At 51.9% G+C, this 57671-nt stretch carries 48 protein-coding genes and 1 tRNA gene (1 of these 49 running past the window's edge); 33 read left to right on the top strand and 16 right to left on the bottom strand.

The features are described from left to right. The first annotated feature begins 14 nt into the window (after positions 1-14). Positions 15-1271: a nucleoside permease gene (locus tag A3466_RS15085; RefSeq protein WP_063451223.1), complete on the top strand. Its 1257-nt coding sequence runs from the start codon at positions 15-17 to the stop codon at positions 1269-1271. A gap of 50 nt (positions 1272-1321) precedes the next feature. Here A3466_RS15085 and A3466_RS15080 read toward each other — a convergent pair whose 3' ends face one another. Then, positions 1322-3457, bottom strand: coding sequence for an ornithine decarboxylase (locus tag A3466_RS15080; protein WP_063451246.1), 2136 nt, complete (start codon positions 3455-3457; stop codon positions 1322-1324). Between the two features lie 181 nt (positions 3458-3638). Between A3466_RS15080 and A3466_RS15075 the strand changes: the two genes are divergently transcribed. From A3466_RS15075 to A3466_RS23905, 3 genes are all read left to right on the top strand, one after another. Next, positions 3639-4352, top strand: coding sequence for a DUF554 domain-containing protein (locus A3466_RS15075; protein WP_063451222.1), 714 nt, complete (start codon positions 3639-3641; stop codon positions 4350-4352). A 95-nt stretch (positions 4353-4447) separates the two neighbouring features. Continuing rightward, positions 4448-4523, top strand: a tRNA-Phe gene (locus tag A3466_RS15070). A gap of 132 nt (positions 4524-4655) precedes the next feature. Continuing rightward, positions 4656-5021, top strand: a complete 366-nt coding sequence (locus tag A3466_RS23905; protein ID WP_239005650.1) for a hypothetical protein — start codon at positions 4656-4658, stop codon at positions 5019-5021. A gap of 63 nt (positions 5022-5084) precedes the next feature. Here the strand turns inward: A3466_RS23905 and A3466_RS23900 are convergent, their stop codons facing one another. Beyond that, a complete protein-coding gene (locus tag A3466_RS23900; protein WP_245167751.1) occupies positions 5085-5246 on the bottom strand; it encodes a hypothetical protein in 162 nt (53 codons plus the stop codon). 20 nt (positions 5247-5266) lie between these two features. On the opposite strand from A3466_RS23900, the gene A3466_RS23895 reads away from it, so the two are divergent. Continuing rightward, the gene (locus A3466_RS23895) at positions 5267-5608 is read left to right on the top strand and encodes a hypothetical protein (RefSeq protein WP_245167749.1); all 342 of its coding nucleotides are present in this window, start codon (positions 5267-5269) and stop codon (positions 5606-5608) included. Between the two features lie 889 nt (positions 5609-6497). Here the strand turns inward: A3466_RS23895 and A3466_RS23375 are convergent. The 4 genes from A3466_RS23375 to A3466_RS15045 all read right to left on the bottom strand — a co-directional run bounded on the left by A3466_RS23375 (position 6498) and on the right by A3466_RS15045 (position 11753). After that, positions 6498-7610: a hypothetical protein gene (locus tag A3466_RS23375; protein WP_131797719.1), complete on the bottom strand. Its 1113-nt coding sequence runs from the start codon at positions 7608-7610 to the stop codon at positions 6498-6500. A 476-nt stretch (positions 7611-8086) separates the two neighbouring features. Continuing rightward, a complete protein-coding gene (locus A3466_RS22480; protein ID WP_074161042.1) occupies positions 8087-9130 on the bottom strand; it encodes a PAAR domain-containing protein in 1044 nt (347 codons plus the stop codon). A 34-nt stretch (positions 9131-9164) separates the two neighbouring features. Further along, positions 9165-11165, bottom strand: a complete 2001-nt coding sequence (tssI, locus tag A3466_RS15050; protein ID WP_063451219.1) for a type VI secretion system tip protein TssI/VgrG — start codon at positions 11163-11165, stop codon at positions 9165-9167. Positions 11166-11234: 69 nt separating this feature from the next. Continuing rightward, positions 11235-11753, bottom strand: a complete 519-nt coding sequence (locus tag A3466_RS15045; protein ID WP_063451218.1) for an Hcp family type VI secretion system effector — start codon at positions 11751-11753, stop codon at positions 11235-11237. A gap of 617 nt (positions 11754-12370) precedes the next feature. Between A3466_RS15045 and tssB the strand changes: the two genes are divergently transcribed. The 16 genes from tssB to A3466_RS23370 are packed head-to-tail and all read left to right on the top strand — an operon-like array spanning position 12371 to position 32205. After that, positions 12371-12865: a type VI secretion system contractile sheath small subunit gene (gene tssB, locus A3466_RS15040; RefSeq protein ID WP_063451217.1), complete on the top strand. Its 495-nt coding sequence runs from the start codon at positions 12371-12373 to the stop codon at positions 12863-12865. 23 nt (positions 12866-12888) lie between these two features. Then, complete coding sequence (tssC, locus tag A3466_RS15035) at positions 12889-14376, top strand: type VI secretion system contractile sheath large subunit (protein WP_063451216.1); 1488 nt, start codon at positions 12889-12891, stop codon at positions 14374-14376. Further along, complete coding sequence (gene tssE / locus A3466_RS15030) at positions 14373-14807, top strand: type VI secretion system baseplate subunit TssE (protein ID WP_082830944.1); 435 nt, start codon at positions 14373-14375, stop codon at positions 14805-14807. The genes tssC and tssE overlap by 4 nt, the downstream gene beginning before the upstream one ends. Before the next feature lie 5 nt (positions 14808-14812). Further along, a complete protein-coding gene (tssF, locus tag A3466_RS15025; RefSeq protein WP_063451214.1) occupies positions 14813-16690 on the top strand; it encodes a type VI secretion system baseplate subunit TssF in 1878 nt (625 codons plus the stop codon). Beyond that, positions 16654-17700, top strand: coding sequence for a type VI secretion system baseplate subunit TssG (gene tssG, locus A3466_RS15020; protein ID WP_063451213.1), 1047 nt, complete (start codon positions 16654-16656; stop codon positions 17698-17700). The genes tssF and tssG overlap by 37 nt, the downstream gene beginning before the upstream one ends. A gap of 24 nt (positions 17701-17724) precedes the next feature. Next, on the top strand, positions 17725-19017 hold the full coding sequence (tagH, locus tag A3466_RS15015; RefSeq protein WP_063451212.1) for a type VI secretion system-associated FHA domain protein TagH: 1293 nt from the start codon (positions 17725-17727) through the stop codon (positions 19015-19017). A gap of 29 nt (positions 19018-19046) precedes the next feature. After that, positions 19047-19547 (top strand): type VI secretion system lipoprotein TssJ, encoded by a 501-nt coding sequence (gene tssJ / locus A3466_RS15010; RefSeq protein WP_432416608.1) that lies wholly within the window; start codon positions 19047-19049, stop codon positions 19545-19547. 2 nt (positions 19548-19549) lie between these two features. Continuing rightward, positions 19550-20893 (top strand): type VI secretion system baseplate subunit TssK, encoded by a 1344-nt coding sequence (gene tssK / locus A3466_RS15005; protein ID WP_063451210.1) that lies wholly within the window; start codon positions 19550-19552, stop codon positions 20891-20893. 3 nt (positions 20894-20896) lie between these two features. Next, positions 20897-21652 carry a type IVB secretion system protein IcmH/DotU gene (gene icmH / locus A3466_RS15000; RefSeq protein WP_063451209.1) on the top strand — a complete coding sequence of 252 codons (756 nt, stop codon included), beginning with the start codon at positions 20897-20899 and terminating at the stop codon, positions 21650-21652. A 9-nt stretch (positions 21653-21661) separates the two neighbouring features. Next, the gene (gene tssH / locus A3466_RS14995; protein WP_063451208.1) at positions 21662-24364 is read left to right on the top strand and encodes a type VI secretion system ATPase TssH; all 2703 of its coding nucleotides are present in this window, start codon (positions 21662-21664) and stop codon (positions 24362-24364) included. Positions 24365-24390: 26 nt separating this feature from the next. Then, the gene (gene vasI, locus A3466_RS14990; protein WP_063451245.1) at positions 24391-25032 is read left to right on the top strand and encodes a type VI secretion system-associated protein VasI; all 642 of its coding nucleotides are present in this window, start codon (positions 24391-24393) and stop codon (positions 25030-25032) included. A 19-nt stretch (positions 25033-25051) separates the two neighbouring features. Further along, positions 25052-26458, top strand: coding sequence for a type VI secretion system protein TssA (tssA, locus tag A3466_RS14985; RefSeq protein ID WP_063451207.1), 1407 nt, complete (start codon positions 25052-25054; stop codon positions 26456-26458). 19 nt (positions 26459-26477) lie between these two features. After that, positions 26478-30017, top strand: coding sequence for a type VI secretion system membrane subunit TssM (gene tssM, locus A3466_RS14980; RefSeq protein ID WP_063451206.1), 3540 nt, complete (start codon positions 26478-26480; stop codon positions 30015-30017). A gap of 43 nt (positions 30018-30060) precedes the next feature. Beyond that, the gene (locus A3466_RS14975) at positions 30061-31413 is read left to right on the top strand and encodes a VasL domain-containing protein (RefSeq protein ID WP_063451205.1); all 1353 of its coding nucleotides are present in this window, start codon (positions 30061-30063) and stop codon (positions 31411-31413) included. Between the two features lie 18 nt (positions 31414-31431). Further along, on the top strand, positions 31432-31911 hold the full coding sequence (locus tag A3466_RS14970; RefSeq protein ID WP_063451204.1) for an Hcp family type VI secretion system effector: 480 nt from the start codon (positions 31432-31434) through the stop codon (positions 31909-31911). A 15-nt stretch (positions 31912-31926) separates the two neighbouring features. Further along, a complete protein-coding gene (locus A3466_RS23370; protein WP_131797718.1) occupies positions 31927-32205 on the top strand; it encodes a hypothetical protein in 279 nt (92 codons plus the stop codon). 139 nt (positions 32206-32344) lie between these two features. Here the strand turns inward: A3466_RS23370 and A3466_RS14965 are convergent, their stop codons facing one another. The 3 genes from A3466_RS14965 to A3466_RS14955 all read right to left on the bottom strand — a co-directional run bounded on the left by A3466_RS14965 (position 32345) and on the right by A3466_RS14955 (position 36048). Continuing rightward, on the bottom strand, positions 32345-33076 hold the full coding sequence (locus A3466_RS14965) for a hypothetical protein (protein ID WP_063451203.1): 732 nt from the start codon (positions 33074-33076) through the stop codon (positions 32345-32347). A 540-nt stretch (positions 33077-33616) separates the two neighbouring features. Further along, a complete protein-coding gene (locus tag A3466_RS14960; RefSeq protein ID WP_063451202.1) occupies positions 33617-35419 on the bottom strand; it encodes a hybrid sensor histidine kinase/response regulator in 1803 nt (600 codons plus the stop codon). Beyond that, on the bottom strand, positions 35416-36048 hold the full coding sequence (locus tag A3466_RS14955; protein WP_063451201.1) for a response regulator transcription factor: 633 nt from the start codon (positions 36046-36048) through the stop codon (positions 35416-35418). Before A3466_RS14955 ends, A3466_RS14960 begins: the two co-directional genes overlap by 4 nt. 175 nt (positions 36049-36223) lie before the next feature. On the opposite strand from A3466_RS14955, the gene A3466_RS14950 reads away from it, so the two are divergent. Together A3466_RS14950 and A3466_RS14945 are read left to right on the top strand one after the other, a co-directional pair. After that, positions 36224-36538: a lipoprotein gene (locus tag A3466_RS14950; RefSeq protein WP_063451200.1), complete on the top strand. Its 315-nt coding sequence runs from the start codon at positions 36224-36226 to the stop codon at positions 36536-36538. Positions 36539-36654: 116 nt separating this feature from the next. Then, a complete protein-coding gene (locus tag A3466_RS14945; RefSeq protein WP_063451199.1) occupies positions 36655-39687 on the top strand; it encodes an autotransporter outer membrane beta-barrel domain-containing protein in 3033 nt (1010 codons plus the stop codon). Positions 39688-39748: 61 nt separating this feature from the next. On the opposite strand, the gene A3466_RS14940 is transcribed toward A3466_RS14945, so the two are convergent. Next, positions 39749-40276 carry a helix-turn-helix transcriptional regulator gene (locus A3466_RS14940; RefSeq protein WP_063451244.1) on the bottom strand — a complete coding sequence of 176 codons (528 nt, stop codon included), beginning with the start codon at positions 40274-40276 and terminating at the stop codon, positions 39749-39751. Between the two features lie 669 nt (positions 40277-40945). Here A3466_RS14940 and pgaA point away from each other — a divergent pair. From pgaA to pgaD, 4 genes are read left to right on the top strand one after another with little or no spacing between them, the layout of a single operon-like run. Then, positions 40946-43384: a poly-beta-1,6 N-acetyl-D-glucosamine export porin PgaA gene (gene pgaA / locus A3466_RS14935; RefSeq protein WP_063451198.1), complete on the top strand. Its 2439-nt coding sequence runs from the start codon at positions 40946-40948 to the stop codon at positions 43382-43384. Positions 43385-43392: 8 nt separating this feature from the next. Next, complete coding sequence (gene pgaB / locus A3466_RS14930; RefSeq protein WP_063451197.1) at positions 43393-45330, top strand: poly-beta-1,6-N-acetyl-D-glucosamine N-deacetylase PgaB; 1938 nt, start codon at positions 43393-43395, stop codon at positions 45328-45330. Further along, on the top strand, positions 45323-46654 hold the full coding sequence (pgaC, locus tag A3466_RS14925) for a poly-beta-1,6-N-acetyl-D-glucosamine synthase (RefSeq protein ID WP_063451196.1): 1332 nt from the start codon (positions 45323-45325) through the stop codon (positions 46652-46654). The genes pgaB and pgaC overlap by 8 nt, the downstream gene beginning before the upstream one ends. Next, positions 46651-47085: a poly-beta-1,6-N-acetyl-D-glucosamine biosynthesis protein PgaD gene (pgaD, locus tag A3466_RS14920; RefSeq protein ID WP_063451195.1), complete on the top strand. Its 435-nt coding sequence runs from the start codon at positions 46651-46653 to the stop codon at positions 47083-47085. The genes pgaC and pgaD overlap by 4 nt, the downstream gene beginning before the upstream one ends. Positions 47086-47136: 51 nt before the next feature. Here pgaD and gss read toward each other — a convergent pair whose 3' ends face one another. Further along, positions 47137-48999: a bifunctional glutathionylspermidine amidase/synthase gene (gss, locus tag A3466_RS14915; protein WP_063451194.1), complete on the bottom strand. Its 1863-nt coding sequence runs from the start codon at positions 48997-48999 to the stop codon at positions 47137-47139. A 182-nt stretch (positions 49000-49181) separates the two neighbouring features. Between gss and yghU the strand changes: the two genes are divergently transcribed. Further along, on the top strand, positions 49182-50048 hold the full coding sequence (gene yghU / locus A3466_RS14910) for a glutathione-dependent disulfide-bond oxidoreductase (protein ID WP_063451193.1): 867 nt from the start codon (positions 49182-49184) through the stop codon (positions 50046-50048). A 91-nt stretch (positions 50049-50139) separates the two neighbouring features. Beyond that, positions 50140-50874 (top strand): L-fucose operon activator, encoded by a 735-nt coding sequence (fucR, locus tag A3466_RS14905; RefSeq protein WP_063451243.1) that lies wholly within the window; start codon positions 50140-50142, stop codon positions 50872-50874. 2 nt (positions 50875-50876) lie between these two features. Here the strand turns inward: fucR and A3466_RS14900 are convergent, their stop codons facing one another. Then, the gene (locus A3466_RS14900) at positions 50877-52424 is read right to left on the bottom strand and encodes a methyl-accepting chemotaxis protein (protein WP_063451192.1); all 1548 of its coding nucleotides are present in this window, start codon (positions 52422-52424) and stop codon (positions 50877-50879) included. Positions 52425-52755: 331 nt separating this feature from the next. Between A3466_RS14900 and A3466_RS14895 the strand changes: the two genes are divergently transcribed. After that, positions 52756-53796 carry an aldo/keto reductase gene (locus A3466_RS14895; protein ID WP_063451191.1) on the top strand — a complete coding sequence of 347 codons (1041 nt, stop codon included), beginning with the start codon at positions 52756-52758 and terminating at the stop codon, positions 53794-53796. Between the two features lie 67 nt (positions 53797-53863). Here the strand turns inward: A3466_RS14895 and A3466_RS14890 are convergent, their stop codons facing one another. Both A3466_RS14890 and A3466_RS14885 read right to left on the bottom strand, forming a co-directional pair. Then, positions 53864-54352 (bottom strand): TIGR00645 family protein, encoded by a 489-nt coding sequence (locus A3466_RS14890; RefSeq protein ID WP_003862473.1) that lies wholly within the window; start codon positions 54350-54352, stop codon positions 53864-53866. Between the two features lie 43 nt (positions 54353-54395). Continuing rightward, positions 54396-54899: an ESA_00282 family adhesion-associated protein gene (locus A3466_RS14885; protein ID WP_063451190.1), complete on the bottom strand. Its 504-nt coding sequence runs from the start codon at positions 54897-54899 to the stop codon at positions 54396-54398. 102 nt (positions 54900-55001) lie between these two features. Here A3466_RS14885 and A3466_RS14880 point away from each other — a divergent pair, with 102 nt between their 5' ends. Both A3466_RS14880 and A3466_RS14875 read left to right on the top strand, forming a co-directional pair. After that, positions 55002-55406 carry a hypothetical protein gene (locus A3466_RS14880; protein WP_063451189.1) on the top strand — a complete coding sequence of 135 codons (405 nt, stop codon included), beginning with the start codon at positions 55002-55004 and terminating at the stop codon, positions 55404-55406. Between the two features lies 1 nt (position 55407). Then, entirely contained in the window at positions 55408-55836 is a 429-nt protein-coding gene (locus A3466_RS14875) for a hypothetical protein (RefSeq protein ID WP_063451188.1), read from the top strand. Positions 55837-55927: 91 nt separating this feature from the next. On the opposite strand, the gene exbD is transcribed toward A3466_RS14875, so the two are convergent. Next, entirely contained in the window at positions 55928-56353 is a 426-nt protein-coding gene (gene exbD, locus A3466_RS14870) for a TonB system transport protein ExbD (RefSeq protein ID WP_001251472.1), read from the bottom strand. Positions 56354-56357: 4 nt separating this feature from the next. Next, positions 56358-57089 (bottom strand): tol-pal system-associated acyl-CoA thioesterase, encoded by a 732-nt coding sequence (exbB, locus tag A3466_RS14865; protein WP_063451187.1) that lies wholly within the window; start codon positions 57087-57089, stop codon positions 56358-56360. 250 nt (positions 57090-57339) lie between these two features. Between exbB and metC the strand changes: the two genes are divergently transcribed. Continuing rightward, positions 57340-57671: the 5' end (the start) of a cystathionine beta-lyase gene (metC, locus tag A3466_RS14860; protein WP_063451186.1), read on the top strand. 856 nt of this gene lie beyond the right edge of the window; only the first 332 of its 1188 coding nucleotides appear in the window; it begins with the start codon at positions 57340-57342; its stop codon lies beyond the right edge, outside the window.

Raw genomic sequence — 57671 nt, 5'->3', positions numbered from 1 at the left:
GTGAGGAAAGTAACATGAACCTTAAGCTGCAGCTTAAAATCTTGTCGTTTCTGCAGTTCTGCCTGTGGGGTAGCTGGCTGACTACACTCGGCTCCTATATGTTTGTGACGCTCAAGTTTGATGGTGCGTCAATCGGTGCCGTCTACAGCTCACTGGGTATTGCGGCTGTTTTCATGCCAACGCTGCTCGGTATCGTGGCGGATAAATGGTTAAGTGCGAAATGGCTGTATATGCTTTGCCATCTGGTGGGTGCGGGGACGCTGTTTATGGCGGCCGAAGTGACCACGCCGGGGGCGATGTTTATGGTGATCCTGCTTAACTCGCTGGCGTATATGCCAACGCTTGGGCTGATCAACTCCATCTCCTACTACCGCCTGAAATCTGCCGGTCTGGATATCGTCACCGACTTCCCGCCAATCCGTATCTGGGGAACCATCGGCTTTATCATGGCGATGTGGGGCGTGAGCTTCGCGGGCTTCGAGCTGAGCCACATGCAGCTGTATATTGGTGCTGCGCTCTCCGTACTGCTGGCGTTGTTCACCCTGACGCTGCCAACCATTCCGGTATCTAACCAGCAGAAAAACCAAAGCTGGAGCACCATGCTTGGCCTGGACGCCTTCGCCCTGTTCAAAAACAAGCGCATGGCGATCTTCTTTATCTTCTCCATGCTGCTGGGCGCGGAGCTGCAAATCACCAACATGTTCGGTAACACTTTCCTGCACAGCTTCGATAACGATCCGCTGTTTGCCGGGAGCTTTATCGTTGAGCACGCGTCGGTGATGATGTCTATCTCGCAGATCTCCGAGACGCTGTTCATCCTGACCATCCCGTTCTTCCTGAGCCGCTACGGCATCAAAAACGTCATGCTGATCAGCATCGCCGCGTGGATGCTGCGCTTCGGCCTGTTCGCCTACGGCGACCCGAGCGCGTTCGGCACCGTGCTGCTGGTGCTGTCGATGATTGTTTACGGCTGCGCCTTCGACTTCTTCAACATCTCCGGTTCGGTGTTTGTGGAAAAAGAGGTGAAGCCTGAAATCCGCGCCAGCGCGCAGGGCATGTTCCTGATGATGACTAACGGCTTCGGCTGTATTCTGGGCGGCGTGGTGAGCGGTAAAGTGGTTGAGATGTACACCACCAACGGTATCACCGACTGGCAGCCCGTGTGGCTGATCTTCGCGGCGTATTCGCTGGTGCTGTTCTTCGCGTTCCTCGCGCTGTTCAAGTACAAGCACGTTCGCGAACCGCACGGTGCGCAGCCGATCGCGCATTAATTGTTGTGCCCGGTGGCGCAAGCTTACCGGGCCTACGTTCAGGGATGGGCTTAACGTATAACGTACCCATACAGCCGCTTAATCCCGTCCGCATCTTTCTCACTGTAAACGCCCTGCAACTCCGGCGAGAAGCCAGGCAGCATATTGATGCCCTCTTCCAGCGCCAGGAAGTAGCGCTGCACCGCTCCGCCCCAGACTTCGCCCGGCACCACGCACAGCACGCCCGGCGGGTATGGCAGCGCGCCTTCGGCGGCAATGCGCCCTTCAGCGTCACAAATACGCACCAGCTCCACGTTCCCGCGAATGTACTCCTGGTTGGCATCCTGCGGGTTCATCACAACGGCGGGCAGGCTCTCCTGGCGGAACATCGCCTTCTGGAGATCCATCACGTTAAAGCAGACGTAGAGATCGTGCATCTCCTGGCACAGCTGACGGATCGTGTAGTCGCGGTAACGCACCGGGTATTTCTGAAAGATGGTCGGCAGCACATCCGCGAGCGGCGTGTCGTCTTCAATATGCTGTTCGAACTGCCCCAGCATCGCCACCAGCTGCATTAACTTCTCCGCGCTCTCCGCTGGCGTCAGCAGAAACAGGATGGAGTTGAGGTCACACTTCTCCGGCACGATGCCGTTTTCGCGCAGGTAGTGGGCGAGAATGGTCGCCGGAATACCGAAATCGGTATAGTGACCTGTTTCCGCATCAATGCCCGGTGTGGTCAGCAGTAGCTTGCACGGATCGACGAAATACTGCTCGCGAGCATAGCCTTCAAAACCGTGCCATTTTGCACCCGGTTCAAAACTAAAGAAGCGACGCTCGCTGGCGATGACCTGCGTGGGGTGATCCTGCCACGGCCGCCCCGCCACCATCGGCGGAATAAACGGCTTGATCATATGGCAGTTGGCGATGATGGCCTTGCGCGCCTCAATGCCCAGCTCGACGCACTCCGCCCACAGCCGTCGCCCGCTCTCGCCCTCATGGATTTTGGCGTTAACGTCCAGCGCCGCAAACAGCGGATAAAACGGGCTGGTAGAGGCATGCAGCATGAATGCATTGTTAAGACGCTTGTGCGGACAGAAACGCGACTGGCCGCGAATATGGTTATCCTTTTTATGGATCTGCGACGTTTGCGAGAACCCGGCCTGCTGCTTGTGCACCGACTGGGTCACGAATATACCCGGATCGTTCTCGTTAAGCTCCAGCAAGAGCGGAGACGTTTCTGCCATCATCGGGATAAACTGCTCGTAGCCCACCCACGCGGAGTCAAACAGAATGTAGTCACACAGGTGGCCGATCTTGTCGATCACCTGACGGGCGTTGTAGATCGTGCCGTCGTAGGTACCGAGCTGGATGACGGCCAGGCGGAACGGGCGGGCCTCGTCGGCCTTTTCCGGCGCAGCCTCGCGGATCAGGTCCCGAAGGTACGCGTCATCAAAGCAGTGTTCATCGATTCCGCCGATAAAACCAAACGGATTACGCGCGGCCTCAAGATAAACAGGGGTTGCCCCGGCCTGGAGCAGCGCCCCGTGATGGTTGGATTTATGGTTATTACGATCGAACAGCACCAGATCGCCACGGGTCAGCAGCGCGTTGGTCACCACTTTATTGGCAGCCGACGTGCCGTTCAGCACGAAGTAGGTTTTATCCGCGTTGAACACCTTCGCCGCGAACTTTTGCGCGTGCTTGGCAGAACCCTCGTGGATCAGCAAATCCCCGAGCTTCACGTCGGCATTGCACATATCGGCGCGAAACACGTTCTCACCGAAGAAATCGTAGAACTGCCGCCCGGCGGGATGTTTTTTGAAAAACGCGCCGTGCTGGTGACCCGGACAGGCAAAGGTGCTGTTCCCCATTGCGACATACTGGCTCAGGGTATCAAAAAAAGGTGGCAGCAGGTTCTCTTCATACCGACAGGCGGCGGATTCCAGTTCCAGGAACTCCTGCGCTTTACCCGAGATAATCGCCGTGACGCCATCAGGCACCTCTCCAGGCTCATGCGAGAAAATAAACACTGGTAGCTGAAAGCCCGTACGCTTCAGCAACGCGAGAATGCCGCTGTAGCTTTCAACAACCGTAATGACGACTGCCGCCACATCGGTGAAATCGGTGTTATCCAGCGTCACCTTTTCACGGTGCGTAGAAACTTTGGATACCAGCTCATGGCTGACGGCAATTTTCATGGTTTTCATAAACGCAAATACCCTCACCGAGCGGTGAGACAGGGAGGAGAAAATTCGCGCAATCATGTCACTTTTTATTTTCACGCGCAAGAAGGAATCAGTATGCACGAAACCACCCAAAGCTAAGGCTCGCGCAGCCCTGACGTGCCATAATAATGCAATATCAATGAGTAAATAACAGGAGTTAACTGTGGTTATCGGGCCATTTATTAACGCCGGAGCCGTATTGCTGGGCGGCGTACTGGGCGCAGTGTTGAGTCAGCGGCTGCCGGAGCGTATCCGTTCATCCATGCCCTCTATATTCGGCCTGGCATCCTTAGGCATCGGCATCCTTTTAGTGATCAAATGCGCCAACCTGCCCGTCATGGTGCTGGCTACACTGCTCGGCGCACTGATTGGCGAGTTTTGCTATCTGGAAAAAGGCATCAATAGCGCGGTGGGCAAAGCCAAAAACCTGATTGCCCGACCGGGTAAGGCGAAGCACGGCTCGCACGAGTCGTTTATTCAGAACTACGTCGCCATCATTATTCTGTTTTGCGCAAGCGGCACCGGGATTTTCGGCTCGATGCAGGAAGGGATGACGGGCGACCCAAGCATATTGATTGCAAAAGCGTTTCTCGATTTCTTCACCGCCACCATTTTTGCCACCACGCTCGGCATCGCCGTCGCCGCGATTTGCGTGCCAATGCTGCTGATTCAGCTGGCGCTGGCCACCTGCGCCACGCTGATCCTGCCGCTGACGACGCCCGCGATGATGGCAGACTTTACCGCCGTCGGCGGCCTGCTGCTTCTGGCGACAGGGCTGCGCATCTGTGGCATCAAAATGTTTGCAGTGGTGAACATGCTCCCTGCCCTGTTGCTCGCGATGCCGCTTTCCGCACTCTGGACGCACTTTTTCGCTTAAGTTTGCGGCGAAATGGTGAGAGAGTGTGCAGTCTGCACCGAAAGCAATAAATTTCGTTGACGTTGGAGGGCGGATCGGGTTTAATGCGCCCCGTTGCCCGGATAGCTCAGTCGGTAGAGCAGGGGATTGAAAATCCCCGTGTCCTTGGTTCGATTCCGAGTCCGGGCACCACTATTCAGAAAACCCGCCCTTGAGGCGGGTTTTTGCTTTTGGGCTGATTCAGCAACGTGATACGCCCCTGCTTCCAGTGCCGGCAGGTTTATCTCATGAAGCAAATGGTTTGAGCCCGCCGATGCCCGGCGTATGCACTCCTCCACCCTGTCCCATCAAATTCTGGCGATCGTGGTACAGTGGGGAGGCCTGCGTGCCGATCAGATCTGGTCGCAGCTATGCCAACGAGGGCGATTTCAAAAAGTCAGAATCGATGACTTCAAAACGTTATTGAAGCATATGGGGGAGCACCAGTTTCTGACCAAGCTATCAAGCGGTGGACTGGTTCTGGGCGTCGAAGGCAAACGTCAGCTGAATCAGTATACCTTTTATGCAGTGTTCAGCACGCCGGAAGAGTTTCGTATTGTGGCGGGGAATAAAACACTGGGCTCCATTCCCGTTGATTCACGACTGATGCCTGACCTACGCATTATTTTTGGCGGTCGACGCTGGAAGTAAACCGATAACAATAGTGATAAAAAAGTCATCTATGTCGAGGCGACAATGGGCGGGCAGCCGCCGTTATTTGGCGGACAAGGGATGTTCATTCATGATGTTGTCCGCCAGGAAATGCTCACCATTTATCGGGAGGGCGACTATCGCATTACCGTTGGCGATCGCAAGGCCAATTTTGCCGATACCACGGGCAGAAACCTGTTTGATGAAGGGCGGCGCTGTTTTCACAATAATAATCTGCCTTTGGAATGTTTTATTCAGCAGGGCTGCATATCTACACTCTTCCCTGGCTGGGCGATCAAACCGTAAACACGCTGTCGGCATTGTTTTTCCAGCGCGATTTCAAGGCGGGCTCATTTGCTGGTGTGGTTGAAGTAGAAAAAACTACGATCTCGGAGGTTAAACTGGCGTTATCCAGCGCACTTCTGGAAGGTTTGTCTTCCGAATCCCGTCTTGCCGAAAGCATCGCTGAAAAGTGCCTCGAAAAATATGATGAGTATTTACCAGAGACGTTGCTGTCGCAGGAGTATTGGTTACGTGTTTTAAATGTTGAGCGCGTGACGGAGTGGTTACAGGGACATTTGTATTAAAGGGAAGAAGAATGAGAAAAAGCTGGACTATAAAGGAAGATGGTAAGCTGCTAACCTTGGTACGCTAGCATTTTCGCGCTGATCAGCCATAACCGGTTGATGCAACAATGCCAATGAGCCAGCAGCACCATGATGCATTTGACTCGCCTAAACATGATGCCGCAGCATTGCTGTATCGCCTCGAACAGGTATAAATCTTAATATTTTCCCGCCGTCCATGAGGCGATCGCATTAAATATGCTGTTTCGCTGTCTGGCAAATAAGGATTTGAAATTATAAGTTTATAGTCTCACCTTTATCACCCTCAGAAAAATATTGCGCTCAGATACCGTTGCGGCAGTGGCCAAATAACCATCGGTAGTTAGCGTAAGTGTAAGCACGTTGGAGAGAAAACTATCAACAATACTCTGCAAGATTTCATCTCCCGGCAAATTACTGACATTACTCAGATTAAAGAGATTACCAATCTGTTGCGTCCAAGTCTCTCAACTTTACCACGTGCATGAACGTGATGGCGCTGAGGTTATTTTCAGGTCCGACGGCACGCGGTTCGGCAAAAGCTATGGCGTGATTCAAGTGAATATTGAATATCTGGAACGTTATACCCTTGGTATAGAAATACCAATAGCAACTTCCCTGAAAGTGTTGCTATACGTTCGCTAAAACATTTGCTTTCGCAGATTGTTCGTTGTGAAGAACAACAGGCATCATTCAATAGTCAACATAGGGATCTTGATATAGAAATAATCAAAGACCAGCTAAAGAACTCCCGCTCAGACTTCACAAACCATTGCATTTTCCAGCAAGCAATTATTTTAAAAGGGTAATATTGAAATGCCGATTCAGGAATATATTCGCCGCGGGCTGCTTGTTCGCAGAAAGCGAAAATTTAACGCTTATCATGATAGAACTGATCTTCATATTCTAAATCGTAATTGTTAAGAGAGTTCAAAATAATATCTATCGCTCGTTTGCCTGCTGCCCATGATGCAAAACTTTGCTCCCTAGAGGTAAGCGAGCCAATTATAAAGAACCAACACCTCTGGACTTTACCCACAAATATAATTAATAATCCTCCCCGCCCCTCTGAATTTTTTACATTAAACTCGCCTTTCCACAGTTCTGTAATGTTTTTATTAAAAATTTCGCCAACTTGTTTTGAAAACGTTTCTTTAATATAATTGTAGCTAACCGCTTCTATATTGCTAATAATTAAATCACAAATTTGGTCTTTATTGATTGTCGCATCATAGTGTAAAAAATATCCATCAATAACGCCATGTACCCTTGTTTCACCTCTCAAAGACAGAGAATAATAACTCATTTTTTCATTATTATATCTTTCTGAATATAACCATGACGCTGGATAATAAAATGAATAACTTGCAGGTAAATCCAAGTTTATGCTCTTAAGTTCTTCTGCTAAATGCCATTTTGAGTCATTGATCAAAGTAAAAAATTTCACGCAATGATAGAGATCTTCAGCCAGTAATTCATAATCTTCTTCACTGGAGCTGGCTTTCACTATGATCATATTGGCTCCTTTATGCTCAAAATCATAATTTTTAAATACTCTGACTCTTGAAATAACGGTTTTACCATCAATACAACTCTTAGATAAAAAATCAGCATACCGTCCACTAGCGCTATAATAATTCTTGCGATGGAGGATTTCTTCATCTAAAAGGGATAATATATACTCACCCCATTCACTAGCATCTATGTCATTGTTTACTTGCTCATAAGCCACATCAATTTCTATAAATGGATATTTTGTCCCAGTAACAGTCTGGTAGCAACCAATAGCATAGAGGTTATTTGTCCCTGCGATTAGTTCAGGTTTAACGCCAACCGGTTTAACACCCAGAGGGATTAATATTTTGTAATATAAACTTGTTGACTCTGAAGATGTATAACGACATCGCCAGAAATGTTCCTTCTGATATTCAAAACTATATGTTACTAATTCTGGAAAACTTAAGACCTTACCATTTTCTTTCATAACAACACCGCTTGTTTGTTTAAAATTTATGTATTTACCCTGACAGGTAAGATTAAGATTTAAGATCAATCATTGAACTTTAATGTATGGTGTTTAACAATCATGGTATATATATAAGGTACATTACACATGCATATACATAAAAAAAGTAAAATAGAAGCTTGATGAATTTTGATATATTTAAATAATTAGACAGATACCATTTTATTGGTTGTCTGTTGGTATAGGCAATGTTGTTATTAATATGAAATGCAGCTAATCGTTTAAGTCCACCATCTATAATTGAAAAAACAGTATAATGAAAAAAAGCATAAACACCAAGTAGGTTTACTATTTTTAGTGAAGTTATACTCCAAACATGATTAAACATTACATATACCGAAAGGAGATATAAGGCAATACCTAAAAAAAACCTAACTATAAGATTATTATAAAATAAAAATAAAGATTCTGGTAAGAAATTAACTTTTATCATATTACCCTCCAATAATAACAGTAGATTCACCTGATAGCACAATACCCGATTTGGAAGAGACAAACCCAAGTCGCTCTTGAATAGGAACATCGGTAAATGGTCCAAGCTGAATATTAATATCACCACCTACGCCTAATACAAATGCTATTTTACCGGACAATTGAAGTTTAACCATGATATTATCAAAATCCACCCAGCCCCCACCACCCAATCCCAAACCTGCTGCCCCAGCAGTCCCATCAACAGAACCTGTCATTTTAAAATATTTTGACTCTATAATACCTGAAAGCTGCCCTTTTGCAGCAGCAGCTTCTGCCCCAAGTTCAAAAGCGGCACCAACCCTTGCTTCGTCAAGATCGTGTGTAAGATTATAGTTGCCTTTTCCTTCCGCCAAACCGATTTTACCTTCAGCTTTTGTTTCCACATAGTCACCAGATCCTGCTTTTCCTGAACTGAGACTTATATTCCCGGAAAGGCCCTCAAGCTTTGCCTCAATCGAGCTAGAGTGTACATCTTCATTTGCAATTGTCCCTGCCGTCATTTCAGCCTTGCCGACAGTACCTCCGAGACCAATGTTAGCCCCACTATCTCCAATTGGATGATTTAGCTGAAAATCTATAATACCAGCTTTTAGGTTACTCTTATCATATTGACCATCACCATCCTCATCCATTAATGTGGAGACTGCATAAGCAGTATATAATTTGAATTTATCTGAACCATTTGGATTTTTTACCGAGCCATCCTCATTTGTATTTTTAGCTATTGTGACATAATGATATTCAGGCGGTTTTGGTCCTTGTGTAGGAGGTAATGATTTTTTACCGCAAACAACTTTATCCCCTTTTCTGGCAGCAGGCAGTCCATTTATTGTTACAGTCTTAGAACCTTCACTAATTACACCTGGTCCGTGCGTTTTACAAATATATATATCCCCCATCCGTGCAGATGGAAGCCCTCCTGTTGAGACATCACGACTACCAGATGTTATTGGGCCATCATGTCCAGCTGTATCAGCCGTTTGTCTTGCTGCGTGCTTACCCATGTCGTCTTTCTTATGTGATAATCAATTAATCTACTTATGGATTTAATTTCAACATACCACCAGTCAGCACTTGCTCTTCGCTGCCGTCAGCTGACAATTTTTTGGTATTGACATGATATTCATCCTTCGCAGTATTCTTAATTATTTTCCCACTAATAGTGATTTCTCCATTTTCCAGCAAGGTAATGCTCGACTCTCCACAAACAAATTCGATCTTCTCTTCCGAAGAAACCCTGATAGTTTTTTTTACCTTTATTGTTTGCTTCCCGTTATGAAGATTAATCCCCTGATCTCCTTTATCTATATCAGTTTTTTTATTTCCTTCTGTAATTTCGGTAGTTTGATTATTGACTACTGTTATTATCTGATCATTTGCCACCGTCACCGTCTGGTCATGACCCCCTTCTTTTTTCCCACCCACCTTAACCGTCTGTCCAACACCCACCGTAATATTCTGGTTATTACCAATCGTTTCTGTATGATTCACCTTCACATCGGTGGTGCGGTTGTTCAGCACCTCGGTGTCCATGTTTTTCTGCGCATGGATATAGACTTGCTCATTGTCTGTCGCATCCTCAAACCGCAGTTCATTAAACCCGCTGCCTTTATAGGTTTTCGAGCGGATGGTCATCTGTGTTTTCGTGCCCGGCAGACGTCCCGGGGAGCGGTTATTCTCGTGGTAAGCGCGACCCATAATAATGGGCTGGTCCGGGTCGCCATTGAGAAAGTCGACAATCACTTCCTGACCCACTCGCGGAATGGCTAGATTGCCGAAGCCCGTTCCCGCCCATGCCTGCGACACCCGTACCCAGCACGAACTGTCCTGGTTCGCATTGTTATAACGGTCCCAGGCGAACTTCACCCGCACGCGACCGTATTCATCGCAGAAAATTTCCTCGCCTTCCGGCCCCGTTACCGTCGCGGACTGAGGACCATCCACCCGGGGTTTAGGCAGCGGCGCAGAATGCCATGTTCTGTCTGCCGGTATCACATGAACCTGATTTTTGAGCGTGGTGCCTTCACCCGTGGAACCCGGCACAGCCTGTGGCTGTTCGCCGCGCATATCGCAGCTCACTACCTGCCATGTGGTATTCAGGCTTTCCAGCGGATGCCCCGTCATCGTAAAGCGCATCCCCGGCCATAACTTCGGTGAGCCTGTATTGCACAGGGCTGTCTCAGCACCGTTACGCAGACCTGCCACCTGCCTGCGGACAAATTCCTGACCGTGCTGCTCATCTTTGAAACGCCCCGGATAGTCAAAGATTTCGTACTGGTCACGCTGCCAGCCGATATTTTCTCCGGCATGATCAAATCGCCCGCGCCATTTTGGTCGTTTAAATGTGTAATCCTGCGAGACCACAGAGGAAGGACGAACCTGGAAACTGTGACTGAACTGGTCAATATGGTCGGTGGTCGTCCCGGAAGACTTATCCGGGTTATACGGGATTTCTATAGGATCAGGGAGGTATGCCACGTTATCAGCAAGAATAAGCCACTGACTGACACCATCGTCAGCATACTCTTCATAAAAAAAGATACCCTCCTCCGACATCAGCCGGAGCAGAAAATCATAATCCGTTTCGCCATACTGGACACAGAATTCACGCGACGGATGGGCATCTCCCAGCAGAGGGCTGTACTCGGTCACGCCATTCTCGCCCAGCAGCGTGGTGATAATGGTTTCGATATCCTGATTCTGAAAACTGCGAAAATTCTGCCGCAGGGCGCTGCGCCAGAACGGGGGATGAATTTCCAGCCAGTAATCGGTCCGCTGACCGTCTGACTCTCCCCGGCTGAAGCCGGTAACAATACCTTTCACGTGGCGAAGAAGAGATTCTCCTTCCCAGATTTTCAGGCTGGCGGTTTTTTCCGTCACCATCTCATGACTCAGGGAGGTGAAGTATTCACTGGATACGCTCACGTCAAGGCGAAAAAGGGAAGAAAGCGACTCGTTCAAGCAAAAATCGACCACCGGGAACATATTCGATGGGAGCCCTTCAATATCCAGCGTAAAACGCAGTCCTTGTGACGTCATAGCAACCTTCCTGATCCTACAAAATATTAAGGCACTCCATAAAACGAAGTGCCTTTCATGCTAAAAAGATTACGCTTCCAGCGGGGCCCGCCAGTCGTCAGCACCGGAAGTACCCGCAGTAACGTGCTCCCATTCGATCTTACGATAAGCTAAAGACACTTTAATTAGTTGGGTGAATTCACGCTTTTCCGCATCCTGGCAGTGCGGCATAGTGCAGTCGATATCCACAATAGTGGAGTCAGTAAGGCGGGTGGTGAAGAAGTGCTCCTGCTTCCCTTCAACAGACGTTCTGTACCAGTGCAGTTCTGTCTTTGGCAACATTTCTCCAGAAGCCAGCGCGTTATATAACAACGGAACTGATTTATTCAGTGCAACGGTGAAAATAAACGGCTTATGTGCGCGCTGCCCAGCAGGCTGACCGGATTGAGGATCGGTTGGTACTGTGACAGTATGCTGAAATTCCTGTACCAGCATCTCATCTTCATGCCCCTGAACGTAGATATTACCCACAGATTCCGCAGTAAACGCGCCCTGTGTAATATTTCCCTGGGTCTTGCCGGTAATAGAGATATAGCACGGTGTTGGCATTTGTAAACTCCTTTACAATTCTGATTACATATAAATAACAGTTATTTGCTGAAGAACACATCATCAGTATCAATTAATCACTCAACTCATTAACACCTGACAAATATTATCCAGCACCCATAATCACTGTATGATTGATAAAATAAGACACAAGTATCACCCGAGTAATACTAATAACTCACTTGATGCCCCGCAATAGTAGGGAATCGGACCTATAAAAAACAAACCATCGCATAAGCAAGAATCCACACCTTCCATGCGTCGCAGCCTGAAAATCATTGAAAAAGAGAAAGGCAAGTCTCTAAAAAATGCATGACCTTTACTCAAAGCTCTCCTTTAAAATTCATTTGAGTATCTAACAACAGCCAAGTAATATACATGATATGGATCACGCAAAATTATTTTAAATGATCTATCTTTGGAAAGACATCACAAAAAAACAGTGCACACACCAAAGATATCAATGATAAGTTACTGAAAAACAAACAATTAGGAGTTGTTATCGCAGTTTTCTCTTATTTATTATCATTGAAATGAATTAATCGAAGCAATTAAATAATGGGAATCTATTATACCACTCGGTTTGCCAATATATTATTCACAAGGATTATATTCATATGAATAGCAAAAAAAACGATGGAAGCGTTGCCCCAAAAGAGAGAATTAATATCCGTTACGTACCCAAAACGGATGGTCAGCAATCCGAAATCGAACTTCCGCTCAACCTGTTAATCACGGGCGACACGGGAAAATCGGACAACTCATCTTTAGATGAGAGACATGCGGTCTCCGTTAACAAAAACAATTTCAATTCGGTTATTTCCGAGACAGGAATAAATCTGAATTTTAATGTCAAAAACCGGCTCAGCGAAACACCTGATGACGAGCTATGTGTCCACATGGATTTGAAATCGCTGGATGATTTTTCTCCCGACAGCATCGCAAAGCAAGTGCCCGAATTGAAGAAGCTTCTGGATCTGCGTGAAGCGCTGGTCGCACTTAAAGGTCCGATGGGAAATATCCCGCAGTTCCGCGCGCAGCTTCAGGCATTGCTGGAGAACGAAGAAACTCGCGAACAGCTTCTCAAAGAACTGGATATTGTTAACAAGTAAATCTAAACAGGGAGGTATTTAGTATGTCTTTACAGGAAGAAACTCTCGTTGCCGACCATGCAAAACAGCACAGCGAGTCTACCTCACTGCTGGACCAAATCATGGCGCAGACACGTATTCAGCCGGAATCAGAAAGCTATGATATCGCCAGACAGGGCGTAACCGCATTTATTGCCAGTATTTTGCAGGGAAACCATCAGGAAGAACCCATTAACCGGTTTGCCATCGACAGTATGATTACTGAAATCGATGAAAAGATGAGCAACCAGATGAATGAAATAGTTCATTCAGATAAATTTCAGCGCGTGGAATCCTTCTGGCGTTCTCTGAAACTGCTGGTTGACCGCACCGATTTCCGTGAAAACATTAAAATCCATGTACTGCATGCAACGGAAGAAGAACTGCTGGACGATTTTGAATTTGCACCAGAAATCACACAGTCTGGCTACTACAAACATGTCTATTCTTCTGGTTTCGGACAATTTGGCGGAGAGCCAGTGGCGGCGGTGATTGGCGCTTATGCGTTCAAAAACACCACGCCCCATCAGAAACTGATGCAATACGTTACAGCGGTCGGAGCTATGGCGCATGCGCCTTTTATTTCCGCTGCATCCCCAGAGTTTTTCGGTCTCAACTCATATACAGAACTGCCAAATATCAAGGATCTTTATGCCATTTTTGAGGGGCCGGCCTATTCAAAATGGCGTTCTTTGCGTGAATCCGATGATTCACGCTACCTGGGGTTGACTACCGTTCGAACCCTGCTCCGCCAGCCTTACTCCGCGACTGAAAACCCAACTAAGTTATTCAATTACAGAGAGGATGTAAGTCAGTCCCATGAACACTTCCTCTGGGGAAACAGTGCGTTTGCGCTTGCTTGCAACATCACGGACAGCTTTGCTAAGTACCGCTGGTGTCCGAACATTATCGGGCCGCAGAGCGGTGGTGCGGTAAGAGACCTGCCGGTACATTTGTTTGAAGCTATGGGACAAATTCAGTCCAAAATCCCGACAGAAGTACTGATTACTGATAGGCGTGAATACGAACTTGCTGAAGAGGGCTTTATCACCCTCACCATGCGTAAGGGCAGCGATAACGCGGCGTTTTTCTCCGCAAGTTCGGTGCAGAAAGCTAAAAAGTTTCCTAATACGCCGGAAGGCAAAGCTGCGGAGATAAACTTCAGGCTGGGTACGCAGTTACCATACCTGTTTATCATCTCCCGCCTGGCGCACTATATCAAGGTTCTGCAACGTGAGCAGATTGGCTCATGGAAAGAACGCGGCGATCTTGAAAGGGAACTGAACACATGGATCCGTCAGTACGTTGCCGACCAGGAAAATCCGCCGGCAGAAGTTCGCAGTCGTAAGCCGCTCCGCGCTGTCAAAATTGAGGTTCATGATGTGGAAGGCGAACCAGGCTGGTATCAGGTGGCCCTCTCTGCACGCCCCCATTTTAAATACATGGGTGCCAGCATTGATCTGTCGCTTGTCGGACGGTTGGATAAGGAATGACCGTAATGTTACCGGGCCGGGGAATATTTGCAGGTACGCTGTTTGAGCGTATCCGTAACGCTCATGCTGGGATGGAGCGCAAAACCAGCGCGACAACGCTCAGGCAGTCTATTTTCCAGAATCTGCAAAATATACTTAATACCCGGCACGGTAACTGTCAGGGCACGCCTGGCTTGGGTATCGTTGATTTCAATGACGCGGTCACCCCCACCACCGATTTTTATCAGGTAATCACGAACACGATCCGTGACTGTATTCTGCAGTATGAACCTCGGATCTCCGCCGTCGAAGTATCCGCGGTTATGGCAGAGAGTAACACCCCGCTGGATTTGCGTTTTCATGTTGTAGCTACGGTGAACTTCGGGGGTATTAGAGATGCGATGGAATTCGACATGTCTATGAGTACTCACCAGCATTTCAAAATGGACTGACTGCTATGGCATTTGATGAAAGTTATTTCCGGCAGGAACTGGATTATCTTCGACAGCTGGGCAAAATGCTGGCAAAGGAAAAGCCGCAACTGGCCAGTTTTCTCGCGGAGAAAGAGGCCGACCCGGACATTGAGCGCCTTCTGGAAGGTTTTTCACTTCTGTCAGGAAAACTGAGACAAAAAATTGAGGACGAATTCCCGGAATTCACCTACAGCCTCATAAATCTGCTGTTGCCCAATTATCTCCGTCCGGTTCCCAGCATGACGGTGATAGAGTACACGCCGGATGTCCATAATCTGACCACAGAGATTCTGATCCCCCGGAATGAGACGGTGATGTCCGCACCGGATAAAGACCATTCTTTTAACAATGTTTTTACCCATGGGAACGAAGAGCAGGATCTATCTCTTTCGTGTACGTTTACCCTGTGCCGTGACGTATGGCTGCTGCCCGTCAGCATCAGCAATGTGGAAAATCATAGCAGCCATAAATATGGCGTAATTGATATAACTTTTGCAGTCAACCCGAACGCCGATCTAAGCAAAATAGACCTCAACAAGCTGCGCTTTTGGCTGGGAAATGATGATAACTATACCCGATATCAGCTTTATCTGTGGCTAAACGAGTACCTGCTGGATGCTGAAATCCTTGTCAATGAACAGCATATCGCTTTGCCTGATTTCATGCCGGTACCTGTCGGATTTGAAAAACAGGATACCCTTCTGCCGTGGCCGAAAAATACCTATAGCGGTTATCGTATCTTGCTGGAATACTTTTGTTTTCCGGAAGGTTTTTTCTTTTTTGACATCAAGGGGCTCCGGCCTCTTCCAGCTAATTTGTCGGCCTCTGCTTTTACGCTGCGGTTGCGTTTTTCCCGTCCTTTGCCGCTGGATATCAAGCTCCGTAATGATTCCCTGCGCCTGTTCTGTACGCCGGCAGTTAATCTCTTCAGCCATCAGGCAGAACCCATCTCTCTTGATGAAACCAATCGTGAATATCCGCTACGCGCCAGCCGCAGATTCCCTGACGCTTACGATATTTTTTCTGTTTGCGATGTCTACAGTCAGAGCAAAGAGTCCCGCAGAGGCTCGCATAAGACAAAGGGAGATTTTTCTGTCAGCACACGTCCTGAACTGGCACAAGGCATTTACCACTGGCCCAACTTTGAAAGTTATAACCACCAGGCGGAATATGGCCAGCATAATGAGGTCGTTTATTACCACCACAGGACAAAATCATCGCTGTTCCGGAAGGGGATGGATCATTCTCTTTCTTTTGTTCATGCGGACGGTAGCCAGCCGGAAAGCACATTACTAAAAAATGAAACTGTCTCAGTTTCCCTACTTTGCACGAATCGGGAACTCCCCACACATTTGCGCGTGGGAGACATTAATACCGCTACGGGGAAAAATGCAGCGGTGGCATCCCTTCGTAACGTGACACACCCGACACAGCCTCTTCCCCCCGTAGAGAATGGGAAGCTGCACTGGGCGCTTATATCCAGCGTCAGTCTGAACTATTTCTCACTGCTGGATAAGAACGCACTGGTTCAGGTTTTAAGAACTTATGACCGCCACGGAGCAGGAAGTCCTCAAAAAGCCCGTTTATCCCAGCTGAAACTGGATGCAATTCAACGTCTGGAGACTCATCCGGCAGACAGTCTTTTCAATGGCGTACCTGTGCGCGGACTGACATCAACCCTCTGGATCGATCCACGACCTTTTACCTGTGCAGGAGAAGTGTATTTGCTGGGTTCGGTACTGTCGCATTTCTTTTCTTTGTATGCCAGCGTCAATTCATTCCATGAACTGACCGTCGTTAATACTGAAAATCAGGAGACCTGGGAATGGCAGGAAAAAATGGGCCAGCACCCACTGATCTGAGCGAACCAGAAGCGTTTTCTTCAGCAAATATCCGCCGGTATAACTTCTTTACGCTGGCAGAAATACTGCGCAGGAAAAAATCGATTCCGGATCCCAACTTTCCTCTGCGGACAGAGCCCTCGCAGGAAGCGATTCTGTTTCATTCTGACAGCAGCATCGCGTTTCCTGGAAGTGACGTTAATCATCTGACTAAAAATCAGAATGATCAGTATGTGGTGACAACAGCATTTCTGGGACTCACTGGAAGCCAGTCGCCCCTGCCGGGCTATTACCTGGAAGATATGGCTTACGAAGCCGCACATGAAGGCAGCCCTGTTGCAGAACTTCTTGATCTGTTCAGCCATCGCTGGACGCAGTTTGTCTGGCAGATCTGGCGTAAATATCGCTATCACATCTGTTTTCGACATGGCGGCGTAGATGTTTTTTCCCAACGCATGTTCGCTCTGCTCGGCCTGGGAAGCCAGGAAGAGCGAAGTAAACTAACTGTTAATCACTGCAAAATGCTGGCCTATGCCAGCATACTGGCCAGTCCCGGACGTTCGCCAGAAGTGATCTGCAATCTCATCGCACACTGTTTCGATTTGCCCGACGTGGCGTTACAGAGCTGGCAGTTACGCAAAATGGATATTCCCTCTGGTAAACAAAATCGTCTGGGTATGGTGGTAAAAAAAGGCCACCGCATTTCCGGGCAGAAATCCACGCTGGGCCGCAACTTCACTCTTGGGGCACGAGTACCTGACCGGAGCGGAAAATTTCTCTTATGTATCAATAACCTCTCACGGGAGCGCTTTCTTTCTTTTCTTCCCTCCGGTGAAAATTTTGAACCGTTATCCATGTTTGTTGCGTTCATCCTGCGCGACCAGCTTGCATGGGATCTCCGGCTGGGTCTGGCACCGGATCAGGCCGAAGGAATGCGGCTCGGGGACAAGAAAAACGCGCGCCTGGGCTGGACAAGTTTTATAGGCAAACCGGAAGCACAACCCTTCATAACGATTAAAGGCCGGGGATAAATAAACATTCATATGGAGCAGAGAATGCAGGAAGGAAAACAACAACACTCCCCGACCCTGTCCCTACAGGTCATTAATGGTAATGAGCTGGAGAGTGGACGTGCGGTATCGGCCCTGTTCACCACCGATGGAGGTAGCGTCGGGCATGCTGAAAGCTGCCGCTGGTCGGTCCAGGATCGTGGAAACACTGTCAGCGAACAGGCATTTACCGTCATCTGGCACGACGGCGCATTCTGCATAAAGAGCCACTCGTCAGACATCGCTATTAACCAGGCGCCGGTGCCTGTCAACTCAGGTCTGGTACGTCTGCGCCAGGGCGACGAGATCCTGTTGGGATCTCTGACGCTAAAAGCTTTTTTGCATCAGGGAGAAATCACCAGTTATGACAAACAGATGGCAACCCCGGAAACCATTGTGATGCATCGCGATAACCTGGTGAATACCCTGCTTACAACTGACGGCCAGCCGCACTATCCAGGAATGTCCATACGACATGATATTGCCCAAACCGTCGCGCACGCATTTTCAACCGATCCCTTGCAGGTGCTACAGACCGAGTCACTGACTAATATGCCTGGAGCATACAATACCTCCCCCTCCAGCACGCCGCCAATGTCGGATGTAACCGAATCAGGGGGCATCGAGCATCGTTTTATGGATCTGCCGGCATCCGATGCTCAACAAAATACCGATGAATCAGGTAATGAATTTTTTCATGAGAATATGAACCATCGTCACCTTGCTCTTTCGCCGCTAATGAGAGGACTGGGCTGTTCGCTGTCCATCCGCAATTCACAGGAGGCCGATGACTTTCTGGAAGAAATTGGACGCGCCCTGCAAAAAGCCATCAAAGGTCTTCTCAACCTGCAACATCAGCAAAATAGCCTGTCGGATAAGCATCTGCGTCCTCTGGAAGATAACCCGCTACGCCTCAACCTTGATTACAATACGGCACTCAGCGTGATGTTTGCCGAAAATAAAAGTCCGGTACATCTTGCAGCGCCTTCCGCGATTGAAGAGAGCCTGCGCAATATTCATCACCATGAGCAGGCTAATCAGGCAGCCATAACCGAAGCATTACGCATCATGCTGGATGCCTTTTCTCCCGCCAGCCTGATGCGCCGTTTCGTCCAGTATCGCCGCAGCAATGAACAGCGCCAGGAAATGGACGACGCTTGGGCATGGCGCATGTACAGCAGTTATTACGAAGAGCTGGCATCCAGCCGTCAGCAGGGATTCGAAATGTTGTTCAGCGAAGTCTATGCCCAGGTTTACGATCGCGTACTACGTGACAAGCAACGAGCATCAGAAGAATGAGATGGCGTAACGCAGTGTTTTACGCCGCTATGTCGTTACTGTTCGGGGCGATAACGGGTTGTGAAATGACGAAGAAAATCGGAAAAGTCATCACCGATCCAGGAATCCAGGTCGGCAGTCTGGCTGCCCAACCTTCAGAGCTAACAATAACGCTGTTAACTGAGCCGGACACCAATCTCAACGGTAGCGGTGAAGCGACGCCGATAGATCTCCAGTTGATTTATATGAGCGACGATTCGAAGTTACAGGCTGCCGATTACGATCTGGTCGCCACTTCACCACTTCCTGATGTGTTGGGAAAAAACTATATCGACCATCAGGATTTCACATTGTTGCCAGACGCCATTAAAACGCTGCAACCAATACAACTGGATGAAAAAACGCAGTTTATTGGAATCGTCGCCTATTTTTCAAGCGATCAGACAACTGAATGGAAGCAACTCGAAGCGGTAGAGAGTACCGGCCACCGTTACCGCATGCTGGTACACGTACGCCAGAGCAATATTGAGATAAAGAAGGAGGATTACTGATTATGTCGACAATGAAAAATAAAGTGGTCTGGCAGGAAGGGACGTTTGTCCAGCCCCAGCATTTTCAGCAGCAGCAACGTTATAACGACTATGTGCTCACGCATCGACTAAACGCGCAGGTTGAATTTGCATGGGGGTTTACCGAACTGTCGATTAACACTGAACTCCTGGCCCAGGGCAAGATCGCCCTCGACAGAGCCGAAGGCTGTATGGCTGATGGCACAGTATTCAGTCTTCCGGAACAGGATTATCTGCCTCAGCCATACCAGCCTGGCGATCTGTCCCGTCCGGGAAGCCATGACATTTTCCTGGCGCTTCCCGTTATCAGTGATGTGATTAATGAAATTGAAGGCCACTATAGTTCAGGGCAAACACAAGGACGCTATCGCCTGAACCGCGCAGACGTACGCGATTTGCATACCGATGGTGGTGAATCGCGACAGCTTGAGCTGGCTCAGCTTGCTCCCAGAATCATGAGTGGAGCAGAGGATCTGAGCGCATATACAGTACTACCGTTGTGCCGAATCCGTGAAAGGCTGGCGAATGGTGAACTGGATGTTGATTCTCATTTTATTCCTACCTGTCAGGCTATTCGCGTCAGCCCGGTGCTACAGAACGTCATCGGTGAGTTCCAGGGACTTATCAGTAATCGCGCCGACGATCTGGCAAAACGTATCGGTTCTCCAGACCAGAGCGGTATCGCCGATATTGCCGAATTTATGATGTTACAACTGCTCAACCGCAGCCGGATGCGTTTCACCCATCGTTCGTATCTCCACACTCTGCATCCGGAAACGGTTTACCTCGATCTGGCGATGTTACTGGGCGAACTAATGACATTTACAGATTCCAGCCGCCAGCCTTGTCCGCTGGAGGTTTACAATCACCGTGATTTAACGACCACATTCAAAACAGTGATCCCAGAACTACGCCGGGCGCTGAATACGGTACTGACGCCGCGCGCACAGAACCTGCCTCTGAGGTTCAACGATGGTATTTGGATGGCTACGGTCAACGATCCTTCATTGCTACAGACCGCCACGTTTATTCTTGCCGTTAGGGCCCGGATACCACATGACAAACTGCGGGTTCAGTTTATTCAGCAGTCAAAAGTTTCATCATCCTCCCACATTCGTAATGTCGTTAGCGTACAGGTTCCGGGGATTCCTCTTCGTTCACTGACAGCAGCCCCTCGCCAGTTACCCTACCATGAGGGTTACGTTTACTTTGAACTGGATAAAGCAACGCCAGCCTGGCAGGACGTTATAAAAGCCGGTGCTTTCGCATTACATATTTCCGGACAGTTCCCGGATTTAGATCTCCAGCTCTGGGCGGTCAGAGGATAAGCCATGAGCGATTTATCCCTTACTTCGCTGGAAAACGAGATGGACAGTTCTGGTCGTCAGTATCGCCTGTCGCTACGTGGCAATAGCCTAAATCCGATGGTCGACGCCGCTACACCACTGCTGGGGATGGTAATGCGCCTGCAAAATATGCACAGCCAGACGATGCCGGAACATCTGTTCACTCAGGTCGTCGCCGATATACAGGCGGTTGAGCAGTCACTTCAGGAACAGGGGTACGAGCCCGGCGTTATCGTCTCGTTTCGTTACATCCTATGTACGTTTATTGACGAAGCAGCGCTGGGCAATGGCTGGTCGAACAAGAACGAATGGATCAAACAATCGCTGTTAGTGCATTTCCATAATGAAACCTGGGGCGGAGAGAAGATATTTATCCTGTTGGAACGCCTGATTCGTGAGCCAAAGCGCTATCAGGATCTGCTTGAGTTTCTTTACCTGTGCTTTTCATTAGGTTTTCGTGGTCGTTACAAGGTTGCGGCCTCAAATCAGGACGAATTTGAGCAGGTTTACCGGCGTCTGCACCATGTCCTGCACCCAATGCGTGGCGAGGCACCATTCCCGTTGCTGCATCAGGACAAAAAACATCAAGGCGGACTCTACAGACTGAACCAGCGTCTGACCATCAAACACGTATTTTTTGGCGGGCTAGCCGTCCTGGTGCTTTTTTATCTCTTTTATCTACTGCGCCTTGACGCCCAGACGCAGGACATCCTGCAACAGTTAAATAAGTTACTCCGATAAGGATATCCCATGATCCAGATTGATTTGTCCACGCTGGTAAAAAGACTGAATGCCTTTTCAAAACAGGCGCTGGAAGCGGCTGCGCTGGAGTGCATGAACCAGCAGGCGTCTGAAATCACCACCAGCCACGTACTGCTGCAAATGCTGGGCACCCCACGTAGCGACCTGCGGGTCATAACAGAACGCGCCGGTATAAACCATGATGAGCTTCGCAAAGCGTTGACGGCTGAAAACTGGCCTCAGACACGTACATCCGACAGCTACCCGGCGTTTTCTCCCATGTTAGTCGAATGGCTGAAGGAGAGCTGGCTGCTGGCCTCTGCTGACATGCAAGAGACAGAGCTGCGGGGCGGTACTCTTCTGCTCGCCCTGCTTCATTCTCCTTTGCGCTACATACCGGCGACGGCTGCCCGCCTGTTAACCAATATTAATCGCGACCATTTGAGACAGAATTTTACGCAGTGGACCAGTGAATCAGCAGAATCGATAGCGCTGCGCGATGCAGGTTTCTCACCTACCAGCGAAGCAAATTTAACTGACAGCGGGCTTGCACGCTATACGAAGAACATGACCGAAGACGCCCGTAACGGCAGACTCGATCCCGTACTGTGCCGTGATAATGAAATTGACCTGATGCTCGATATTCTTTGTCGCCGTCGCAAGAATAACCCTGTAGTCGTAGGTGAAGCAGGCGTTGGCAAAAGCGCGCTGATTGAAGGACTGGCGTTACGCATCGTTGCCGGCCAGGTACCGGAAAAGCTGCGCCACTGCGAAATCATGACGCTGGATCTCGGTGCATTGCAGGCAGGCGCATCGGTAAAAGGGGAATTCGAAAAACGCTTTAAAGGGTTAATGGCAGAGGTTCTACAGTCCCCAAAACCCATCATCCTGTTTATTGATGAAGCCCATACGCTGATAGGTGCAGGTAACCAGCAAGGCGGGCTGGATATTTCCAATCTGCTTAAACCCGCTCTGGCTCGCGGCGAACTGAAAACCATCGCGGCCACCACCTGGAGCGAATACAAAAAATACTTTGAAAAAGACGCTGCGCTGTCCCGGCGTTTTCAGCTTGTAAAGGTCAGTGAGCCGACGGCGACAGAAGCTACCATCATTTTGCGCGGCCTGGCGACGGTGTATGAGCAGTCGCACGGTGTACTCATTGATGATGACGCACTACAGGCGGTAGCAACCTTGAGTGAGCGTTATCTTTCCGGACGCCAGTTGCCGGATAAGGCCATAGACGTACTGGATACCGCCTGTGCCCGCGTGGCGATTAACCTCTCTTCACCACCGAAGCAAATCTCGGCGCTGACGACACTATGCCACCAATATGAAGCGGAAATTCGCCAGCTCGAGCGGGAGATTCGTATCGGCCTGCGTACGGACAGCGCGCGAATAGATGAGGTCCATACGCAGTACGAAACGGCACAGGCAGAACTTCTGGCGCTTGAAGACGCATGGCGTCAGCAACAAACGCTGGTACAGGAAATTATCGCTCTGCGTCAGGCGCTGCTGACGAAAGTTGCAGTAGCGGATTACAACGATGTACAGCCGGAAACTCAGGCAAATGCCAATGAGGGCGAAAAAAATGACGCGGTTTCAACATCTCCAGTAGAACGCCTTATCGCCCTAAGCGATGAGCTGGATGCTCTGCACCATACACAGCTGCTGGTCTCACCTCATGTGGACAAAAAACAGATTGCCTCCGTTATTGCCGAATGGACAGGCGTTCCCCTCAACCGTCTGTCGCAGAATGAAATATCCGTCATCGCCGATCTGCCTTACTGGTTGGGTGACACGATTAAAGGACAGGAACTGGCCATTAAGCATTTGCATAAACATCTGCTGACCGCACGGGCGGACTTACGTCGACCCGGACGACCACTCGGCGCGTTTCTGCTGGCAGGCCCCAGCGGCGTTGGCAAAACCGAGACCGTGTTGCAACTGGCAGAGCTTCTCTATGGAGGGCGTCAGTATCTCACCACCATCAATATGTCGGAGTTTCAGGAGAAACACACCGTTTCGCGTCTGATTGGCTCACCGCCGGGCTATATCGGCTATGGCGAGGGTGGTGTACTGACCGAAGCTATCCGTCAGAAACCGTACTCTGTCGTGTTGCTGGATGAGGTAGAAAAAGCCCATCCAGATGTACTCAATCTGTTTTATCAGGCATTCGACAAGGGGGAATTGGCCGATGGTGAAGGCCGGATTATTGACTGCAAAAACATTGTGTTCTTCCTGACCTCCAACCTTGGCTATCAGGTTATTGTCGAACACGCTAATGATCCGGAAAGCATGCACGAAGCCCTGTATCCGGTGCTGGCGGACTTTTTCAAACCGGCGCTGCTGGCACGAATGGAGGTCGTTCCTTATCTTCCACTGACGCGAGAAACGCTGGCCACCATTATCGCCGGAAAACTTGGCCGTCTGGAGAGAGTACTACGCTCACGCTTTGATGCAGAAGTTGTCATTGAACCGGAAGTGACGAACGAAATTATGAGCCGCATCACCCGCGCTGAAAACGGAGCCCGCATGCTGGAGTCGATCATCGATGGTGAAATGTTGCCTCCGCTCTCTCTGCTGTTGCTACAGAAAATGGCGGCAAACATAACCATTACACACATCACGCTCAATGCGAAGGATGGCGTATTTGTTGCAGATGTCAGAGATGCTCCGGATAGCACCTTCATGAAGGATGAAGATGCCGTATGAGTATTCCGCTGAACAGGCTGTTATTTATGCTGTTGTTGGCATCATCTGCGCATGCCAGTGATGTACCGGATGCGCAAAGTACGCTTTCCTCCATGGGCACCTGTCGTCGTGAACCCGCTGCGCTGGAAAGGCTTGACTGTTACGACCGCATTCTGACGCCGCAAACGTCCGGCTTTGAAGGGGCGCTGGTCAAAGCCCGTTATGAAGGTGAAGCGTGGAAACGCGCCTTTGAGCAGGAAAAGCAGCGGGCGGATAACTCAACATCGCTAATGATGACCCGCATGGAGGGTGAAAATCCTATGGTCATTATTACCACTCCAGCGCTGGGTAACATACCTCCACGCCCGGTGCTGATGTTCAGTTGCGTGGATAACATCACCAGGATGCAGGTCGCGCTGACGCATTCACTTAAAAAAAACGACCTACCTGTGACGCTCAGTACGGATACTGCTCAGCTCCGTTCACACTGGTTCATTCGTGAAAACGGAATGCTGTTAGAAGCCAGTCGGGGATTGCCCGGCATCGACGAGATCAAGTGGCTTTTCGGTGCCAGTAAGCTGACTGTCGATATGGGAACCGAAAGCGTCACCGGAAAACTGACCTTTAATATCAGCGGGCTGGCGCAGACCATTGCCCCATTGCGGGAAGCCTGCCACTGGGCTGGATAATAATAAGGAGCACGTCAAAATGGATTTGCATAACCCGGAAACCTGGCTGGCAGCACTTCTGGCTCCGCTGCCGCAAGAAAAGCTGGCGGAAGGCCTGTGCGATGATGACCCACAGTGGGAATACATCGATACAGAGATCGCCAGACTGGGATCGTTGGCGCACGGCCAGGTTGATATTGCGGCTCTTCAGCAACAGGGGCTGGAGCTACTGGCAACCCGCAGTAAAGATTTTCGTCTGATGGCCCATCTTCTCAGAACCCTGCAACACGCGGGGGAGCACCTGCTGGCAATAACGCTGCTGGTACATTACGTATCCAGCTATTGGGCTACGGCATGGCCACAAAATCTGGCGCATAAAAAACGCTTCGCCACGCAGATAATTAAACGTTTTGAACCCGGCATCAACAGCGTTGCGAAACAGGCTGACAGTACAATGAATAATTCGCTGTCCGGAGAGCTGGCGCATCTTGCTCAACTCTGGCACGAAAATAATCTCCCCGAGCTGGCTACGGCAACGGACAACCTGTCCTACCTGTACCAGCAAGCATTCCGTGATATTACCCCGCCAATTGCTGCTCCCGAATCCATACCCTCTCAGGATTCACTGATGCAGGGGGTCAGTAATTCCACCCAATCCCGGACGATAAACGCTGCGCCGGTTGTCAATATTGACAGTCACGACGATAAAGCATGGCGTGATACGTTGATGAATGTTGCCAGCATTTTATGTGACCGTCAGCCGGACAGCCCAGCGGGTTACCGCCTGCGCCGCCATGCCCTGTGGCAAAGCATCACCAGCGCGCCGCTGGCTGAAAGCGATGGTCGCACGCCTCTGGCGGCATTCTCCGCCGATATCATGGCGGACTACCAGAACCGCGCAAACAACGCGGATATTGCGCTATTAAAACAGGTGGAACAGAGCCTGATTCTGGCCCCGTACTGGTTTGAAGGACATGCTCTTTCCGCACAAATTGCCGCACGTCTCGGTTACAGCCAGATAGCAAACGCCATCAGGGACGAAATAAACACCTTTCTGGCGCGACTACCTCAACTGCGTTCAATGCTGTTCAGCGACCATTCACCTTTCATTTCTGAGCAGACGCTTCGCTGGCTAAAGCAGGGAGAAGGCGTTCAGCCCGCACGTCAGTTAATCCAGTCGGACAGTTCGCCCGACGTCTGGCAACGATTCCATGAACAAGGGCTCGAAGCCGCACTCCAGTGCCTCGAAGACCTGCCAGCAGGCGAGCCCCGCGATCGTTTCCTCCGGCTGTATCTCGGCGCGCAGTTAATGGAAAAGGCGGGAATGGTGCAGCTTGCACAGCAACACTACCGGACGTTGTTTAAAACGGGACTTCAGACAACGCTGTCCGAGTGGGAACCCGCGTTGCTGGAACAACTCGAAGAAAAGTTCACGGCAGAACAGTAAAATTATACAGGAGTTTTTTGTGTTCAGATTACCCACTTCCCGGTTTCTCAGTGGAATGAAGTCCACTCTCAGACCGGCAATGCCTCGGTTTAAAGTCTCCGTCATATGGCTTGCAGCTATTGCCTGGATAGTATTGCTGGTATGGATCTGGTGGAAAGGCCCGGCATGGACTTTGTATGAACAACACTGGCTAGAGCCTCTCACCAGTCGCTGGCTGGCAACGGCTGTATGGGGCCTCATTACCCTGGGCTGGATCATCTTGCGGGTAATGAAACGCCTGCAACAACTGGAGACACAGCAAAAGCAACAGCGCAAAGAAGAACAGGATCCAGTCAGCGTGGAGATCCATCAGCAGCAGCGTTATCTTGACCGCTGGCTGCTGCGCCTGCATCGTCATCTGGACACCCGCCGCTTCCTCTGGCACCTGCCGTGGTATATGGTCTTAGGCCCCGTCGAAAGCGGAAAGACATCGTTGTTGCGTGAGGGCTTCCCTTCCGATGTGATTTACGAGCCGGTTAATACGCGAGGCACAGCGGAATACCCGGTACGGATCACCCCCCGCGTGGGCAAACAGGCGGTTATCTTTGACGTGGATGGTTCACTCATAGATTCGGATAAAGGCGGCAATGATGTGCTCTGCCGCCGCCTGCGGGAGCACTGGCTGGGATGGCTGGTCAATAACCGAATGCGCCAGCCGCTGAACGGCCTGATCCTGACGCTGGATCTGCCCGATCTGTTGACTGCGACAAAATCCCGTCGCGAACAATTGTTACAATCGCTACGTCAGAATTTGCAGGAAATTCGTCTGCAACTGCATTGCCAGTTGCCAGTGTATGTAGTACTGACAAAACTGGATCTGCTGCATGGTTTCGCCTCTTTATTTCAGTCACTGGATAAAAAGAGCCGGGACAGTATTCTGGGTGTAACCTTCACCCGAAATGCGCATGCAGATAGCAGCTGGCGCGCCGAACTCCGCGCTTTCTGGCAGGAGTGGGGGTCGCGACTTAATTTGGCCCTCCCCGATTTAATGCTAACTCAGGCGGGTACGCCATGTAGAAGCGCATTATTCAGCTTTAGCCGCCAGATGCAGGGGGTCGATAATCCGCTGGGTGCCTTACTGGACGGCCTGCTAGACGGCGAAAATATGGATGTGATGCTGCGCGGTGTCTATCTCACATCATCTTTGCAACGCGGTCAGGTGGACGATCTCTTTACTCAGTCCGCAGCACATCAGTATCGGCTTGAAAACAGTTCGCGGGCCACATGGCCTATGGTGGAAACTGTTCCCTATTTCACACGAACGCTTTTTCCGTCTGCCCTGCTGGCAGAGCCAAATCTCGCCGGTGAAAATAGTCTCTGGCTGGGGAACTCCCGGCGCAGGTTACTGGTATTTTCAGCATGCAGTGCGTCGCTCATCGCGCTGCTCATTGGCGGCTGGCATCACTACTACAATAAAAACTGGCAGTCCGGCATTAAGGTCCTTGCGCAGGCAGAATCCTTTATGAGCGTTCCTCCACCGCAGGGAATTGACGAATACGGCAATCTGCAACTGCCATTGCTTAATCCCGTCCGCGACGCCACTCTCGCTTACGGGGATTATCGCGAACATAACGTTCTCACCGATCTGGGGCTGTACCAGGGAACTTATATCGGCCCGTATGTGGAGCAGACCTACCTTCAGTTACTGGAACAGCGCTATCTTCCCGCGCTGTTTAATGGCCTGATTAAAGAGATGAATAACGCGCCGCCATCATCTGAAGAAAAGCTGGCGGTACTGCGCGTCATACGAATGCTGGATGATAAAAGCGGGCGTAATAATGCAGTCGTGAAACAGTTTATGGCGAAGCGCTGGAGTGAGAAATTCCACGGGCAGCGCGATATTCAGGCGCAATTAATGGGGCATCTGGATTATGCACTGTCGCATACTGACTGGCACGCAAAGCGTGAGCAGGGTGACAGTGATGCCATCAGCCGATATGTTCCCTATAAAAAACGTGTTACGGCAGCACAACAGGAACTGAGTAAACTCCCTATTTATCAGCGAGTTTATCAAAGTCTGCGCACCAGAGCATTCAGCGTACTGCCCTCTGACTTGAACCTGCGGGATCAGATCGGCCCAAGTTTCGATAAAGTTTTTGTCGCTGGGGATGACAGTAAGCTGATCGTCCCACAGTTTCTCACCCGCTATGGCCTGCAAAGTTACTTTGTAAAACAGCGCGATGAACTGGTGAAACTGACGGCGATGGATTCATGGGTGCTGAACCTGACCCGTAATGTCACATACAGTGAAGCCGATCGTAGAGAAATCCAGCGGCATATCACTGAACAGTATGTCAGTGACTATACTGCCACCTGGCGTGCCGGAATGGATAACCTTAACGTTCGCCATTATGAGGCACTACCAGAACTCACCGATGCGCTGGAGCAAGTTATTAGCGGCGACCAGCCTTTCCAGAGGGCGTTGAATACGCTGCGGGATAACACCCAACCCGCCACCCTTTCCGCCAGACTGGACGATAAAGCACGTGAAGCCGCTCAGGCAGAACTTGACTATCAGTTGCTGATACGCCTGGGGCGTGAATTTGCTCCGGAAAACAGCGTGCTGACCGAATACAAAGATAAAACCAGTCTGTTGCAGACCGTTTATCAGCAACTTACAGAACTGCACCGTTACCTGCTGGCGATCCAGAACTCACCCGTACCAGGTAAATCAGCGCTGAAAGCCGTACAGCTCAGGCTCGATCAGAACAACAGCGATCCTATCTTCGCCACGCGACAAATGGCCAAAACGTTACCAGTACCGCTTAACCGATGGGTTGGCGTACTGGCAGACCAGGCATGGCACGTCGTCATGGTGGAAGCGGTACATCACATGGAGCTGGAATGGAATAACACCATAGTTAAACCCTTTAACACTCAGCTTGGCGATAAATATCCTTTCAATCCGCATTCACCTCAGGATGCATCCCTGGACGCCTTCGAGCGGTTCTTCCGGCCTGATGGCCTGCTTGATAACTTTTATCAAGAAAAACTGAAGCTGTTCATTGAAAACGAACTGACGTGGGGTGAGGACGGTAATGTACTGATCCGTGAAGATATCCAGCAACAACTGAACACTGCACAGAAGATCCGCAGCACCTTTTTCAGCCAGCAGAACGGGCTGGGAACTCAGTTTGCCATTGAAACCGTGGAACTGTCTGCAAACAAACGCCGGAGCGTGCTGAATCTTGACGGGCAACTGGTCGACTACAGTCAGGGTCGGAATTATACCGCTCACCTGGTATGGCCAAATTCCATGCGTGAAGGTAATGAAAGCAAATTGACACTGGTCAGTGCCGCCAGCAGCAAAGCACCACGCAGCGTTACTTTCAGCGGTCCATGGGCGCAATTCCGATTGCTGGAGGCGGGCCAGTTAACCAATGTGAAGGAGAATACCTTCGATCTGCGCTTTAACGTTGACGGTGGCTACATGATCTACAGGGTACATGTGGACACGGAAGATAACCCGTTTACTGGCGGATTGTTCAGCCAGTTCAGGCTCCCCGATACACTTTACTAAGAGATACCCGGCAGAGGATTGCCGGGTACATAAGGACATGATGATGAGTAATAATGAACTCAGCGAGATTATCATCACAGGCGAAGATCCCCGTGGTTTGCCGGAGTTCAGCGCCATCCGAGAAGAGATCAATAAGGCCAGCCATCCTTCCCGGCCAGTGATGGACTGGAAGCGGGTTGAATCGCTGGCGCTGGCAATTTTCAAAAAAAGCGGTGTGGATCTGCATTCCGCCACCTACTACACGCTGGCACGCACCCGTCTTCACGGACTGGCAGGGTTCTGCGAGGGTACAGAGTTGCTGGCGGCACTCATCAGCCGTGAGTGGGATAAATTCTGGCCGCTGAATCCTCAGGCACGAACAGAAATGCTCGACTGGTTCAATGCGCGAACCAGCACTGTTCTGCGACAGCAATTAACGTTCTCCACTGCTGACCTGCCATTGTTATACCGTGCCGAGCGGGCATTGCAGGTCATCTGCGACGCACTCCAGCAAAAGGCTGAACTGAAACGCCTGCCGCGTATGGAAAACCTGCTGTGGTTTATGCAAAACAGCCGCAAACAGCAGGAGGTAAATCGGTCAGGCAACGTTGCCGCACAATCCAGAGTAAGGACGCTGTTTTATACGCCGGATACACCGCAGGCGCTAACATCCGAAGCCACATTATCACCTCTGCCGGAAATACCGGAACTGTCCGAAATCCGGATTACGGTACCTGAAAACCGGGGTGTGAACGCACTACCCACAAAGAAAGCCGGTTTTCAGCTACGTGGATTTATTGCCGGTATAATGTTAGCCGGGATGGTAGCCCTTCTTCTCTGGTGGTGGCAGGTTCGCCCACTACAGCAACAGATAGCGCAGGTGCGTGACACAGCACTGGGTGCCGCCGCTATCTGGCTTGCATCACCACAACTAAGCGACTATGAACAACGGCTTAAGCCTTTACTCAGCATATCTCCTCTCCATCCTCTGGAAAGCGGAGTCAGGATGACTCGTGTCGCAGACAGCCAGTGGCCCGAAAGTCTGCTACAGCAGCAGACCACAACGCAGTGGAATAGTGCGCTGAAGGCCCATGCTGATGGCAGCCCCAAAATGAAAGGATGGGAGCAAACAAGACAGGATTTACGGACGTTCGCAGAACTGCTAGTGAAACGGGAACAGAACAAAGAAGGGTTCACACTTTCCTATATCAAGACGGTAATTTATCAAGCTGAAAGAGCGCTGAATCAGGACGTTCCCGTAGAATACTTGCTCACGCAATATGAGGCATCAAAGATTCAGGGGCAGGATACCAGCGTACAGGAAAAAGAAATTCGAGAACGAATAGATGGCCTATTAAGCCGCTGGCTGTTACTGCAAGAAAGCATTAAAACAGAAACAAACAGCAATCAAAAATAATTATTACGGAGATATTTTATGGCTAACCTTACCTATTTAACACTGAACGGACAAATGCAAGGCCTGATTTCTGCCGGCTGCTGCTCTCAGGATTCAATTGGCAATAAAGCGCAAACCGCTCACAAAGATCAAATTATGGTTCAGGAACTGACGCACGGTATTTCCCGCCAGCAAAACGTTAATCACCAGATGCTGACAATAAGAAAACCTGTCGATAAGTCTTCACCTTTACTAAATAAAGCCATCAGTGAGAACGAAGTCTTGTCTTGCGAGATTAACTTATTCCGAACCAGTCGCGCAGGAGTCAATGAATTGTACTACAAAATAAAGCTGACAAATGCCCGAATCATCGATATTCAGCTGGATGTAGCGCATGCTATTAATGAGAACGATGCCCAACCCGAGGAATCCGTTTCGTTTATTTATGAAAGTATTAGCTGGGATCACTGTATTGCAGGTACCAGCGCATACAGCCTGTGGAGCGAGCGGATGTTTTAAGTGGAGCCAAAGCGCATGACTACTCCGATCATTAATTTCTTCTGCATATCAGACAGCTTTTGTAAAAAACATTCGGAAGCAGTAGCTAAAATCGAGCAAATCCGGCTGATGAAAGGCCGGGAGTTACCCTACTGGCCTTACTGGTGCTTTTTGCCAGTATCCCACTGGATGAGGTTGTTTATGAGTCATCAGCAGCATCATTTTACCAAAGAACTATACCTGGAAAGGCAAAAACGTCTGATACCGGGAACCTGGCATTACAGCAAGGGGATTTATTCCCGCACCCGGCACTGATGCGTGCCCTGACGGCCCCCCCTATGGCATGGTTTCTGGTCAGGGAAAAAAGATAACCCGGAAGAGAGAAATTTCTTATATAAACGTCTGCCGCCACAAATCATCGGCGGCAGACGGTAAAAACAGGCATAAAGCATGACTATTTGAATCTATTCACAAAATCCGCAACTACCCGCTCATATGTTTTTGCTTTGAGCTGAATAAGCTGTTGTTCGGTAATTCCATTAGAATCTGTAAATGATACTTGCTTGCTATACTCATAGTTTGTCGGGGAATAAGTTGCCCATTCCCCGGTAGCGACATCCACCACAGCAAACCGTAACAGATAGCGGTATATAGTATCTCCTCGCGTGAGTTTTTCATTCTTATATTCCGACCACAAAACGCCCTTAGTTACAGGATCGAATCTTCCTGTTTCCAGCCTCCCCCAATAAACTAAAATCGCCCTCTGTTTCCCTTTCGCTGCAATATAACGAAGAGCCTGCATATAATTCATATTTTCTGTATCAACAGCTTCTTTGTTGCAAAATGCTACGTTCTTCTTAGCCGGTATACCGGGAAATGTTGATACAGTATAATATTTACTCATTTCCTGTTGCATGACAGCTTCCGGAGCCTGATTTCCCGACTGGACCAGAATGACAGATGAATGCACAGGAACGACGATTTGCTCACCACCAAGCGCATCCTGAATGTCTTCTTCAGAGATATTCAGCGTGGCCTCATTACCAAAGACATCCTGTTCTGTTAATTGTGAGGTTGTGACTACTGGAATAGTTCTTTTTTCATTTTTCTTTGCATCAATTGAAGAAACCTTACACCCTGACAATCCCCCCGCGAGAGCCAATGCAATTACAAGTCTGAAAATCATATCTTTTTCCTTTTTTCCATTCAATAGTGACCATTCAATAAACCTGCCCCCTCATTATATCCTTATAAAACGTTGAGAAAAATAATATTACAGACTCATTAAAGCGAAGGCGACCATTATATAAGCACAACAAATAGAGCACTAACAGAATATAGAATAACTGTATGCAAACTTAAGAATTCACATGCTTTTTATTGAATGATTCAGTCATACACTATCGACGATAGCCCCTATCTCACACACAAGTAAAGCTCCCGCGCTTCATCAGACAATGCGTAGACTCATATCCCACTAATGCCAGGAGACTCAGCCACCTCAATTATTCACAATCCAACATAGTGAATCAGTGCCTGTTTAACTAGCGCACCTTAATCTACAGACAGAAAAAGGGGTCAACTCTCAGCTCCTGAATTTTAGCCAGTCATAGTTTTAATGTGAAAATCAGTTCAGCAATCAACTGAATATTCCCGAGTCCGGGCACCAAATTCATATTAACGGACCTCCACGGAGGTCCGTTTTTGCATTCTAAGCCCGCCAGAATCAACCCTTCTGCATTCCCTTACGACATCCTGACCACTGCGTAAGCAGCGCATGTAGCTTAGCCGGCTCAAGAGGCTTGCGGAGTACCAGGTACCCTTCCTGCTCTGCCTCCAACAGAACCGGTGAATTAAATTCGCCGCTGACTATCGCGCCGCTCATGTCCGGCAGACGTTCAAAAAGCGCTTTCAGGATATCAAAGCCGCTTTCGCCGGATCGCAGGCGCTGGTCGCACAGCACAGCGAACGGCGTAAAGCCGTCGTCGATGATGGCAAACGCTTCTTCAGCGGAGGCCGCACTGCGTACTTTGATTCCCCAGACGCTCATCAGGCTCTCCCAGGCAGACGTCACCAGCGGATCGTCATCGACGACCAGGCAGGAACCGTTCAGTGGCGCATAGCGTACCGGCGTAGTGGTGTTGTCAGAGGCGGGCGGGATATCTGGCGCGTTATCTTCGCCAGCGTATTGGGTGAAGCGCATCCAGAAGCGTGAGCCTTTACCTTCAATGGATTGCATCCCGTATTTCACCTTCATCAGCCTGGCACACCGGGCAACGACGGCCAGCCCCAGCCCGTGCCCGGCGCTATCGATCTTCCATGCCAGCTCGGGACGGTAGTAAGGTGAGAAGATTTTACCTTTCTCATCATCGGCGATACCGACCCCCGTGTCCCACACCTCCACCATACACTCGTCACCGCGCGGTCGGATGGCGACCAGCACGCCGCCCTGGAGCGTGTAGCGAAGGGCATTTTGAATCAGGTTAATCAGGGACTGTCGCACCAGCAGCGGATCGCCCATCACGTAGATGCGGCGTTTAGGTCGCCGGGTGCCCAGCCTAAGCGCGCGGCTGTTGGCCTCTTCGCGAAACAGCGTGATGACCGAGTCGAGCAGAGCGCCGATATCCACTTTGCCGGGGGCAGAAAGTACATTCCCGGATTCTATTTTGCTGAGATCGAGCAGAGAATTGAGCATCAAATGTACCGAGCGAACGCTCTGCTGTAGGTCAAGCAGTTGCGGCGTCAGGCTGTCGTCCCGGTTTCGGTGGAGGATGGCTTCGATCAGAAAGCCCATAGCGTGCACGGGCTGGCGCAGATCGTGGCTGGCGGTTGTCAGAAACTGATTTTTATCCAGCAATGCCTGTTCCGCGTCCTCTTTGGCCTGACGAAACTGTTCCGCCAGGCGCGAACTTTTTTCCTCAAGCAGCGCTTGCTGAATAAAGAACGCATGTGACGTTAACGCATGGCGGTAAATCGCGAAGCCGTAAAGCAGATTCAGCATGAGCACGATGAACATCAACTCATCGAGCCGCCAGATAATACCGAGGTTCAGCACCCCCCATGAGGCGAAGAAAAAGCGCGTAAAGGTGCTGATGACCGGCGTCAGATGCGTCGCATTGGCGGCGACGATAGCGGCGATGCTGATATTAAGTAACAGGAAAAAGTCAAAGTTCTGCGTCTGTGGCGTAATTAAATAGAGTGATGAAATACCCAGCCCGTGAATAAAGGCAATATTATTGATACGCGGAAGCCAGCGTCGCAGGACGTCCCCTTCACCGTTTTCTTTCGCTTCGCGCTGATAGCGTCGGTGCAATATTCGTATCGCCACGGCACATAGCAGATAAATGATTATCCAGATAATCGTTGGGCCGAGTTTGTCCCCAAGCATATAAATCCAGATGGCGAAAGGAATGCCAACAAAGGGTACCGCGCTAAAGCTGAATACCAGCCGCAGAAACGTGTTGTTTAGCAAACGGATCTGCGCCGGAGCAGAGATACCCTCGTTTTGTAAGCTCTGGAAAAACCTCATTCCGACGGTTCCTGCTTGCCATGCAGAAGCGTGATGGCTTCGACCCGACTGTTCACGCCTATCTTTTTCAAAATATTGCTGATGTGTTCTTTGACCGTGGGTTCAGAAATTGAAAGCTGGGCGGCGATGCGTTTATTTGGCAGGCCGCGCATAATCATATTTAATACGTCAATTTGTCGCGGCGTTAAGTTAAATTTACTTAACCGCTCATTATTCGACTTAACGGAAATTTCGTTACCCTCAGGAAACCAGTTCTGATTATCAGTGAGGGCAAAAACGGCCCGTGAGAACATTTCTGGCGGCTCGCTTTTCAATACAAATCCGTGCCCCCCGGCAGCATGAACTTTCCGCCAGATATCATTATTGTCATCCCCGCTGACCACCAGGAGTCGAACCTGGGGGTAAAGTTCTTTTACTTCTTTGAGTAATTTCAAGGCCGTACCGGACGAGAGCCAAAAATCGATTACCAGCAAACGTGGCGGGCCATGGTCCCTAATTTGACGGTAGCAATCATCCTCATTCGTCACCACACACGCCTGCTTAAATTGGCAATGTGTAGTCAGAAAATTGGCGATGCCGCTTGCTACCAATGGATGGTCATCAACGACTAACGCATAATTCTGTCCCAAAGGATCCTCCTTTTACCTTCGCATATCTTAAAGTACGGATGAATTATTTTCTACCTACCCTACTTTAGGAGGGTTTTTTCGATTAGGAAAGAGAAATATATTATTCGCTGGTTTAGGTAAAAGAAAACATAAATACAATCAGCAAAATTAACTGATTGGATATCAAGGATAATTTATGAAAAAGCCACTAATCGTTATAACCGTTACGTTGATGCTGGCGGGTTGTTCCACGTTGAAAACCGATCAGGCTATTCCACTTCTACAGGCAGAGACCGCTAAAATGCTGGGGCTGGGCTCATCAGATGAAATAACCGTGACCAACGTTAACGGCGCCCAGCCGGACGCACTGGGAGGACAAAAACTGACTTATCGCGCTACGACGGAAAAAGGGCGCATTTTTGATTGTTCATCAATGATGATGCCGGGAATTTTAGGATCCGCACCGACGCTGAGCGCGCCAACCTGTACACCTGTTGTCACACATAAATAATTAACGCCACATCAAAAGGCGTACATAAATAACGCCTTTTACATTATTCGACGTATCTGAGTTTTCATATAAAAACGATTTTCCTGACATCACGCTAATGAGTACGGAGATAGCCCGTGAATAACTCTACATCGCATTCTTTAGCGGTTAAGACGCCGCTTTCCAGACTTTACCTCGCTCTTTTTTCCGCACCGCTGCTACTGCTTTTACCTGCCGATGTCGCGCATGCGGCCGATGCCATTTTTGATGGCGACTCGCGTATTACCGAAACGCTGGGTTACACCGGAGATGTTTATGTTGGACGTAACCAACGCGGAAACCTGCTGATTGATAATGGCAAAATCACCGCCTATAACATCAATGTCGGTCGGCTGTTCGACGGCCAAATTTATGAAAGCGTGGTCACGGTCCGCGGGCCAAACGCTGAGCTTAACGCGGTGAACGATCGGTACGTCCTGCGCGGCGACCTGAATCTTGGCCTCGGCACCCTGCGGGTCGAAGAAGGCGCGCTGGCGAGCGCAAAGGAGATCGTTGTCGGCACCACCCGCGGCTACGACAGCCACCTTGTCGCCACGGGTGCCGGCTCTCGTGTGACCAGTAATTTTCTTAGCGTAGGCACAGATCTGGGCGCACGCTCCACGCTGGCGATTGAGGACGGCGCGGCGCTCAGCACCGCCTACGATGCACGCATCGGCAACGGTACCGGGCCGGGTGAAACCGACACGCTAAGCCCGAAAGCCACCGTCACGGGGAGCGGTTCACAGTGGAACGTTGGCCGTACGTTGACGCTTTATGGCGACCTGGACGTGCTGAACGGCGGGGCGGTTAACGTGGGCGGCGTGCAGGTGGCGGGCGTCTCCGGAGCAGGTAAAACGGCCGAGCTGGTTATTGCGGGCAAAGACTCGCGCTTTACCAGCGGCAGCAGCGTGAGCGTGGGCGATTATGGCAATGGCGTGCTGTCGGTGCTTGACGGCGGTTCATTTTCCGCAGGTAGCAATGCGCTGATCGTGGGGACATCGGGTTCCGGCTCGAACCGGGGAGCGCTCATCATCGGCAGCCGCGGCAATATGGACACCGGCACGGGTTTAACTGAGCCAACGCTTGGCACGGCGGGCGGCGCAGGTAGCCTCGATGCGAAGACGGCAATCAGCCTGCGTGGCGGACTGTTCGGCAGCTATGTCTACTTCAACCATACCGACGCAAATTACATCTTCAGCAACAAGATGAGCGGCGAAGGTGAGGTGATCAACACCTCCGGGCAGACGACGCTGAACGGCGATCTTTCCGGACTCAAGGCGAACGTAACCGCGCGGGGCGGTAAAGTCATCATTGCCAGCAATATTAACACCCAGCCAGAAGACGATATTTTTGATATTCAGACGCTTAGCGCAGAGAACGGCGGCACGCTGATCCTCAACGCGACGGCGGGTTCAGACGTCAGCAACGGGGCGGGTTACAGCAGCGCCGCGTCAATCAAGGCCGGCGGCACGCTGGGCGGCAACGGCACGCTGGGCCAGACCGAGATCTTGTCCGGCGGGCATATCTCGCCCGGTGACGGCACTATCGGTACGTTGACGCTGAAACGCTATCTGAACTTTATCGGCGAATCCTTCTATGACGTAGATATCGCGGGAGATGGCAGCAGCGACCAACTGCTGGTATCGGGCAAAACCACCATCAGCGATCAGGCTAAGGTACAGGTCACCGCGCTGGACCCGCAAACCAGCTATAAAACGGGCCAAAGCTACCGCATTTTAACCTCCGAGGGAGGGATTGACGGTGAGTTCGCCGGAGCGATTTCCAAATCCGCCTTCCTGGACGTGGCGCTCAAGCAAGGCACCAACGCCGTGGATCTGACCATCGCGCAGAAAGAGACCGGCGGCGAGAATCCTGGAGGCGAAAACCCGGGAGGTGAGAATCCGGGAGGAGAAAACCCCGGAGGCGAAAATCCGGGAGGTGAGAATCCAGGAGGGGAAAACCCTGGCGGTGAGGATCCTGGCGGTGAAAACCCGGGCAGCGGCAAGCCGGGGATTTTCCAGACCGTAGCCAAAAGCAGCAACCAGTGGAATACCGCCGGCGCGCTCTCCACGCTGACGCAAAGCGGACCGTCGCTGGCGCTGTATAACTCGCTGCTGCTGCTCAACGCACCGGAAGCGCGCGAGGCGTTCAACCAGCTGTCTGGCGAAGTTTATCCGTCAATGCAGTCCAACCTGATCGCCAGCAGCACGCAGGTTTTTAACGTGTTAAACCAGCGTATGCAGCGCGCGTTTGATAACGACAGCCTGCTGATACCGCCGTTAGCGATGTCGCTGGTGCAGCAACCGGAGCCGCAAAATAATGGCGTCTGGGGCCAGACCTTCAGCTCATGGAGTAAAAACAGCGGCGACGGCAATGTGGGCAAGCTGGACGGCAACACCACCGGCTTCCTGCTGGGGGCAGATCGCAAGCTGGCGGATCATAACGTGCGTGTCGGTGGCTATTTCGGCTACAGCCGGGGTGATTACGACGTCGACAGCCGTCGTTCCTCAGCGGATACCGACAACTACCATCTTGGCCTGTATGCGGCGGGTCAACAGGATGCGTTCTCCCTTCGCGGCGCGCTGGGTTACACCTGGCACAAGATCGAAGGCGAGCGCAATGTTGATTTCAGCGGCTTCTCGGATCGGCTGAAGTCGGATTACGACGCCAACTCGCTGCTGGCGTTCACCGAAGCGGGCTACCGTTTCGGCCAGCCTGATATGAATATTGAGCCGTTCGTCAATTTATCGTACATCCGGCTGCATACCGACAGCTTCAGGGAAGACGGCGGTGCCGCTGCGCTGAGCGTACGTAACGAAACGATGAACACCTTCTATTCCACACTCGGGGTACGCGGTGTGACCGAGCTGCCGAAAAACGTTAACCTCTACGGTTCGCTGGGCTGGCAGCACGCTTATGGCGATAAGAATACCTCTTCGCGCATGGCGTTTGCGGGCAGCGACGCGTTCATTACTCAGGGACAGGCCGTCGATGAGGACGTAATGGTGGGTGATATCGGCGTGAGCGTACAGCTGTCGCGTGCTGCGACGCTGGATGTGGGTTATCAGGGACAATATGGTGCGGATACCCGCGTCAACTCGGTTAACGCCAATCTGCGCTGGTCGTTCTGAATTATGTCCATTAAAAGAACCCGCCCTCGTGGCGGGTTTGTGCTTTTGGCTTCTGACTGAGCTAGGGATCGTTCCCAACCGCGTCCAGCAGTTTGTTTTTGAAGATGAACAAACACGCCTCGTTGAAGTTCCCCGCCCCTAACCGCTCCGACAGCACTGTTCGCTTGCGATAGAGGCTTTTGACCGACATATTCAGCTTATCTGCAATCTCTTCCATTGACCTCCCTGCCTTCAGCAACCGGATCATTACCGCTTCGTGTCGACTCAGGCGTAAGTTAAGCAGCCATTTGGTTGTCAGACGCCTGCCTTTCATATCGAGCACCAGATTGAATAACGACGCCATATCCGGCGCCGTAAGCGACGTGTTCATAAACAGCTTCATACTGAGAAGATCCTCCTCTCGAGGGTGCATATCCAGCATAACGCAGCAGATCGTTTTTCTCGTTCTGGCCGGATGGCGTATCAGGTAATCATATAAACGGAGCGGCGTACGGCTATCAATCAGTACAGTATATTCATCTGCACCGGTATCAAATATGTTTCTGTCAATCGAACTGAGGCAAATTATATCCGGGAAAAATAGCCGCATCCCCCTGACAAGGAAACAATCCTGAGTCACTAACACAATTGAAGTCGCCACTAACCATCCCTTTTAGATTAAAGCAAGCCCGCCTCTTAAGAAAGAAGAACGCTTTCGCTTATAGCGCTTTACATTAACGGCAAATGTTTTCTGGCTTTGATCATCCCTCAATATGCACATTGGTGAGCTAGACTTTTCGTAGACTATCACTCAATGGCTGACGTTAATTATAAATAAAAAAGAATTTCAGAAAAGTCACTTCCCTGAACATTAAGAATTTTTGTCATGAAACTTCCCAAACACGTACCGGAAAGTACTTTAATTAACTCAGCAGAACTTCATTTCGAATATAAAAAAAAGAAAAACAACCGAATAAAAAACCAATACTATCAATAAGTTAAAAACATACATCGCGAATTAATTTATCTAAAAAACCGTCATCCTCCAGAATTATCTCAAAACACCCCTCCCGCTTTTCAACTTATTTATCCCCCAACACATCGGGTGTACATTACCCCCAACTGAATCACCAAGATGAGGGCTCATAATTACCTTTAAGTAAGTATCCCGTAACGTAGCACCATTCAGATTTAATGTTCTCCTTTATGGCCTTTAACGCTGAGTTAAAAGGCGGCCGTGTTATGCAATGGATTCATGATAAACAAATGGCAAATAGATATGGAAAGATCGCTTCGCTTCACTACGTTATTCTTTTATCGCACCACAATATTATTACTCCTGCCTTTACTCTTTCCTGTTCTGGTTCAGGCTGATGAATCCGCTTATGCGCATCAGATTCAACAGGCACGTAACGGTAATTACGCTCAGTTTCTTGATTATCTACAGCGCTATGAGCAACAACATGCTTTAACGCCCGAACAGGTTGCGGACTGGTTACAGGTTGCCTCCTGGGCAGGGCGCGATGATGAGGTTATCCAGGTCTGGCAGCGTTATGGCATCTATATGCCGCTGCCCGCTCGCGCCATCGCTGCTGTCGCGCAATCCAGGAGAAACCAAAAGGCCTGGCCATCTGCCCTGTCGCTGTGGAAAGAGGCGCGCAGCCTTGCGCCGGATAACGACGATTACCGCATCGGCTATGTGAAGACCCTGGCCGATGCCCGCATGGATCGCCTCGCGCTATCGGAAGCCCGGCAATTGGTAAAGGAAAAGCCTTCTTCCGCGCACCTTGAGACGCTCTCCTATGTCTGGATGCGCCAGGGAAAAAACAGGGATCGGCTGCTGGCGGACATGCGGGCGCTGAGCGCCGCGCCAGGGAATGAGGCCCTTCTTCGCGAGACGATCGATGCGCTAACGGATAACCGGGTAAGCACGCCTGCACTCTGGCTGTCACAAAACGCGGCGCTCTCTCCTGCGGAGCGCCGCCGCCTTGAGCGTAACGCCGCGGCTGAACGGGTACGCCTGGCGGATGTGCCGGGCAGAACGGAGAAAGAGCGCCTGCGGCTGGCACAAAGCGCATTAGATCGTTACCAGGCCCTGCTTTCCCGCTGGCAAAACGACCCGCAGGCAGCTGAAGACATCGTCCTTGCCCGTATCGATCGGCTTGGTGCGCTGTATGCGCAGGGTGATTACCGGCAGGTCATTAGCGAATATCAGGCGCTGACAGCCGCACAGCATCCGGTGCCGGAGTGGGCCATCGGCTGGGTGATCTCTGCATATTTGCAGGAGAAAAACGCCGTCGCCGCCTTCTCGCTTGTGCAACGCTATCCACAATACGCCTCCGATCCGCAGGACGAGGAACATGCGCTTTTCTACGCCTGGCTGGATACGGGGCAGTATCAGGCCGCCCGCCGCTACGTTGATCGCGAGACCCGCAGCGTTCCCTGGACCCGCTACGATTTCGGGTCCCCCACCGCCCAGCCAAACGATCGGTGGCTTACCGGGCAGTCACTCAAATTTAACTATTTGCTGGCGACCAACGCCCTGCCGGAGGCCGAAAAGCTGGCGCATCGTCTGGCGTCAACGGCACCGGGCAATCAGGGGTTACAGATTGATTATGCCGCCCTGCTTCAGGCGCGGGGCCTGCCGCGCGCGGCCGAGCAAAAGCTTAAGCAAGCAGAGGCGCTTGAACCGTCGAATCTGGAGCTTGAAAAACAGCAGGCTTACGTCGCAATGGACCTTCAGGAGTGGCGACAGCTGGATTTACTGGCTGAGGACGTGCTGTCTCGCGCGCCCACCGATCGCAGCGCCCGCCGCCTGGACCGGCTCAGAGCGGTCCACCATATGTCTGAACTGCGTCTGAACGCGGGTAAAGGATTGCACTCAGATAACCCCGTCAGCGGTACCCACGACATGAGCTGGGACGCCACGCTCTATGGCCCGCCCGTGGCGGATAGCTGGCGGCTGTTTGCCGGCGCCCGCTATGCACAGGGCAATTTTGACGAAGGCAAAGGCATCAGCCGCCACCTGTTGGGCGGCGTTGAGTGGCGGCCCCGTGACCTGACGCTCGAAGCCGAGATTTCCAGCAACCGCTATCACGGCGAAAACAAGCCGGGTGCCCGGCTCTCAACGACTTACAGCCTCAGTGACAGCTGGCAGATCAGCGGTAGCCTCGAACGGTCGTCCCGCACCACGCCCTTACGGGCGCTACGCAATGGCATAAGCGCGAACCGTGGCGAAGGCGGAGTGCGCTGGTATCAAAACGAGCGCCGGGAGTATCAGCTTAGCGCCGCCGTCAGCCGCTTCTCAGACCATAACCGCCGTCAGGAATATGTCCTCACGGGGAAAGAGCGCCTCTGGCAGACCCCGTCCCTGACGCTGGATCTCGAACCGGGGATCGCCGCCAGTAAAAACAGCCTGCGGGATACGCTTTATTACAACCCGGCGCGGGATCTGTCCGTCACGGCCGCCCTGTCCGTTGACCATGAGATGTACCGCCACTACGACACCCTCTGGAGCCAGCAGATTGTCGCCGGCGGCGGCAGATACTGGCAGAAAAATCAGTCACCTGGCGCCATTACCCTGCTGGGTTACGGGCAACGCATTCAGTGGAATAACGTCGTGGATACCGGGGTGATGCTGAACTGGGATAAACGCCCTTACGACGGCAAACGCGAAAGCAATCTCTCCGTCTCGTTTGATGCGACTTTACGCTTTTAAGGATGACTATGCTGAACACACGTTTTTCAGTGAGACTGTTACTCACCGCCTGTCTCTGCCTCAGTGCGAGCGTTTACGCGCAGGCGATCTCGTTTATTGCGCCCAAAGAGAGGCCGCAGCAGGAGGCAAGCAAACCCTGGCCGAAAAACCAGTTTCTGGTGCTCGCCTATCACGACGTTGAAGATGATGCTGCCGATCAGCGCTACCTCTCCGTTCGCACCAGCGCGTTAAACGAGCAGATTAGCTGGCTTTTGCATAACGGCTATCACGCCATCAGCGTGCAGGACATTCTTGATGCCCATGACGGAAAGAAAACGCTGCCGCAGAAAGCCGTTTTGCTCAGCTTTGACGATGGCTACAGCAGCTTTTATACCCGCGTCTGGCCGCTGCTTCAGGCATGGAACGTTCCTGCGCTGTGGGCGCCGGTGGGCAGCTGGGTGGATACGCCGTCAAATCAAAAGGTTAACTTCGGCGGTCTGATGACGCCCCGCGATCGGTTCGCGACGTGGGACATGGTGCGCGAGTTAAGCCGCTCCCCGCTGGTTGAAATCGGCGCGCATACCTGGGCCTCACATTACGGCATTCCGGCCAACCCGCAGGGCAGCCGTGAACCGGCCATCGCCAGCCGCTTTTATGATAAAGCGACGGGGCGCTATGAAACTGACGCACAGTTCAGCCAGCGGATCGGCGATGACGTGCGCAAGGTGACGGATAAAATAACTCAGGTAACCGGGAAAGCGCCGCGCGCCTGGGTCTGGCCGTACGGAGCAGCCAACGGCACGTCACTGTCTATTGCCAAAAAAGAGGGCTACCGGCTGGCCTTTACCCTGGAGGACGGACTGGGCGACGTGGGCAATCTCAGCAGCATTCCCCGCCTGCTGATTGCCGGGAATCCCTCGCTCAAAACCTTTGCCAGTACGGTCAGCCAGATCCAGGAGCACGATCCCGTGCGCGTCATGCACGTCGATCTCGACTACGTTTACGATCCCGACCCGGCTCAGCAGGCCCAGAATATCAACAAGCTGGTCCAGCGGGTCTACGACATGAAAATAAGCCATGTTTTCCTCCAGGCCTTTGCCGACCCGCAGGGCGACGGCAAAATCAAAGCGCTCTATTTCCCCAACCGCCGGCTTCCGGTTCGGGCCGATCTCTTTAATTTTGTCTCCTGGCAGCTCCAGACCCGGGCGGGCGTGAAGGTCTTCGCGTGGATGCCGGTGCTCTCGTTCGATCTCGATCCTTCCCTGCCGCGCGTTCAGCGTCGGGATCGTCAGACAGGGGCATTGCACGAGGCCACCGATCCCTATATCAGGCTTTCGCCATGGAACCCGCAGGTTCGCCAGCAGGTGACGGAAATCTATGAAGATTTAGCCCGGCATGCCAGCTTCAACGGGATTGTGTTCCATGACGATGCGGTGCTGACGGACGTTGACGATGCCGGGCAGGATACCGCGCGCCAGAGGAGCCAGCTGCTTATTGGGTTTACCCAGGCCTTAAGCCAGGCGGTAAAGGACATTCGTGGTCCGCAAATTAAAACCGCGCGGAATATGTTCGTCTTGCCCATTCTGCAACCCGAAAGCGAAGCGTGGTTTGCGCAGAATCTTGATGATTTTCTGGCAGCCTATGACTGGACGGTACCGATGGCAATGCCCCTGATGGAGTCCGTCCCGGTAGAAGAGAGCAATGCATGGCTTACGCGTTTGGTTAAAGCCGTCGCCGCGCGGCCCGGCGCGCTCAATAAGACCATTTTTGAACTCCAGGCGAGAGACTGGTCGCAAACACCGCAACGCCCCGTTCCCGACGAACGTCTGGTGGAGTGGATGCGCGTGCTCCAGCTGAACGGCGTAAAAAACTACGGTTACTACCCCGACGATTTCATTAACAACCAGCCTGCTATGTCCCGCATCAGGCCTGAATTATCTTCCTACTGGTATCCTGACAATGACTGATCGCATTATCGCATTCTCTATTTTATGTCTGGTGTTCGGGCTGCCATTAGGCGTTGCCGCCCTGTTTACCGGCGAGCTGATCCTGGATTTTGTGTTCTTCTGGCCGCTGTTCATGTCCGTATTGTGGATAACCGGCGGTCTCTACTTCTGGTTTCAGCTCGAACGACGCTGGCCGTGGGGCAAAGAAACGCCAGCCCCGATGCTCGCCGGTGAGCCGTTAATTTCCATCCTTATTCCCTGCTTCAACGAGGAAAGAAATGCCAGAGAGACCATCAGTGCAGCGCTGGCTCAGCGGTATGAAAATATTGAAGTTATCGCCATTAACGACGGATCTTCCGACAACACCGCCCGGGAGCTGCACCAGCTCGCGCTGGAGCAGCCGCGCCTGCGGGTGATTAACCTCGCGGAGAACCAGGGGAAAGCCGTTGCGCTCAAGGCCGGGGCAGCGGCGGCCCGTGGCGATCTGCTGGTCTGCATTGACGGCGACGCCCTGCTTGACCGCGACACGGCGGCGTATCTGGTGGCGCCGCTGATCCAGTATCCCCACGTTGGGGCCGTCACCGGGAACCCGCGCATTCGCACGCGCTCGACGCTGATTGGCCGTATTCAGGTGGGCGAGTTCTCATCCATCATTGGGCTTATCAAACGGACGCAGCGGATCTATGGCCGGGTCTTTACCGTCTCGGGCGTGATCGCCGCCTTTCGCCGCCAGGCGCTGGCGGACGTCGGGTACTGGAGTCCGGACATGATCACGGAAGACATCGACATCAGCTGGAAGCTCCAGCTGCGCCACTGGGATATCTTTTTCGAGCCGCGGGCGCTGTGCTGGATCCTGATGCCGGAGACCCTCAAAGGCCTGTGGAAACAGCGTCTGCGCTGGGCGCAGGGCGGCGCGGAGGTGTTTCTGGTCAACCTTCGCAGAATAGTGCGCTGGGAACACCATCGCATGTGGCCCCTGTTTATGGAGTACGCGCTGTCAACGCTGTGGGCGTTTGCTTACGCGGTGACGGTACTGTTATTCCTCATCAGCCATGTCGCGCCGGTGCCCGCCAACCTGACCGTTGAAACCCTCTTTCCACCGGCGTTTACCGGGCTATTGCTGGGCGTTATGTGCCTGATGCAGTTCCTTGTCAGCCTGTACATCGAGCGGCGGTACGAGCGAAAAGTGGCGAGCTCGCTTTTCTGGGTGATTTGGTTCCCGATGGTCTACTGGATGATTGGCCTGTTCACCACCCTTGTTGCATTTCCAAAAGTTATGCTTAAGCGCCAGCGCGCACGCGCACGCTGGATCAGCCCGGACCGGGGAAAAGGACGTCTTCAATGAACGAAAATACCTTAATTTTGACTGAACACCGGCTACTCCCACGCCTTTTCGATACCGCGTTAACGCTGCTGGCGTGGGGAGGATTTCTGTTTTTTCTGTATGCCCGGCTGTGGATGCAGTTAACTGAAGAGAGCGAGTACCGGTGGGGAGACATCATTGCTTCTTTTAACACGGTGCTAATTTATTTGCTGCTCGCCGTACTCAACGGCTGGCTGCTGATTTTATGGTATCAGTACAATCGTCGACGTACCCACGTAAGACGCCGTCGTGCGGGCTATTTGCACCATGACGAGCTTGCCAGAAGCTTTGACGTTTCACCGCAGCTTATCTCGGAGATGAGCCAGTACAACCTGCTGACGGTCTATCATGACCAGATCGGCCGCATCATTGATCTCAAGATTAGCGAACAGCAGGACGAGGAAGAAGCGTAAGAAAAAGCCCCCGCAGGTTATCCGGCGGGGGCTTTTTGTCGCGGGTATGAATTACTTATCCTTCACCACAATCAGCGGCTCAATATCGCTCTCTTTTTTCACCACCAGCGACTCATCCCCGCGCAGACAGGTTCCGCCATAGTTCCCGCCCACGGTAAAGGTGCAGACCTGAATGTATTTGCCGTCAACCTTCGGCAGGCACCACAGCTGCTGATAGATATTTTTACGATCGACAAACTTGCCGCTGGATTTATCCAGCAACTCATCCTGAGCGCTGATGAGGTCGATGTTGCTCCCGCAGCGCCCGGCAATAGGCTTAACGGCGTAACCGGTCTGCTTCAGCAGGTCGTTCACCCCGAAGTCGGTATCCAGCAGATAGCGGTGGTTCGGGAACAGCTGCCACAGCACCGGCAGAATCGCCTTGTTACCGGGGATCACCGTCCACAGCGGTTCGAAGACCAGCACTTCCGGGCGCAGAAGGACGTCGATCAGTCGTACTTCACCCTGCGGGTGTCCGGTGCGGATAGGCACGGCGGCGTACTCGGTTTCGCTCACCTCGCGGATCTGCTCAATCGCCGTTTCCCATGCCCAGGTTTTCCATACGCAGTTGACGTGACGGCCTTCATCATCAATCAGTTGCCCGGCAGCATCCCAGCTCAGCGCGCCCAGGCCATGGAGGATTTTGGTTTCAAACCCGGCCTGGATCAGCGAGCGCTGAATAAAGAGTGCGTGGTAATCCTCTTCAGTATCGTTGTCCTGCATGATATGCACGAACGGCCGCGCGTGGCTGTGCTTCCAGGCGCCGGTCAGCTCCTCCAGCAAGCCTTCCGCCGGATTGTGGCCGGTGCCGCGATAGCCGTTTTTCACCCACTCTTCGAGAATGAGCCCGCCCTCGGTATGGCAGGAGGCGGAATCCGCGTTGTACTCGTAAACCTTGATGCCGCGCTCATCCATGCAGAAATCCATACGACCGGTGATCATATGGTGACGACGCCACTGCCAGGAGAGGCGCAGGCGCGGCCAGAGGATTTTCGGGATGTCGAAAAGTGCGAGGAGATTGTCGTCTTTCAGCACCTTGTCGGTGGCGTGGAGGTACATCAGGTGCAGTTCGTTGGTGGCTTTGATCAGCTCCTGCTCGGCGCTTTCGGTAATGGTGAAGTACTGGCAGGGATCGTTGTTGATAACGTGGCCGTTGGCGCGAACGTACGCCTGTTGCAGGGCGTCGTTTTCATTGAGCCATTTCCCGTCAAACTGACGGCTGTTCTTCAGCCGCGCGCCGCTGATTTTCAGCAGCTCACCGTCGATCTCCGGCTGAGGAATGCTGTGTTCAGTCTCCTCCGTCTGGATCATCCAGCCGAGGATCTCGGTATCGCTGAACGTGTCATGAAGCGTATAGCAGCCGTTTTCAACGCTCAGACGCAGCTCGCGCGTCCACTGCTGCCCCAGCGGCAGCGGAGCATGGATAACGTTCTGCTCCGCAATGCGCACCCTGTCGTCCAGCAGTTGGGTGATGACGGCCACGTGTCCGGTCTCCTGAAACTCACCGCCCTTTTGCCAGATAAGCAGCGCCCCGGCCTGCGGCGCGCGCTTCGAGCCATTGGCAAAGGCCTGTAACGGCAGAATATTGTCGTTCACCACCTGGCGTAAAAAACGCAGAGAGAAGATCTCCCACGCCATCCCGACGTCGGTAAAGACAAACCCGTGGTTGAGAAACAGGAAGCGGCGCGCAAACTCAACGCACTGCCATTTATGGCCCATGTATTCGTTGCCGATATAGCTGCGAAACTCCGCGTCTTCCGGGTAGTGGCGCGGATCGAGACTGCCATAATTTGAAGAGTAAATCGCCACGCCACCCGGCGCATAACCTAATAACGACCCGAAGGGTGCGTCACCGCTTAACGTTCCTTTACGCATGTGTCCAACCTAAAACAGGCAGGCGGCAATTTTTTGTGGGGTTGTCGTCGTCTGCACGTTGTAATTAACTGACAGAGGTGGCGTTATCATACACCCGCCCTGACCATTACGCTCGCATCGTTAAACGGTTCCTATATCTCCTGCTACACTGCCTCAACACAACACCAAAAAGGCAGGCCAACATGTCCGAAAATACCTATCAGCCACCGAAAGTGTGGGAATGGAAACAGAATAACGGCGGCGCGTTCGCCAATATCAACCGTCCCGTCTCGGGCGCCACGCACGAGAAAGAGCTCCCCGTGGGCGCGCACCCGCTCCAGCTGTACTCTCTGGGTACGCCGAATGGACAGAAAGTTACCATCATGCTGGAGGAGCTGCTGGCGCTGGGCGTGACGGGCGCGGAATACGACGCATGGCTAATCCGCATCGGTGAGGGCGATCAGTTCTCCAGCGGGTTTGTCGACGTGAACCCGAACTCGAAGATCCCGGCGCTGCGTGACCACTCCACCACCCCGCCGACGCGCGTCTTTGAATCCGGCAATATCCTGCTCTATCTGGCCGAAAAGTTTGGTCACTTCCTGCCAAAAGATCCGGCAGGTCGAACGGAAACCCTGAACTGGCTGTTCTGGTTACAGGGCGCGGCCCCGTTCCTCGGCGGCGGTTTCGGCCACTTCTACAACTACGCGCCGGTGAAGATTGAGTACGCTATCGATCGCTTCACCATGGAAGCTAAACGCCTGTTCGACGTGCTGGACAAACAGCTGGCGCGCGGCCGCTACGTGGCAGGCGAAGAGTACACCATCGCCGATATGGCGATCTGGCCGTGGTTTGGCTGCGTGGCGCTGGGCAGCGTTTACAACGCCGCCGAGTTCCTCGACGCCGGGAAGTACACCAACGTGCAGCGCTGGGCAAAAGATGTGGCGAATCGCCCTGGGGTGAAACGCGGGCGCATCGTTAACCGCACCAACGGCGAGCTGAGCGAGCAGTTGCATGAGCGCCATTCAGCGAGCGACTTCGATACCCAGACGGAAGATAAACGTCAGGCCTGACGGATGACCGGGCGGTTCGCCGCCCTTCTTCTGCGATGAGAAAAGTGAGTCAGCACGCGTGCGCAAGGAACCTCGTATGTCAGACCAGACGCTGAAAGCAACCCGACAGCAGCGCCTTATCGCTTTGCTGAGTAAAAGCGACTGGCTGACCACCGATGTGCTGGCTGAGAAGCTCTCCGTCAGTAAAGAGACAATCCGCCGGGATTTGAAGTCGTTGCAGCAGCAGGGGAAGCTCCTGCGTCAGCACGGACGGGCGCGTCTGATTCATCCCGATAGCCGCGACAGCGGTGAACCCTTTGGCGCACGGCTGAAAAGCCATTATGCCGACAAAGCCGATATTGCCCGCCACGCGCTAGGCTGGATCAGCGAAGGGATGACCATTGCCCTTGATGCCAGTTCGACCTGCTTTCATCTGGCGCGCCAGCTTCCGGATATTGAACTCACCGTGTTTACCAATAGCCTGCCTATCTGCCACGAGATGGCGAAGCGCGAGCGGATCACGCTTATCTGTTCCGGCGGAACGCTTGAGCGTAAGTATCGCTGCTATGTTAATCCGGCGCTGGTGACGCAGCTAAAAGGGCTGGAGATCGATCTGTTTATCTTCTCGTGTGAAGGGGTCGATGAGCATGGCGTCCTTTGGGATCCGTCCGAGCACAACGCGGGCTTTAAGGCGCTGCTGTTAAGCCGCGCCAGCCAGTCGCTGCTGCTGATCGATAAAAGTAAACTTATGCGGGCAAGTGAAGTGAAAATCGGCCAGCTGTCGCAGGTGACACAGATTATTCAGAGCGATAAACGTCAGGCCGCCAGTGACGGCCTGACGCGATGATGTTACGCGGAGAGACGGAACTTCTGCACTGAGCGCTGGAGCTCTTCAGTCTGCCGCTCCAGTGCGGCGGCGGCGGCGGAAACCTGCTCCACCAGCGAGGCGTTCTGCTGGGTCACGCCGTCCATCTGGGTGATGGCCACGCCCACCTGCGAAATGCCTTTACTCTGCTCCTCTGACGCGGTGGCGATCTGCTTCATAATGACGGTCACCTCCGTCACGTCCCGCAGGATGGCTTCCATCGTCGTGCCGGTATCGTTCACCAGCTGCGCCCCCTGCGCCACGCGGGAAACGGAATCTGCAATCAGCCCTTCGATCTCCTTTGCCGCGTTCGCGCTGCGGCTGGCCAGATTACGCACCTCACCCGCAACGACCGCAAAGCCACGCCCCTGCTCCCCTGCCCGGGCCGCCTCGACCGCGGCGTTAAGCGCCAGAATGTTGGTCTGGAAGGCGATACTGTTAATCACGGAGGTGATTTCAGCAATCTTCTTCGAGCTGGCTGAGATGCCGCTCATGGTGGTGACGACCTCGTCGACCAGCGAACCGCCGCGGCTGGCCGTGCCGGAGGCAATGTCCGCCAGCTGGCTGGCCTGGCGTGCGCTTTCGGCGTTCAGCTTCACCGTTGCGGTAAGCTGCTCCATACTCGCCGCCGTCTCTTCCAGCGCAGCGGCCTGCTCTTCGGTACGCGAAGAGAGATCGTTATTTCCGCTGGAGATCTCCGTTGCCCCGCGCCAGATATTCTCGCTGCCGGAACGGATGGTGCTGACCGCCTCACGCAGGCTGTCCTGCATGGCGCTCAGCAGCGGCACCAGCTGGCCCACGCAGTTGCGGCCAATGGGCTCAATCGGCTGGCTGAGATCGCCCTGCGCAATCTGGCGGAACTGCTGGCGGATGCGTTCCAGCGGCTTCACCAGCAGCGCCACCAGGTAGCGGTCGGTGAAGAGCAGGATCAGCAGACCGACGATCGTGGCGGTAACGATCACCGTCCGGGTCATGCTGGTGAGACTGTCGACCACCACGCGCGTACTGTCGAGCGCCGTCACCGCAGAATTGTTAAAGTTCTCAACCGCGGCGCCAAACGCGCGGCTCAGCGGCGGCGTGACGTTGTTGGCCTGTTGACGATAGCCTTCGAGCGTCGCCTGCTTCGCCTGCGCCATCTGCGGCGTAACGCCCCCATCGAGCAGCGCCTGCCAGGTGGAAATGACCTGCGCAGAGACCTTTTCATCCATCGGGCCCGGGGAGATGGCCTTCATCTCCGCCAGCTTTTTGCTCATGTTATCCAGAGCCTGCTGGGCGGAAGCCAGGTCCGGCGTGCCGCCCGCCGCTTTAACGTCCATCGCGCGGCTCAGGCGGGTGACAAAACGAAAATACTGATCGTTACCCTGGCTCAATACCGTCATTTGCCGGACCAGATGACGGTCAACGTCGTTACCATCAGAAACGCGGGACAGAGACCAGGTGCTGTAAAGCCCTACGCCCGCCCACATGACACAAAAGATCCCCAGTATCGTCAGCATGACGAAACGGATGGTGAAATTACGAAGCATATTCATTGAGTGTTCCTTGCCGTGAGGGTGAATTCGCCCAGAGGCGAGTGCCATCCTCGTTATCGGCAGGAACAGGGGAAAAGATAACCCCTTGTGATGATTTATTTAAGCAGTGCTTATTATTCCAGATGCTTTTTAAATCAGCTTAACGTTCTCGACCATCCAGCTCGGCTTCGGGCTGGTCATAGCGTGGGCATAATAGCCATCGTAATCAATCAGCTCGCGCGGAAAATTTTTGGCAGTCAGGCACGTCATCGCTTATCTCCACGATTTATGATTTGATAGGCTTAGAATAAAAACGCTGTTTCGAAAATTCACCGATAAGAAAGGAGACATCATGTCCTGGCACCCTTACTCCGGCCGATACGAAAATATGCAATACCGATACTGCGGCAAAAGTGGCCTGCGCTTACCGGCGCTGTCGCTGGGCCTGTGGCACAGCTTCGGTCACGTTCAGGCGCTCGATTCTCAGCGTACGCTGCTGCGTAAAGCCTTCGATCTCGGCATTACCCATTTTGACCTTGCCAATAACTACGGCCCTCCTGCGGGCAGCGCTGAAGAGAATTTTGGCCGCCTGCTGCGGGAAGATTTTGCCGGTTATCGCGACGAGCTGATTATCTCCACCAAAGCGGGCTACGACATGTGGCCAGGGCCGTACGGTTCGGGCGGTTCACGTAAATATCTGCTCGCCAGCCTCGACCAGAGCCTGAAACGCATGGGCGTTGAGTATGTGGATATTTTCTATTCTCACCGCGTTGACGAACACACGCCGATGGAAGAGACCGCCGCCGCGCTGGCACACGCGGTGCAGAGCGGAAAAGCGCTGTATGTCGGCATTTCGTCTTACTCCACGGAACGCACGACGGCGATGGCCGAACTGCTGCGCGAGTGGAAGATCCCGCTTTTGATCCACCAGCCGTCTTACAACCTGCTTAACCGCTGGGTCGACAAAACTGGCCTGCTGGACGCGCTGGAGAAAAACGGAACGGGCTGTATCGCCTTTACCCCGCTGGCGCAGGGCCTGCTGACCGGTAAATACCTGAATGGTATTCCGGACGGTTCACGCATGCAGCGCGAAGGGAAGAAAGTGCGCGGCCTGACGGAGAACATGCTGACGGAAGCTAACCTGAGTAGCCTTCGTCTGCTGAATGAAATGGCGCGCGCGCGCGGGCAGACGATGGCGCAGATGGCGCTAAGCTGGCTGTTGAAAGACGCGCGCGTAACGTCGGTGCTCATTGGTGCGAGCCGCCCGGAGCAGCTGGAAGAGAACGTGCAGGCGCTGAATAACCTGCGCTTTACCGAAGATGAACTGACGCGGATTGACCAGCACGTGGCGGACGGTGAACTGAATTTGTGGCAGGCGTCGTCGGATAAATAGCGCGCCTGCTGCCCTCACCCCGGCCCTCTCCCACAGGGAGAGGGTTAGAGTGAGGGGCGCGGTGAATTTATTTCTTACTGATCTTATCCAGATACCCCATCACAAACGCCGACAGCACAAACGTCAGGTGGATAATGACATACCACATCAGCTTATTGTCCGGGACGTTCTTCGCGTCCATAAAAACGCGTAACAGGTGAATAGACGAAATCGCCACAATTGACGCCGCGACTTTATTTTTCAGCGAGGAGGCGTCCATTTTCCCCAGCCAGCTGAGCTTTTCTTTATGCTCGGCGATATCAAGCTGAGAGACGAAATTCTCATAACCGGAGAACATCACCATCACCAGTAATCCACCCACCAGCGTCATATCCACCAGCGACAGCAGAACCAGAATCAAATCGGCTTCTGCCACGGAGAAAATGTTTGGCAGGACGTGGAAAATCTCCTGGAAGAACTTGATCGTCAGAGCGACCAGCGCCAGGGAAAGACCAAAATAGACGGGTGCGAGCAGCCAGCGAGAGGCATACATTGCGTTTTCAAAAAAGCGTTCCATAAAATCCTGTCTGCAAACGAAACCAGCGCTCAGTATATCTCAACTACACTTCGTTGGGATCTACATCCGGGCGCGCATACTCCGGCCAGACCAGCGCAACCAGTTCCGGGTAGGCTTCCAGGCTAAACTCGCGAAAACACTGGCGCAAATTTAATACGTCCAAATCGGAGTACGACACCTTCTCACCATTCAGACAGCGCTTTTTGATATTGTCATAATATTTATAGACGGCGGAATTAAGGTCGCTACAGCGGCGCTGCGCATCGAACAGGCCGGGCGTGTCATTAATGTCGGACATTTTCATCCGCTTAATTGTCGCATGAAGAAAATCGATATATTCGTGATTCACCCGCCAGTACCACACCGGCGTCACGGCGTTCATCAATACGGAGAAATGATCTTCCCCCTCCTCTTTGGACATCAATTCAGGCTGCGGCGGTTCACTGACGTCTTTTGACACTTTCGTTCTATTGAACTCTTGCATCAATAAAAGCACGCCAGCGGTCAGTAGTAGTAACGTTATGACCGTAAAAAAAATGCTGTTCATGGGTAGGCTCCATTTTTTTTGATTTTAAAATTGCCTCATGTTATTGTCAACGAATCTCACCCTTTTTCCAACCCCACCCTTTTGAAATTAAAGGAAATTAAAATGCTGCCCGACAATCTTGTCCCGGCAAAGTACCACATTTCGCCTGTGGAACAGCCTTCGACGGAAGCAGATAAAGAGGCGAATTTCACTCAAGGAAAAAGAAAACTCTCCGACTACGAAGCCGACATATTAATTGGTGTTTCGCGCACCGGCAAATCCCGTAATATGGTACTGGAAGAGCACGATCGCCATTTAAAAGAACGTTTATTTCGGGCCATCAAGATTGAAGCTTTGGTTCATCTGCTGAATGATTTACAGGCCGAAGGGGAAATAGATGCCCAGACTTTAAGTCAAATAATGGCCGAGAAAACGCAGCAAATAAATGAAGCGGGCAATGAAATTTGGCTTAATTTAATTACGCGTGAAAAAAACAATCCCATTTTTTATCAGCTGGGGGAAGATTAACGTGAATAATGATACCGGTAATAACGTTTATTTGACTTTAGATGATAAGAAAAGCGATGAATTTATCTTAAAGCAAAATCTCGACGCCCTCAAAAAGATAAAAAATGACGAGATGACACGAATTACGCAGGATTTAATTTCAATTCCGGCCACGCTGGTGCGCCTGAAATGGCAGAACCGCCGGGAGATTTATGCCTTGCAGGTCAAAGAGGAAATTTACGGCGCGGTGATGAACGCCATTATTGAACAGCGCCCTGAGCTGAAGGAGAAGATCCTCGGGCGGCTGGAGGCGAGCTATCAGTACCTGCTGGCACGCGAAACCGCCACCCTGCGCCTGACCCGTAAACTCTCGGAAGGCAACTATCACACATCAAACGTCACCTGCGTGGCGCTTGATGAAGAGGCGTCAACAGCATCTTCCGACTGTTGACAACGTGGTTCGCCCAGCGGCGCTAGCCTGAAAATGTAGGCCGGGTAAGGCGAAGCCGCCACCCGGCACGGAAGGCGGCTTCGCCTTCGTTTTACTTCGCGGCCGCTTTCTCTTCGCCGACCAGACCAATCTTCAGATAACCCGCCTGATGCAGCGTGTCCATTACCTTCATCATGGTTTCGTAATCGACGGTTTTATCCGCGCGGAAGAAGACGGTGGTGTCTTTCTTGCCGCCGGTCAGCTGGTCCAGCGCCGGAATAACCGAGGCATCCGTCACCGGATCGTTGCCCAGGAACATGGATTTATCAGCCTTCACCGACAGGTAGATAGGCTTTTCCGGACGCGGCTGCGGCTGGCTGGAGGACGCAGGCAGATTCACCTTCACGTCCACCGTCGCCAGCGGCGCGGCAACCATAAAGATAATCAGCAGAACCAGCATGACGTCGATAAACGGCGTCACGTTGATCTCATGCATTTCACCGTTATCGTCCAGATTTTCATTAAGACGCATTGCCATACAATCAACCTACGCGCAGTTTGGAGGCCGCATGCACCGGCTTAACGGCGCTGGCGTTCAGGTCCAGGTCGCGGCTTTGCAGCAGCAGAACCTGCGCGGCAACGTCGCCCAGCGTGGCTTTGTAACTGCCAATCATGCGCGCAAAGATGTTATAGATAACCACCGCCGGGATAGCGGCAACCAGACCGATAGCCGTTGCCAGCAGCGCTTCTGCGATACCCGGCGCGACGACCGCAAGGTTAGTGGTCTGCGTCTGGGCGATGCCGATAAAGCTGTTCATGATGCCCCAGACGGTACCAAACAGGCCGACAAACGGGGAGATGGCGCCGATAGTCGCCAGGTAGCCGTTGCCGCGGCCCATATGACGGCCTACGGCTGCAACGCGACGCTCCAGACGGAAGCCGGTACGCTCTTTAATGCCTTCGTTATCTTCACTGCCTGCGGAGAGTTCCAGCTCGTTCTGAGCTTCATTCACTAACAGGGTAGTCAGGCTTTTCGCATGGAAGGATGAGGTGATATCAGAAGCCTGATCCAGAGAGCGGGCTTCTGCCAGCTGCTTCTGCTCACGCTTGAGGCGACGTTTTTGTGAAAGAAGTTCGGCGCTCTTGCTGAAGAAGATAGCCCAGGTGATCACGGACGCCAGAATCAGGCCGATCATCACAATCTTAACTACGATGTCAGCATGATGGTACATGCCCCAAACGGAGAGATCCGTCTGCATCAAATTATTACCCACTCTGTATCTCCAGGACGCAAATCACAAATCTGAACGTAATAATATCAAAACGTCGTCGAATTGATAGTAGTTCTCATTAGTATTTACATAGTGCCGTAATTTTCGCTCACTTTCCTTGCGCTTACGCAGTAAAAATTTTTTATGCGTATTTTTAATAATATTTTCTGCTTATTCGATAAGCATCCGGATGCACATTCTGACAATCATGGTAGTCTGGACGTCCAGACGTATAAAAATAGGGTTAGCGAACATGACTAAAAAGCAGCTTGAGACCACGCTGGTGCAGGCAGGACGCAGTAAGAAATACACCCAGGGCTCCGTCAACAGCGTGATCCAGCGCGCCTCCTCGCTGGTGTTTGATACCGTCGAGGATAAAAAAATCGCCACGCGTAATCGCGCGAAGGGCGGGCTGTTTTACGGTCGTCGCGGCACGCTAACCCATTTCTCGTTGCAGGAAGCCATGTGCGAACTGGAGGGCGGCGCGGGCTGCGCGCTGTTCCCGTGCGGCGCGGCGGCGGTCGCCAATACCATTCTGGCGTTTGTGGAACAGGGCGACCACGTCCTGATGACCAATACCGCCTA

Source organism: Enterobacter genomosp. S, assembly GCF_001631805.1.
GTDB lineage: Bacteria > Pseudomonadota > Gammaproteobacteria > Enterobacterales > Enterobacteriaceae > Enterobacter > Enterobacter quasihormaechei.
Note: the sequence above shows the minus strand (reverse complement) of the source record. Positions and strands in the feature narration are given on the sequence as shown.

Bases quoted from the DNA above. Each gene is read 5' to 3' on its own strand.
- A3466_RS14885 (WP_063451190.1), bottom strand. From the start codon at position 54,899: ATGAACAGCATTTTTTTTACGGTCATAACGTTACTACTACTGACCGCT.
- A3466_RS23895 (WP_245167749.1), top strand. From the start codon at position 5,267: ATGTTTTATTCAGCAGGGCTGCATATCTACACTCTTCCCTGGCTGGGC.
- pgaC (WP_063451196.1), top strand. From the start codon at position 45,323: ATGACTGATCGCATTATCGCATTCTCTATTTTATGTCTGGTGTTCGGG.
- tssF (WP_063451214.1), top strand. From the start codon at position 14,813: ATGGCATTTGATGAAAGTTATTTCCGGCAGGAACTGGATTATCTTCGA.
- A3466_RS14975 (WP_063451205.1), top strand. From the start codon at position 30,061: ATGAGTAATAATGAACTCAGCGAGATTATCATCACAGGCGAAGATCCC.
- A3466_RS14950 (WP_063451200.1), top strand. From the start codon at position 36,224: ATGAAAAAGCCACTAATCGTTATAACCGTTACGTTGATGCTGGCGGGT.
- pgaD (WP_063451195.1), top strand. From the start codon at position 46,651: ATGAACGAAAATACCTTAATTTTGACTGAACACCGGCTACTCCCACGC.
- A3466_RS15045 (WP_063451218.1), bottom strand. From the start codon at position 11,753: ATGCCAACACCGTGCTATATCTCTATTACCGGCAAGACCCAGGGAAAT.
- A3466_RS14940 (WP_063451244.1), bottom strand. From the start codon at position 40,276: ATGCGGCTATTTTTCCCGGATATAATTTGCCTCAGTTCGATTGACAGA.
- icmH (WP_063451209.1), top strand. From the start codon at position 20,897: ATGAGCGATTTATCCCTTACTTCGCTGGAAAACGAGATGGACAGTTCT.
- A3466_RS15080 (WP_063451246.1), bottom strand. From the start codon at position 3,457: ATGAAAACCATGAAAATTGCCGTCAGCCATGAGCTGGTATCCAAAGTT.
- A3466_RS14895 (WP_063451191.1), top strand. From the start codon at position 52,756: ATGTCCTGGCACCCTTACTCCGGCCGATACGAAAATATGCAATACCGA.
- exbD (WP_001251472.1), bottom strand. From the start codon at position 56,353: ATGGCAATGCGTCTTAATGAAAATCTGGACGATAACGGTGAAATGCAT.
- tssA (WP_063451207.1), top strand. From the start codon at position 25,052: ATGGATTTGCATAACCCGGAAACCTGGCTGGCAGCACTTCTGGCTCCG.
- tssE (WP_082830944.1), top strand. From the start codon at position 14,373: ATGACCGTAATGTTACCGGGCCGGGGAATATTTGCAGGTACGCTGTTT.
- tssB (WP_063451217.1), top strand. From the start codon at position 12,371: ATGAATAGCAAAAAAAACGATGGAAGCGTTGCCCCAAAAGAGAGAATT.
- A3466_RS14970 (WP_063451204.1), top strand. From the start codon at position 31,432: ATGGCTAACCTTACCTATTTAACACTGAACGGACAAATGCAAGGCCTG.
- A3466_RS14960 (WP_063451202.1), bottom strand. From the start codon at position 35,419: ATGAGGTTTTTCCAGAGCTTACAAAACGAGGGTATCTCTGCTCCGGCG.
- vasI (WP_063451245.1), top strand. From the start codon at position 24,391: ATGCTGTTGTTGGCATCATCTGCGCATGCCAGTGATGTACCGGATGCG.
- tssC (WP_063451216.1), top strand. From the start codon at position 12,889: ATGTCTTTACAGGAAGAAACTCTCGTTGCCGACCATGCAAAACAGCAC.
- tssH (WP_063451208.1), top strand. From the start codon at position 21,662: ATGATCCAGATTGATTTGTCCACGCTGGTAAAAAGACTGAATGCCTTT.
- A3466_RS14900 (WP_063451192.1), bottom strand. From the start codon at position 52,424: ATGAATATGCTTCGTAATTTCACCATCCGTTTCGTCATGCTGACGATA.
- A3466_RS14965 (WP_063451203.1), bottom strand. From the start codon at position 33,076: ATGATTTTCAGACTTGTAATTGCATTGGCTCTCGCGGGGGGATTGTCA.
- A3466_RS15085 (WP_063451223.1), top strand. From the start codon at position 15: ATGAACCTTAAGCTGCAGCTTAAAATCTTGTCGTTTCTGCAGTTCTGC.
- pgaA (WP_063451198.1), top strand. From the start codon at position 40,946: ATGGAAAGATCGCTTCGCTTCACTACGTTATTCTTTTATCGCACCACA.
- A3466_RS22480 (WP_074161042.1), bottom strand. From the start codon at position 9,130: ATGGGTAAGCACGCAGCAAGACAAACGGCTGATACAGCTGGACATGAT.
- gss (WP_063451194.1), bottom strand. From the start codon at position 48,999: ATGCGTAAAGGAACGTTAAGCGGTGACGCACCCTTCGGGTCGTTATTA.
- A3466_RS23370 (WP_131797718.1), top strand. From the start codon at position 31,927: ATGACTACTCCGATCATTAATTTCTTCTGCATATCAGACAGCTTTTGT.
- A3466_RS23905 (WP_239005650.1), top strand. From the start codon at position 4,656: ATGCACTCCTCCACCCTGTCCCATCAAATTCTGGCGATCGTGGTACAG.
- A3466_RS14890 (WP_003862473.1), bottom strand. From the start codon at position 54,352: ATGGAACGCTTTTTTGAAAACGCAATGTATGCCTCTCGCTGGCTGCTC.
- pgaB (WP_063451197.1), top strand. From the start codon at position 43,393: ATGCTGAACACACGTTTTTCAGTGAGACTGTTACTCACCGCCTGTCTC.
- yghU (WP_063451193.1), top strand. From the start codon at position 49,182: ATGTCCGAAAATACCTATCAGCCACCGAAAGTGTGGGAATGGAAACAG.
- A3466_RS14880 (WP_063451189.1), top strand. From the start codon at position 55,002: ATGCTGCCCGACAATCTTGTCCCGGCAAAGTACCACATTTCGCCTGTG.
- tssJ (WP_432416608.1), top strand. From the start codon at position 19,047: ATGTCGTTACTGTTCGGGGCGATAACGGGTTGTGAAATGACGAAGAAA.
- A3466_RS23375 (WP_131797719.1), bottom strand. From the start codon at position 7,610: ATGAAAGAAAATGGTAAGGTCTTAAGTTTTCCAGAATTAGTAACATAT.
- tssI (WP_063451219.1), bottom strand. From the start codon at position 11,165: ATGACGTCACAAGGACTGCGTTTTACGCTGGATATTGAAGGGCTCCCA.
- tssK (WP_063451210.1), top strand. From the start codon at position 19,550: ATGTCGACAATGAAAAATAAAGTGGTCTGGCAGGAAGGGACGTTTGTC.
- tagH (WP_063451212.1), top strand. From the start codon at position 17,725: ATGCAGGAAGGAAAACAACAACACTCCCCGACCCTGTCCCTACAGGTC.
- tssG (WP_063451213.1), top strand. From the start codon at position 16,654: ATGGCAGGAAAAAATGGGCCAGCACCCACTGATCTGAGCGAACCAGAA.